This is a genomic window from Stenotrophomonas sp. YJH_SMC_65 (assembly GCF_059369475.1).
In genome coordinates, this window is record NZ_JCAFSR010000008.1 from 1 (window position 1) to 57,671 (window position 57,671).

The 57,671-nt window shown below is 68.1% G+C and carries 43 protein-coding genes (1 of these 43 running past the window's edge); 24 read left to right on the forward strand and 19 right to left on the reverse strand.

All coding sequences use genetic code 11. The features are described from left to right. From AC5P7A_RS15490 to AC5P7A_RS15505, 4 genes are all read right to left on the reverse strand, one after another. A partial coding sequence (locus AC5P7A_RS15490; RefSeq protein ID WP_495220311.1) for an RHS repeat domain-containing protein occupies positions 1 to 3,615 on the reverse strand: 3,615 nt, incomplete at its 3' end. Between the two features lie 317 nt (positions 3,616 to 3,932). Next, positions 3,933 to 5,288, reverse strand: coding sequence for a Gfo/Idh/MocA family protein (locus AC5P7A_RS15495; RefSeq protein ID WP_075076247.1), 1,356 nt, complete (start codon positions 5,286 to 5,288; stop codon positions 3,933 to 3,935). A gap of 65 nt (positions 5,289 to 5,353) precedes the next feature. After that, positions 5,354 to 8,329, reverse strand: a complete 2,976-nt coding sequence (locus tag AC5P7A_RS15500; RefSeq protein ID WP_495220312.1) for a TonB-dependent receptor domain-containing protein — start codon at positions 8,327 to 8,329, stop codon at positions 5,354 to 5,356. A 134-nt stretch (positions 8,330 to 8,463) separates the two neighbouring features. Beyond that, positions 8,464 to 11,823 (reverse strand): TIM-barrel domain-containing protein, encoded by a 3,360-nt coding sequence (locus tag AC5P7A_RS15505; RefSeq protein ID WP_495220313.1) that lies wholly within the window; start codon positions 11,821 to 11,823, stop codon positions 8,464 to 8,466. 322 nt (positions 11,824 to 12,145) lie between these two features. On the opposite strand from AC5P7A_RS15505, the gene AC5P7A_RS15510 reads away from it, so the two are divergent. The 6 genes from AC5P7A_RS15510 (at position 12,146) to AC5P7A_RS15535 (ending at position 19,475) form a co-directional block, all read left to right on the forward strand. Then, a complete protein-coding gene (locus AC5P7A_RS15510) occupies positions 12,146 to 13,300 on the forward strand; it encodes an SIS domain-containing protein (RefSeq protein ID WP_046433031.1) in 1,155 nt (384 codons plus the stop codon). Next, the gene (locus tag AC5P7A_RS15515; RefSeq protein ID WP_495220314.1) at positions 13,293 to 14,231 is read left to right on the forward strand and encodes an ROK family protein; all 939 of its coding nucleotides are present in this window, start codon (positions 13,293 to 13,295) and stop codon (positions 14,229 to 14,231) included. Before AC5P7A_RS15510 ends, AC5P7A_RS15515 begins: the two co-directional genes overlap by 8 nt. A 16-nt stretch (positions 14,232 to 14,247) precedes the next feature. Then, positions 14,248 to 15,582, forward strand: coding sequence for a D-tagatose-bisphosphate aldolase, class II, non-catalytic subunit (locus AC5P7A_RS15520; protein ID WP_495220315.1), 1,335 nt, complete (start codon positions 14,248 to 14,250; stop codon positions 15,580 to 15,582). Between the two features lie 33 nt (positions 15,583 to 15,615). After that, positions 15,616 to 16,392 (forward strand): DeoR family transcriptional regulator, encoded by a 777-nt coding sequence (locus tag AC5P7A_RS15525; RefSeq protein WP_014038836.1) that lies wholly within the window; start codon positions 15,616 to 15,618, stop codon positions 16,390 to 16,392. Next, a complete protein-coding gene (gene nagA / locus AC5P7A_RS15530) occupies positions 16,389 to 17,504 on the forward strand; it encodes an N-acetylglucosamine-6-phosphate deacetylase (protein ID WP_046433040.1) in 1,116 nt (371 codons plus the stop codon). The genes AC5P7A_RS15525 and nagA overlap by 4 nt, the downstream gene beginning before the upstream one ends. Before the next feature lie 192 nt (positions 17,505 to 17,696). After that, positions 17,697 to 19,475: an MFS transporter gene (locus tag AC5P7A_RS15535; protein WP_014648756.1), complete on the forward strand. Its 1,779-nt coding sequence runs from the start codon at positions 17,697 to 17,699 to the stop codon at positions 19,473 to 19,475. A gap of 52 nt (positions 19,476 to 19,527) precedes the next feature. Here the strand turns inward: AC5P7A_RS15535 and AC5P7A_RS15540 are convergent, their stop codons facing one another. The 6 genes from AC5P7A_RS15540 to AC5P7A_RS15565 form a co-directional block, all read right to left on the reverse strand. Further along, positions 19,528 to 19,998 (reverse strand): SecDF P1 head subdomain-containing protein, encoded by a 471-nt coding sequence (locus tag AC5P7A_RS15540; RefSeq protein ID WP_180834995.1) that lies wholly within the window; start codon positions 19,996 to 19,998, stop codon positions 19,528 to 19,530. Continuing rightward, the gene (locus AC5P7A_RS15545) at positions 19,995 to 20,546 is read right to left on the reverse strand and encodes an HdeD family acid-resistance protein (protein WP_014648758.1); all 552 of its coding nucleotides are present in this window, start codon (positions 20,544 to 20,546) and stop codon (positions 19,995 to 19,997) included. Before AC5P7A_RS15545 ends, AC5P7A_RS15540 begins: the two co-directional genes overlap by 4 nt. A 58-nt stretch (positions 20,547 to 20,604) precedes the next feature. Further along, entirely contained in the window at positions 20,605 to 21,300 is a 696-nt protein-coding gene (locus AC5P7A_RS15550; RefSeq protein ID WP_495220316.1) for a ComF family protein, read from the reverse strand. Positions 21,301 to 21,393: 93 nt separating this feature from the next. Next, positions 21,394 to 22,734: a chloride channel protein gene (locus AC5P7A_RS15555; RefSeq protein ID WP_032957527.1), complete on the reverse strand. Its 1,341-nt coding sequence runs from the start codon at positions 22,732 to 22,734 to the stop codon at positions 21,394 to 21,396. A 123-nt stretch (positions 22,735 to 22,857) separates the two neighbouring features. Next, a complete protein-coding gene (locus tag AC5P7A_RS15560) occupies positions 22,858 to 23,418 on the reverse strand; it encodes an HAD family hydrolase (RefSeq protein ID WP_197574976.1) in 561 nt (186 codons plus the stop codon). A gap of 115 nt (positions 23,419 to 23,533) precedes the next feature. Further along, entirely contained in the window at positions 23,534 to 24,097 is a 564-nt protein-coding gene (locus tag AC5P7A_RS15565) for a DUF3658 domain-containing protein (protein ID WP_495220317.1), read from the reverse strand. Positions 24,098 to 24,257: 160 nt separating this feature from the next. Between AC5P7A_RS15565 and bioB the strand changes: the two genes are divergently transcribed. The 5 genes from bioB (at position 24,258) to bioC (ending at position 29,096) form a co-directional block, all read left to right on the forward strand. After that, complete coding sequence (bioB, locus tag AC5P7A_RS15570) at positions 24,258 to 25,301, forward strand: biotin synthase BioB (protein WP_197605268.1); 1,044 nt, start codon at positions 24,258 to 24,260, stop codon at positions 25,299 to 25,301. A gap of 67 nt (positions 25,302 to 25,368) precedes the next feature. After that, positions 25,369 to 26,592, forward strand: a complete 1,224-nt coding sequence (bioF, locus tag AC5P7A_RS15575; RefSeq protein ID WP_495220318.1) for an 8-amino-7-oxononanoate synthase — start codon at positions 25,369 to 25,371, stop codon at positions 26,590 to 26,592. An 18-nt stretch (positions 26,593 to 26,610) separates the two neighbouring features. After that, the gene (gene bioH, locus AC5P7A_RS15580; RefSeq protein WP_032957531.1) at positions 26,611 to 27,390 is read left to right on the forward strand and encodes a pimeloyl-ACP methyl ester esterase BioH; all 780 of its coding nucleotides are present in this window, start codon (positions 26,611 to 26,613) and stop codon (positions 27,388 to 27,390) included. Positions 27,391 to 27,419: 29 nt separating this feature from the next. Then, positions 27,420 to 28,199 (forward strand): SDR family oxidoreductase, encoded by a 780-nt coding sequence (locus AC5P7A_RS15585; protein ID WP_014648765.1) that lies wholly within the window; start codon positions 27,420 to 27,422, stop codon positions 28,197 to 28,199. Between the two features lie 12 nt (positions 28,200 to 28,211). Continuing rightward, positions 28,212 to 29,096: a malonyl-ACP O-methyltransferase BioC gene (gene bioC / locus AC5P7A_RS15590; protein ID WP_014648766.1), complete on the forward strand. Its 885-nt coding sequence runs from the start codon at positions 28,212 to 28,214 to the stop codon at positions 29,094 to 29,096. Positions 29,097 to 29,172: 76 nt separating this feature from the next. On the opposite strand, the gene AC5P7A_RS15595 is transcribed toward bioC, so the two are convergent. Together AC5P7A_RS15595 and AC5P7A_RS15600 are read right to left on the reverse strand one after the other, a co-directional pair. Then, positions 29,173 to 29,817 (reverse strand): YdcF family protein, encoded by a 645-nt coding sequence (locus AC5P7A_RS15595; RefSeq protein WP_049442020.1) that lies wholly within the window; start codon positions 29,815 to 29,817, stop codon positions 29,173 to 29,175. Beyond that, positions 29,802 to 30,764 carry a pyridoxal-phosphate dependent enzyme gene (locus AC5P7A_RS15600; RefSeq protein WP_014648768.1) on the reverse strand — a complete coding sequence of 321 codons (963 nt, stop codon included), beginning with the start codon at positions 30,762 to 30,764 and terminating at the stop codon, positions 29,802 to 29,804. Before AC5P7A_RS15600 ends, AC5P7A_RS15595 begins: the two co-directional genes overlap by 16 nt. Before the next feature lie 160 nt (positions 30,765 to 30,924). On the opposite strand from AC5P7A_RS15600, the gene AC5P7A_RS15605 reads away from it, so the two are divergent. After that, on the forward strand, positions 30,925 to 31,416 hold the full coding sequence (locus AC5P7A_RS15605) for a hypothetical protein (protein WP_032957537.1): 492 nt from the start codon (positions 30,925 to 30,927) through the stop codon (positions 31,414 to 31,416). 547 nt (positions 31,417 to 31,963) lie between these two features. Further along, positions 31,964 to 33,853, forward strand: a complete 1,890-nt coding sequence (gene mnmG / locus AC5P7A_RS15610; RefSeq protein WP_495220319.1) for a tRNA uridine-5-carboxymethylaminomethyl(34) synthesis enzyme MnmG — start codon at positions 31,964 to 31,966, stop codon at positions 33,851 to 33,853. A gap of 150 nt (positions 33,854 to 34,003) precedes the next feature. Here the strand turns inward: mnmG and smeC are convergent, their stop codons facing one another. Genes smeC through smeA form a run of 3 tightly spaced genes read right to left on the reverse strand, consistent with a single transcriptional unit; the run spans position 34,004 to position 39,774 of the window. Further along, entirely contained in the window at positions 34,004 to 35,419 is a 1,416-nt protein-coding gene (gene smeC, locus AC5P7A_RS15615) for a multidrug efflux transporter outer membrane subunit SmeC (protein WP_111206562.1), read from the reverse strand. Beyond that, positions 35,416 to 38,565, reverse strand: a complete 3,150-nt coding sequence (smeB, locus tag AC5P7A_RS15620) for a multidrug efflux RND transporter permease subunit SmeB (RefSeq protein WP_495220320.1) — start codon at positions 38,563 to 38,565, stop codon at positions 35,416 to 35,418. The genes smeC and smeB overlap by 4 nt, the downstream gene beginning before the upstream one ends. A 12-nt stretch (positions 38,566 to 38,577) precedes the next feature. Further along, on the reverse strand, positions 38,578 to 39,774 hold the full coding sequence (gene smeA, locus AC5P7A_RS15625) for a multidrug efflux RND transporter periplasmic adaptor subunit SmeA (protein WP_197575366.1): 1,197 nt from the start codon (positions 39,772 to 39,774) through the stop codon (positions 38,578 to 38,580). 128 nt (positions 39,775 to 39,902) lie between these two features. Between smeA and baeS the strand changes: the two genes are divergently transcribed. The 10 genes from baeS (at position 39,903) to AC5P7A_RS15675 (ending at position 50,476) form a co-directional block, all read left to right on the forward strand. After that, positions 39,903 to 41,294 (forward strand): sensor histidine kinase efflux regulator BaeS, encoded by a 1,392-nt coding sequence (gene baeS, locus AC5P7A_RS15630; RefSeq protein ID WP_049442029.1) that lies wholly within the window; start codon positions 39,903 to 39,905, stop codon positions 41,292 to 41,294. Further along, positions 41,291 to 41,980, forward strand: a complete 690-nt coding sequence (locus AC5P7A_RS15635) for a response regulator (RefSeq protein WP_014648775.1) — start codon at positions 41,291 to 41,293, stop codon at positions 41,978 to 41,980. The genes baeS and AC5P7A_RS15635 overlap by 4 nt, the downstream gene beginning before the upstream one ends. Before the next feature lie 135 nt (positions 41,981 to 42,115). Beyond that, complete coding sequence (locus AC5P7A_RS15640; RefSeq protein ID WP_262225228.1) at positions 42,116 to 42,937, forward strand: nucleotidyltransferase domain-containing protein; 822 nt, start codon at positions 42,116 to 42,118, stop codon at positions 42,935 to 42,937. 141 nt (positions 42,938 to 43,078) lie between these two features. Next, a complete protein-coding gene (locus tag AC5P7A_RS15645) occupies positions 43,079 to 43,609 on the forward strand; it encodes a gamma carbonic anhydrase family protein (protein WP_014648777.1) in 531 nt (176 codons plus the stop codon). Between the two features lie 123 nt (positions 43,610 to 43,732). Continuing rightward, positions 43,733 to 44,422 (forward strand): RDD family protein, encoded by a 690-nt coding sequence (locus AC5P7A_RS15650; RefSeq protein ID WP_014648778.1) that lies wholly within the window; start codon positions 43,733 to 43,735, stop codon positions 44,420 to 44,422. Next, entirely contained in the window at positions 44,419 to 45,411 is a 993-nt protein-coding gene (locus AC5P7A_RS15655; RefSeq protein WP_014648779.1) for a stage II sporulation protein M, read from the forward strand. Before AC5P7A_RS15650 ends, AC5P7A_RS15655 begins: the two co-directional genes overlap by 4 nt. After that, positions 45,401 to 47,017: a DUF4129 domain-containing protein gene (locus AC5P7A_RS15660; protein ID WP_049404932.1), complete on the forward strand. Its 1,617-nt coding sequence runs from the start codon at positions 45,401 to 45,403 to the stop codon at positions 47,015 to 47,017. Before AC5P7A_RS15655 ends, AC5P7A_RS15660 begins: the two co-directional genes overlap by 11 nt. Continuing rightward, complete coding sequence (locus AC5P7A_RS15665; RefSeq protein WP_049442036.1) at positions 47,014 to 48,198, forward strand: DUF4350 domain-containing protein; 1,185 nt, start codon at positions 47,014 to 47,016, stop codon at positions 48,196 to 48,198. The genes AC5P7A_RS15660 and AC5P7A_RS15665 overlap by 4 nt, the downstream gene beginning before the upstream one ends. Continuing rightward, entirely contained in the window at positions 48,195 to 49,181 is a 987-nt protein-coding gene (locus AC5P7A_RS15670; protein ID WP_014648782.1) for an AAA family ATPase, read from the forward strand. The genes AC5P7A_RS15665 and AC5P7A_RS15670 overlap by 4 nt, the downstream gene beginning before the upstream one ends. Beyond that, positions 49,178 to 50,476 (forward strand): DUF58 domain-containing protein, encoded by a 1,299-nt coding sequence (locus AC5P7A_RS15675; RefSeq protein ID WP_014648783.1) that lies wholly within the window; start codon positions 49,178 to 49,180, stop codon positions 50,474 to 50,476. Before AC5P7A_RS15670 ends, AC5P7A_RS15675 begins: the two co-directional genes overlap by 4 nt. A gap of 692 nt (positions 50,477 to 51,168) precedes the next feature. On the opposite strand, the gene AC5P7A_RS15680 is transcribed toward AC5P7A_RS15675, so the two are convergent. Genes AC5P7A_RS15680 through AC5P7A_RS15690 form a run of 3 tightly spaced genes read right to left on the reverse strand, consistent with a single transcriptional unit; the run spans position 51,169 to position 53,586 of the window. Beyond that, positions 51,169 to 51,828, reverse strand: a complete 660-nt coding sequence (locus tag AC5P7A_RS15680) for a hypothetical protein (protein ID WP_495220321.1) — start codon at positions 51,826 to 51,828, stop codon at positions 51,169 to 51,171. After that, the gene (locus AC5P7A_RS15685) at positions 51,828 to 53,006 is read right to left on the reverse strand and encodes a glutathionylspermidine synthase family protein (protein WP_032957032.1); all 1,179 of its coding nucleotides are present in this window, start codon (positions 53,004 to 53,006) and stop codon (positions 51,828 to 51,830) included. The genes AC5P7A_RS15680 and AC5P7A_RS15685 overlap by 1 nt, the downstream gene beginning before the upstream one ends. Positions 53,007 to 53,013: 7 nt before the next feature. Next, the gene (locus tag AC5P7A_RS15690; protein ID WP_005420172.1) at positions 53,014 to 53,586 is read right to left on the reverse strand and encodes a DUF1190 domain-containing protein; all 573 of its coding nucleotides are present in this window, start codon (positions 53,584 to 53,586) and stop codon (positions 53,014 to 53,016) included. Positions 53,587 to 53,995: 409 nt separating this feature from the next. Between AC5P7A_RS15690 and ilvD the strand changes: the two genes are divergently transcribed. Further along, positions 53,996 to 55,834, forward strand: a complete 1,839-nt coding sequence (ilvD, locus tag AC5P7A_RS15695; RefSeq protein WP_495220322.1) for a dihydroxy-acid dehydratase — start codon at positions 53,996 to 53,998, stop codon at positions 55,832 to 55,834. Positions 55,835 to 55,939: 105 nt separating this feature from the next. Here the strand turns inward: ilvD and dinG are convergent, their stop codons facing one another. Continuing rightward, positions 55,940 to 57,671: the 3' portion of an ATP-dependent DNA helicase DinG gene (dinG, locus tag AC5P7A_RS15700; RefSeq protein WP_049404916.1), read on the reverse strand. It continues 371 nt past the right edge of the window; only the last 1,732 of its 2,103 coding nucleotides appear in the window; the start codon falls outside the window, past its right edge — the gene reads right to left on this strand; it ends in the stop codon at positions 55,940 to 55,942.

Here is a 57,671-nt window from a genome sequence, read left to right on the forward strand (position 1 = left end):
GTCGCGCGCTTCGCCGTCCACGGCGGTCAGCCGGTGGCTGGTTGCGGGATAGGTGTAGCTGGCCGTGCCTGCCGAGGTGGTCAGCGCGGTGCGATTGCCGGTGGCGTCATAGGCATAGGTTTCGATCGGCGTGCCGGTCGTACCGTCCTGGGTCTGGGTCAGGCGACCCAGCGTGTCGTAGGCGTACTGGGCCAGCACCGTCGAGCCTGCGCCGTTCTTCAGCTCGGTGACCGAACCGACCGGGTCATAGCCGTAGCCCAGCGACAGGCCGCCTGCGGCTGGGTCATGCACCGCCTGCGGGCGGTAGTCGAGGTCCAACGGACGCTGCAGCTGGCGGCCGTTGCCGTAGGTCCAGCCGGTGGCCGGGCCGAAGGCCGCGTAGGTCACGTTGTTCACCACGATCTGGCGCGCCTGGCCGGGGCGGGTCAGGCCGATCTGACTGATGCGGCCCTGGGCATCACGCACGTAGTCGGCCACGCTGCCGTCGGGGTAGGTCAACGCAGTCAGGCGACCCGACTTGCTGTAGGCGTAGCGCAGCGTGCTGGCGACACCATTGATCGTCTGCACTTTACGGGTGACCTGGCCGAAGCGGTCGTGGCAGTACTGGGTGCTGCCATTGGCATGCAGCACCTGCCCAAGCCGTCCCTTGGCGAAGCGCTCGTCGGCGGCACAGGCGGCAGGCGCCACGTCATAGCTGTAGCCCACGTCCAGATTGGGGTTCGGATAGGCGATGCCGATCAGGCGGTTGAGCCCATCGTAGTGATAGGTGGCGGTGACGCCGCGTGCATCGGTGGCCGTCTTGCGGTTGCCGGCGGCGTCCACGGTGAAGCTGCTGGCGCCACTGTCCGGGCTGACCTGCCCGGTCAGGTCACCGAACCCGTTGTAGGCATAGGTCGTATGCAGGCCCTTCGGGTCGGTGACCTGGGTGACCTGGTCCAGCGCGTCGTACTGGCTGCGGATCTCCGCCGCGACGCCACCAACATCCTGCAGGATTTGCGCCAGGCGGTTGAGCGGGTCGTACTGCTGGCTGGTCACGCGCTGCAGTGCGTCGGTCACCGTCTGCGGGTTGCCGTTGGCATCGTAGGCGAAGCCGGTGGCGTGATTGCCTGCGTCCTTCAATGCGGTCAGCTGGCCAAGCGTGTTGAAGGTCCGTGCCAGGGTCCGGCGCAGGGTGCCGCCAGTGTCCAGCGTGTCCTCCTTGAGGCGGTTGCCGGCGTTGTCCAGCGCATAGTGAATGGTGTTGCCGCTGTTGTCCGCAATATCGGTCAAGCGCTGGGCGGCGTCATAGACATAGGTGACACTGCTGCCGTCCGGCTCGGTGACCTGCTGCACCTGGCCGGTCGGCCAGTAGCTGATCTGGGTCACCCGGTCCTCGGCTGTGGTGGCACCGCGCACGGTGACCGAGGTCGGCCAGCCACGGGCATGGTAGGTGTAGGCGGTGATCACGCCATTGGCATCCTTCGCCGACAACGGCCGCCCGAGTGCGTCGTAGGCCAAGGTCTCGACCGTCTGGCCCAGCGCATTGGTCACACTGCGCAGGTCACCCTTGCGATAACTGCAGGCACCATTGGTCGCGCATCCCGCGTCGTCCGCGGTGTAGTAGGCATAGGTGGAGATATCCGCCACATCACTGCGTGGGCCATCCACGCTACGCAGCAGTCCCACCAGCGGGCACTCCGGCCCTTCGGCCTCACAGTAGGTCTGCGTGGTGATGCGGGTATCACCGGTCACCCTGTCGCGCACGGTGATGGTGGTTGGCTGGAGGCGCGCATTGCGTGCGATGCGGACCTCACGGTTACCGACGGTCTGCTGCACCAGCCGATTGCTGTCCATGGCCACGCGCGTTTCGCTGACGCGCTGATCCGGAGTACCGGCCGCTTCGGTGGTGGTGGTCACGCTGACGGCGCCTGCGGCAGCATCGCTTGCCTCGGCATAGGCGTAGCTGGTGACGACACCACGGCGATCGGTCACCGACTGCAGCCGACGCCGGAAATCGGTGCCCTCGGGCAGATAGGAGCGAGTGATGCTGCCGTTGCTTTCGGTGATGCCATTGACCTTGCGCGGAAGGCCGCTGGTACCGCTGGCGGTCAATGCGTACGTACTCTGCTTGCCCAGTGCGTCGGTGACGATGGTGGTGCCTGCCGGGGTGTACTCCAGGCGCACGCCATCAATGCCCACGTCGGCTTGACTGCAATCACCGGAATGGCGGCTGCAGCTGACCCGCCCCTTGGCGTCATAGCCAAACCAGCTGTAGCGCCGGGTGTCTTCGGCGGTCACGCCCGTCAGGTAGCCCGGGAAACGTGTGTCCTCATAGTGGTATGTACGGCTGGCGCCGTCTGCATAGGTCGCGGTGATCAGTTCCCCGGCCGGAGAATAGGCGTAGCTCACCACAGGCTGGCCGGCGATCACCAGGGCCGAGATCAGTGAATCGTCGCCCGGCGCGAGGTACTGGACATCCACGCGCCGACCGGTTGAATGGGTGATGCTGAGCAGGCGGCCGCGGCTGTCGTGTGCATAGGTCAGCGAAGTACCGTCTTCGAAATCACGGCGCTGCATCAAGCCATCAGCATCAAAATAAATGCGCTCTTCGGCACGTGAAAGTTGCCAGTTGGTGCCCTGCTGGACCGCGCGATCGCCGCTTCCGTCCATGGCTTCGTAGCTTGCCCCCACTTTCTGGAATGCGGTCTGCCCGCCATCGGCGCCGATCAGCCCAACTTTCAGTTCGGAGCTGGGAGGGAAGGTGGAATCGTCTACGCCTGTGGTAAGCCGCAGATTGTGGGAATGGGTCCAGCCCGTACCCAACGCGCCACCCGCCGTGCTCGTCAGGGAGTGATAGTGGCGTTGGAAGCTCACCCATCCAAGGTTGAAATCCGGCTCAGGCTGGGATTTATCGCCAGTGGTCGGATCACACGGGTTACCAACAGGACACTGCTGCGGCGGCAGCGGCCCGCTTGTGTAGGAGAGCATGGGCGACATGTGCGGCTCGTCCTGCTGGACCAGAGAGCACATCTGCAGGGCCTCATTCCACGTCAGGGACGGTCGATTCGGACAAAGCGCCGTTCTGGCCCGGCGCACATGCTCCCACCCCACTATCGACGAGCATTCTTGAGTGCTCTGATGATAGAAGTTCAAGGTGTAATGGAAATCCTTCTCCTCGTTGGTCACGCTACCGTCGTCGCCCCTGCCAAGTCCAAGGAGCTCCACCCAAGGATCCTCCGTGAGTGAAGTCGCCGGGCACTGCGGGTCGCTGACGCGGGTAGCGAGGATCACGCTACGAATCTGATCTTCGGAGGAGTACTCCTGCCCTGAGTGGATGTAGACCCAGTCGGTAGTAACGATCTTCTCGGGTCTCACCCGGTAATCGTAGATGACCTTCTTTCCAAGGACGCGTTGGCGTTTGACATGCCAATTGAAGGGTTTGTCCTTTTCGTACTGGGAAAAGAGCGACTTGATGTCCTTCTGCACCGCCGCTTCGGTGGCTCGCGGCTGGCCCATCGACAGGTAGCTCTCCCACTTCTTCTGCACCTCCTGCGCCTGCGCAGCCCAAGGAGCCAAGCTCCCCAGCGCGATCATCGCCAGTGCGGCACACGAAATGGTCTTCAGTCGTTCCAACATCCCTGTTCTCCTTCCTGGACGAACACAGCTCCGGCGGGAACGAGAACGTGGGGCAGCTGCCTCACCACGTCATGCTTCGGATCGTCCCTGGTCCGGAATGCGGCCATGACCGCACGGGGAACGTTATCTCCGATGTGGTTTACACATTCAAGTCAGAAACTGTGGAGTGGGTCGGATTTCAGAGTTTTCTGATAAAGCGAGCGACCGACCGAACAAGCAGCCGGGCGTGGGCTCGGCTCTACAAGGCGAATGCTTCCAGAAACGGAAACACCGGGCAGTGCCCGGCGTCTCCGTCACAGCGTGGAAGGGTGTAAACCTCAATACTTACCGTCGAACGCGAAGATCGGCTTGCGCGTCTTCCACGCACCAGCAGTAAAGTCCGGGAACTCCAGCGTCTGGAAGCTGTTGGCGATCGACTGCTCGCTCAACGGGGTGATCGCACTCCAGGTCACCGCGTCGTAGATGTCGATCGGCATCGGTGCCTTGGCCTTCAGTGCTTCAACAAATGCATGGATGACGAACCAGTCCATGCCACCGTGGCCGGCGCTGGCGGCGGTGTCGGCATTCTGCTTCCACAGCGGGTGTTCGTACTCATCCTGGTACTTCTTGAACTCCTCCCACTGGTGCGGCGGGCTGCGGCCTTCGATGTGGATCGAATGGTTGACGTCCATCCACAGGCCCTTGGTGCCCTGCACGCGGAAGCCCATCGAGTACGGGCGCGGCAGCGAGGTGTCGTGCTGCAGCAGGATGGTCTCGCCGTTCTCGCAGGCCAGCGTGGTGGTCACGATGTCGCCGAGCTTGAACTTCACCTTGGTGCTGGGGTGGGTGGTGCCGCCACTCTTGGCCACGGTGTATTCGTGCAGGCCGCGTGCCTTGGTCGCGAAGGCGTTGATGTGGGTGAAGCGGTTGCCACGGTTGATGCCGGTGTACATCGCGCACGGGCCGATGCCGTGACTGGGATACAGCTCGCCGTTGCGCTCCACCGAATGCTCGGTGCGCCAGCGTGCTTCGCTCCAGCCCTTGGGACCGAACTCCACGCCGCTGTCGTAGGGCTGGTTGGGATCGCCGGAATTGAACTTCACGCCGCGCAGGTCGTGCTGGTAGCCGGCCTGCAGATGCACCAGTTCGCCGAACAGCCCCTGGCGCACCATCTGCAACGCCGCCATCACGTCGCGACGGTAGCAGACGTTCTCCAGCAGCATGTACGGGGTGCCGGTGCTCAGCTGGGTCTTCAGCACGTCCCAGTGGTCCTGCAGGGTGATGCCGGCCACCACTTCGCAGCCGACGGCCACGCCGGCCTGCATCGCGGCTATCGACATCGGTGCGTGGTATTCCCACGGCGTGGCGATGATCACGCCATCGATGCCCTTCTGTTCCAGCAGGCGCTTCCACGCGTTGGTGTCGCGGTCCTGGCCATAGGTCTTCGGCGCGGGCTTGCCGGCCTTCGCCACCATCTCTGTGGCACGGCCCAGCATGATCGGCTCGATGTCGCACAGGGCAACCACTTCGACGTCGTCGCGACGCACCAGTTCCTTCAGCAGCACCAGCCCGCGCATGCCGGTGCCGATCATGGCCAGGCGCACCTTGCGCCCGCGTGCCCAGGCGGGGGTCTGAGGCAGCAGGCTGCTGGCGGCGACAGCGGCGCTGGCCGCGATGAATTCCCTACGCTTCATGGCAAACATCTCTCCTCTTGGCAGCGTGCCGGCCGCAGCCGGCACGCCAGGTCACGCAAACGGAATTACTTGAACCGGTAGCCGATGGTCACACTGTAACCACGGCCGAAGATGGTTGCGTAGTCACTGGAGTCACCCAGGAAGCTGTTCGGATCGTAGAACGGCAGGCGGTTGAACAGGTTCTTGACGGTGAAGCTCAGGTTCCACGCATCGTCCGGGCGCCAGGTGACGCTCATGTTGGCGGTCCACCACGACGGTGCACCATCGCACTTGCTCTTCTGCAGGGCCAGGTAGCCGCCGGTGCAGGTTTCCTTGTTGTTGCTCTCTTCGTCGATCTGGTCGGTGGCCCACTTGGTGCCGCCCACGTAATTGACGAACATGCTGGTGGTCACCTGCTTGTAGGTCCAGTCGGCATTGAGCGTGGCGCGCAGGCGCGGATTGTTGTAATAACCCACCACGTCGCCGTAGTACCAGCCGTTCTCGGCGTCCATGTAGAAGCGGTTGCGGTTGGCGATGGTGGCGGCCAGGCCGATGTTCAGGTTGCCCCAGTCGCCCAGCGAGAAGCGGCTGCGCGCATCGATGTCGAAGCCGTCGATCAGGGTCTTGCCGCGGTTCTTGTACTGGCCGACCACGCTGGCCACGTTGCCGGCGGAGTAGCCCGGCAGAGTGGCCGGGCAGCTCACGCCGCTGGCCGGATCGGCGCACATTGCCGCCAGCTGGGCCAGGTTGGCACGGTCACTGTCGGTGATCGGCGAGCGCGACATCGAGATGATGTCTTCCATGCGGCGATAGTCCGGCGCGACGATTTCATTGTTGCGGTAGATGAACCAGTAGTCGGCCGACACCGACAGCCAGCTGGCCGGCTCGTAGACGAAGCCGAGGGTGGCGATCTTCGCCTTCTCCGGCTTCAGGTCCTTGTTCGGCTGGGTCATGCGCGCCACGGTGCGGCTGCAGTCGACGTTCAGCAGGGTCTTGCCGAGGTCGACGTCACCCGGCCGCTGCGACTTCAGCAGCAGGTTGGCGATGGCGTTGGTCTCGCCGCAGCGCAGTTCGTCACGGAAGCCACCGAGCTGGGCGAACACGCCGCCGTTGCCGGACTCGGCCAGGCTCGGCGCGCGGAAGCCGGTGGAATAGGTGCCGCGCAGCATCAGCTGATCGAACGCCTGGTACTTGAAGCCGATCTTCGGCGCGATGTTGGCGCTGAAGTTCGGGTACTTGTCCACGCGCACCGCCGCATCCAGTTCCAGCTTGTCGGTGATCGGCGCCACGGTCTCGGCGAACAGCGCGTAGGTGTTGCGCTTGCCGTCGAACCACGAGCCGCCCTGCTGGGTGATCAGGCCATTGGCCGCATCGGCGTTGCCCGGGGTGTAGAAGGTCTCACGGCTGGCGTTGAAACCGAACGCGGCGCGCATCTCGCCGGCCGGCAGCTGGAACAGCGGGCCTTCGATCTTGCCGTCCAGGGTGTGCAGGCGGGTCCACGACTGGATGTCGAAGGTCGGGAACGCTTCACGGATCAGCGCGGCGTTGGCGTCGCTGATCTCGCCGAACTTGTACGCCGGATGGTCGGAGATGATCACCCGACCGGTACCTGGATCGATCGTGTACGGGCCGAAGGCCTTCTCGAAGCCCTTGGTGTTGACGTTGATCGTCTGGTAGGTGGTGGAGTGGGTACCCGCGCTGGCGAAGGCGGTTTCCCAGTTCCAGTCACCCCGGTTGCCACGCGCACCGGCCAGCACGCGGTAGCTCTTGTCGGTATTGCGCTGGCCGAAGTAGTTCGGACCGGCATCCTGCAGCAGGTAGTTCAGGCCGACCACCCCGCCCATCATCGCCTTCAACTGCGGACTGGCATGGTTGTATTCGTTGTTGGGGCCCAGGAACGGGTACAGGAACTGGTTGACGGTGTTGCCGGTATTGCGCGAGAACCAGCTGGTCGGGTTGCCGGTGGTGGTGCCGTAGGTGCGCGGCGTGCCACCGTTGGCGCGCAGGTCGATGTCGGTGTAGGTCGCCTCGGCGAAGATCTCGGTGCTGTCACCCACCAGGAAGGTGCCGTTGAGGTAGGCGGTGTTGCGCTCGGACTTGGCACCGGCATCGATCTCGTTGTTCATCCAGGTTTCCCAGACGCAACGCGGACCGGCCGCTTCACTGGTCAGCACGTTCCTGCAGCCCGGCGCAGCTTCCTGCACGCGGCGGCCGGTGACCGGATCGAAGGCGAAGTAGGTGCCCGGGTTGAACTCGCCCGGCTTGCTGCCCACGCCCAGGCGCAGGTTGTTGAGGTAGTTCGGGTTGTTGACGTAGTACTGGTCCGGACGCTTGTCGTAGAAATCGCTCAGCGGAATCGCGTCGCGACGGTACATGTTGACCGCGCCATAGATATTGAAGCGGTTCTCGGCCAGGTCACCGAAGCCGGCGCTGATGCTGGCCTGGCGCTCACCGTAGGAATCGATGCGCGAGGAGGTGTCGTTGGTGAAGCTGACCTCGGCACCCTGGAAGTTGCGCTTGGTGATCACGTTGATCACGCCGGCCACCGCGTCGGTGCCGTACACGGCCGACGCGCCGTCGGTCAGCACTTCCATGCGCTCGATGGCCGCCGCCGGGATCGCATCGATGTTGACGAACTGGGTCTGGAACCCGGCCGGCGCACCGTAGTACGACAGGCGGCGACCGTTCAGCAGCACCAGCGTGCCCTGTGCGCCGAGCCCGCGCAGGTTGGCCTGCGAGGCACCATCGGAACCGGTGAACAGCGAGCGCGCATCCTGCTGCGCAGGGCGTGCGGCCGGCAGGTTGTCGAGCACCTGCAGCAGCGTGCGCGCACCCATGTTCTGGATGTCCTGCTTGCTGATCACCTGCACCGGCGAGGCGGTTTCAACGTCGGTGCGGCGGATGTTGGAGCCGGTGACCTCGATGCGGGCCAGGTCGGTGGCGTTGTCCTTGCTCTCTTGGGCGAAGGCAGGAGCGGCAAGCGAGAACAGCGCGCCGGCAATGGCCAGCGTCAGCGGAGCGATCGGGCGGCAGGGGGGGCGGTGGTGGCGGGCGGGCAACATCGGGGTTCTCTCCTGGCAAGGGTGCGGCGCAACTGAGTGAGCGCGTGGGCGTTCGGCGGGCAAAACGCTCCCGGGCCACGGCCATGAGGGCCGTAGTCGGGATGGGGCGGGGGAGGAGCGGTGTTACGTGGGGGTCATGGGGCGACGATGCTGGCGGAGTCGCCCTCCTGGCCGATCAGTACGGCGTTGGCCCAGTTGGCACAGACCTGGGCGGGTTGGCTGCCCTGCGCACCCAGCGTGCGCAGGCTCAGGGTGGAAAGGCCACGGATGTCCAGCTCCGGCTTGACCACGCCGGGCGCCTTCACCAGGCCGCTGTCGTACAGCAGGCGGTTGTCGCCCCATACCTGGAACTGCAGGCCGCCGGCGTTGCGGCAGGCGTCGTCGATGCCGAGGTCGGCACGCAGCAGGTGCCAGCCGCCCTGCAGGCGCAGGTCGATGCGGCTGCTGGCGCCGACCCCCAGGCCACGGCGGAACTGCAGGCCGTTCATGCGCATGCCGGCGTCGCCACGGAAGGACTGGTCGGTACGCAGCTGGCTGGCCAGCGCGGCCGGCACCGGCAGCTCGGAGAGATAGCGCTGCCGGGCCGGTCGCTCCGGTTCCTGGTGTTCGAGAATGTGGAAGGTGGACAGGGCGATCGGGCCGACATCGCGCGGCTGCAGTGCATCGAACGCGCGGGCGCTGCCCTGTGCGGCGGTGACCATCGGGTCGGTGCTGCTGGCGCCGTCGCCTTCGGGGTTCTGCACGCTCAGCACGCGGAAGCGCAGCAGGCGGCCGGCGTGGGCCGGGAAGTCGATGCGCTGCACGCCTTCCTTCAACTGCAGGCGGCCACGGGCGATCGGCTCGCCCCACTCACCGTTGCTGTCGCCCAGGTAGACCTCATAGTCACGTACCTGCCCGTGCTTCCAGTTCTTGTCATTGCGTGGCGCGATGTCGATGCCATCGATCATCTTCCGCTCGCCGAAGCCGATCACCCACTCGTGGGCGCCGGTGCGCACGGCCTGGTTGCGCACGCTGCGGAACCAGGTGGCCGGATCGTCGTCGAAAGCATTTTCCAACGCATGGCCAGGCTCTTCGGCCGGGCGGTTGACCACCAGCAGGCTGTCGGCCGGCAGTTCGCGGCCCAGCACCGGTGCGGCCGGATAGGCATCATCGGTGGCTGCGGCAGCGACTGCGAAGTCCAGCTGCAGCTGCAGTGGCTGGCGGATGTCCTGGGTGGCAGTGCGCACATGCACGGTGCCGCGGCGGTCCTTGGCATCGAAGTACCAGCCCTCGTTGGCGCTGTTGAAGGCGGCAGCATCGGCCAGCGCCGGCAGCGCGCGGCCACCGGCCTGCACCGCACGTGGTGCCTGCCGGCTGAGTACGCGCAGGCCGTAGCGGCGCTGCGCCAGCTGGCCGTTGTACTGGCCCTGCACGGCGTCGATCTGCACCTGCACCGGGCCACTGCCCTGCGCCGGCGCCTGCACGTGGATCACCTGCGTGCTCGACTCGCCCTGCTGATAGCGGCGCGTGTTGCCATCGTCTTCGTACAACGTGTACTGCGAGTCGCCCTGCGGGTACAGGTCGAAGGTCACTTCATCGAGCGGTTTTTCGCCATCGAACAGCATCGACGGGTACATCGGCAGGATCGCACCGGCACGCACGAACACCGGCAGCGTGGCCAGGTCCACCTGGCGGTCGAGCTGGCGGCCATCGGCGGCGGCCTGCACGCGACGGCCATCCCAGTAGTCGATCCAGCCGCCGGCCGGCAGGTGGATGTCGCGGCGCCAGCCACGGCTGGCGGCCTGGCTGCGGTACACCGGCGCCACCAGCAGGTCGCGGCCGAGCAGGAACTGGTACTTGTAGGTTTCATCCTGCGCATGCGGATCGCGCGGGTTGTCCCACATAAGGCCACGCACCGGCGGTGCACCGGTCTGCGCGGCCTCGTACACCAGCCCATACATGTATGGCGTCAGGCGCATCTTCAACTTCAGGTAGTCGCGGTTGATGCTGCGGTAGGGCTCGTCGTACCACCACGGGTGCTTGCGCGCGTTCGACGACCAGCCGCTCATGCCCATCAGCACCGGCGTGAACGCCTTCCACTGCAGGTCGCGGGTGAAGGTCTCGGCGCTTCCGCCGAAGATCGCATCCACATCGCCGCTGGCGTAGGCCATGCCGGACAGGCCCGAACCGACCAGGGTCGGCACGTGCCAGCGGATGTAATCCCAGCTGCTGCTCTGGTCGCCGGTCCATGCCACCGCGTAGCGCTGGATACCGGCCCAGCCCATCACCGTCCACAGGAACGGGCGCGAATCGGAATTGTCGAGGATGCCGTTGAATGCCTGGCGGTTGGCGTCCATCGCGAACTGGTAGCCCTTGCCGGTCCAGGCCACGTCCAGCTTCTGCACGCGGCTGCCGGCCTTGCCCACTTCCCACGCGATCTTGTCGACGCCGTTCTCGGTCCACAGGCCGGTGCGGAAGCCGTACTTGGCCAGGCCATGCACGGTTTCCGGCAACTGCTTGTAGCCGCAGCCGTAGCCATCGTTGGGCAGGATCCAGCCACCGGGCATGTCGTGGGCGCGGTACTGCTTGGCCACGCTGTCGATCACATCGGGCGTGGTGCCGGTCGGGCCGTCGCTCCAGCCTTCGGGCACGGTGCCGGGCTTCCTGCTGTTGTCGCCGTCGTTGTAGCAATCGGCATCGCCGTAGGACAGCGCCCAGCGCGCGACCATGTTGGGGCGGCCGGTCAGCTGGGTGTAGCGTTCGATCAGCTTGGGCAGGTCGGCGCCCACGAAGTAGTACGCATCGAAGCGGTCTTCGCGATGCAGCAGCGTGGCCTGGTCGCTCTGGCGCAGGTCGTAGCTGCCATCGCTCCATGTATTGCGCAGCATGCCCCAGCCGCGGCTGCTCAGCAGCATCGGCGCCGGGCTCGGCCGATCACCTTCTTCCCAGCCACCGGAATAGGACACCTCCAGCTCGCGGCCCTTGAACTGGTAACGGCCGTTCTGCTGGCCACCACCGAAGTAGCCCTCATCGGCCTGCGAGGACAGCACCTGCACGCTCTGCGTGGCATCCAGGTCCAGCGGTTGCAGTTCCTGCCACAGCGCGGTGGGCTGGCCATTGTCCAGCCGTTCCAGGCGCAGGCGCAGCGGCTGCCGCTGTACATGCAGTACCAGTGCCTCGGTACGCACGCGGATTTCCTGTGCGTCTTCTTCCAGCTGCGCCTGCACGCTCGCCTTGGGCTGCGGCAGCACGATCGGCGCGGCCTTGTCGCCGGCGCCGGTCAACGTGCCGTTGCGGCCGGCCTGCACGCGGATGATGTCGGTCGCCGGCAGTTCAATGCGGATGCGCGCGCCCTTGTCGGTCTGCAGGTCCCAGCCCTGCACGCCGTCTCGGCTGGCGCTGGCGCTGACCGTACGCAGGTTGCCGACCGGCTCGGCGCGGGCCGTCATGGACGCCAGCATCAAGGCCGGCACCAGGGCCAGCATCAGCGGCGAGCGACGAACGCAGTTTTCCACGCGGACTCCCAACCCGTTCACCGGGCGTTTCGAAAGCGGTTGGGCCGACTCTAGGGCAGCGATTCGAAAGATGTCAACAAATTGAAAGGAAAAAGGAAGATATATTCCATTGAAACGAAAGTTGCTGCGCCGCAATACTTTGTGTAAACGCTTGCAGGTGCCTGTTAAGCATTGTGCGATACGGCATTCAGTCGGTACTTTCGTTTTTCCCGGCATCGCGCGCAAGGCAAAGCCACCCACCTTTTTTCTTTCTTTTTACTTTCGATGTTTGACATTTCGAAAGAAAACGCAGATGGTGCGCTGGCCCAACTGGAACCTCCGAATGGACGTCACCCTGCTTTCCGATGTGTCCGCCTGGCAGCGCCTTGGCGGAGCCGATACCGCTACCGAAATCGCCCAGCAGCCTGCGCTGTGGGACGCCCTGGCACAGGACCTGTCGCGTGCCCGCGACCGCCTGCAGGCCTTCCTCGGCGACAGCCTCAACGATCCCAACCAACGCGTGCTGTTCACCGGCGCCGGCAGCTCCGGCTTCATCGCCGAAATGGTGGCCGACGCGATCAACGCGCAATGGCCCGCCGAGGTGCGCGTGGTGCACACCACCAGCCTGCTGACCCACCCGGCGCTGTACCTGCAGCGCGACCGTCCGACCCTGCTGGTCTCGTTCGGCCGCAGTGGCTCCAGCCCGGAGAGCGTGGCGGCGGTGGACCGCGTGCGCAGCGACGTGGATGACGCGCGCTTCCTCGACATCACCTGCAACGCCGATGGCGAGCTGGCCCGCCGTGGCGCCGGCCGTGCCGACACCTGCACCCTGCTGATGCCGTCGGCCAGCTGCGACCGCGCCTTCGCCATGACCAGCAGCCTGACCTGCATGCTGCTGGCCGCGCTGACCGTGTTCGATCGTTCGCCGTGGGATGCGCGCGTGACGCGCCTGAAGCAGATCGCCGCACTGGCCCGCGAAGGCCTGGCGCAGTGGGATGCACCGGTGGCGACACTGGCGCAGCGCCCGTTCAACCGCATCATCTACCTCGGCAGCGGCCCGCTGGAAGCACTGGCACGCGAGTGCGCGCTGAAGGTGCTGGAGCTCACCGCTGGCCGCGTGCTGGCGCTGGCCAACACACCCCTGGGCTTCCGTCATGGCCCGAAGTCGACGCTGGATGGCAACACCCTGGTGGTGGTGCTGCGCAGCGTGCAGCCGCTGGCGCGCCGCTACGAACAGGACCTGCTGGAAGAACTGCGCCGCGACGGCGTGGCCGGCCAGGTGCTGGCGATCGGTCCGCATTCGGACATCGGCGCCGACGACGAATACACCCTCACCGTGCCGGCACTGGACGATCCGTGGCTGGCACCGGTGTGGCTGGGCTTTGCGCAGCTGTTCGCACTACAGCGCTCGGCCGCGCTGGGCCTGACCCCGGACAACCCGTTCCCGGACGGCACCGTCAACCGCGTCGTCAAGGGCGTCACCATCCACCATGGCTGAGCTGATCGCCCACGCCTGCTACGGCATCGACATCGGCGGCACCAAGATCGAGCTGGTGGCGTGCGATGTGGCGATGCAGGTTACCTGGCGCCGCCGCGTGGCCACCCCACAGGGTGACTACGACGGTTTCCTGCAGGCAGTCGTGGCGCTGGTCGCCGAGGCCGATGCCGCACTGGGCCGCAGTGATGCGGCGATCGGCATCGCTCTGCCCGGCGTGCGCGACCGCCGCAGCGGCCGCCAGCTCAGCGCGAACGTGCCTGCGTTGACCGGCCACAGGGTGGCCACGGACCTGCAGGCGCGGCTGCAACGCCCGCTGCATTTCGGCAACGACCTGCAGTGTTTTGCCCTGTCTGAAGCACACGGCGGTGCCGCCGACGGCTACCCCAGCATGTTCGGCGCCATCCTCGGCACCGGTGCTGGCGGTGGTTTCTGCGTGCAGGGCCGCCTGCTGACCGGTTTCAACGGGCTGGCCGGCGAATGGGGCCACTGGAGCGTGCCCGGTCATCTGCTGCAGCGCCACGGCCTGCCGCTGATCGACTGCGCCTGCGGCCTGCAGGGCTGCGTGGAGCGTTATGTGTCCGGCAGTGGCGTGGCGATGATCGAGCGCCACCTTGGTGGCAGCGCCGCCGACGCCAGCGCGGTGATCGCCCTGGCCGAAGCCGGTGATGCCCGCGCGCGCAAGGCGCTGGACATCCATCGCGACCTGCTCGGCCACAGCCTGGCCGCGCTGGTGCTGGCGCTGGACCCGCACGTGATCGTGCTCGGCGGCGGCCTTTCGCAGTACGCGCCGCTGTACCAGCACCTGCCCGCCGCCATCGCCGCCCACCTGTTCAAGGGTGTGCAGGTGCCACCGATCGTGCCGCCACGCTTCGGCGATGCCGGTGGCGCACGTGGTGCCGCCCTGCTCGCCTGCCAACCCTCGTTTTCCTGATGTCCGGAGCCTGACCATGTCCCCGTTGCAGACCCTGCTTGCTTCCCACCGCGCCGGTGCCAATGTCGGCCTGTACAGCGTCTGCTGCAGCAACGAGCAGGTGCTGCGCGCGGCCATGCACGTGGCACAGGCACATGGCACCGTGCTGCTGGTCGAGGCCACCTCCAACCAGGTCGACCAGTTCGGCGGCTACACCGGCATGACCCCGCCGCAGTACCGCGATTACGTCGGCACCCTGGCCGATGAGGAAGGCTTCCCACGCGAACGGCTGATCCTGGGCGGCGACCATCTCGGCCCGAATGCCTGGCAGAAGCGCCCGGCGGCCGAAGCGATGACCCACGCGCGCGTGCTGATCGAAGCCTACGTCGCCGCCGGTTTCCACAAGATCCACCTCGACTGCAGCATGTCCTGCGCCGATGACCCGGTGCCGCTGCCCGATGCCATCGTCGCTGCCCGTTCGGCCGAGCTTGCCGAGATCGCCGAACGCACCGCCGCCGAACACGGCCTGCCGCCGCCGGTCTACGTGATCGGTACCGAGGTGCCGATTCCCGGCGGCGAAGCCTCGCTGGCCGAAGGCCTGCAGGTGACCACGCCGGCTGCCGCCGCGCAGACCCTGGCCATCCACCAGCAGGCGTTCGACACGCCACAGCTGCGCGATGCGTGGCAGCGCGTGATCGCGATGGTGGTGCAGCCGGGCGTGGACTTCGACCACAGCAGCGTGCATGAGTACAACCCGGACGCCGCCCATGCGCTGGCCAACTTCCTCGAGCGGCAGCCGCGCATCGTGTTCGAAGCACATTCCACCGACTACCAGCGCGAAAGCGGCCTGCATGCGCTGGTACGCGACCACTTCGCCATCCTCAAGGTCGGCCCGGCGGCCACCTTCGCCTACCGCGAGGCGCTGTTCGCGCTGGCCGCGATCGAGGCCGAACTGCTGCCGGCCGCACAGTGCTCGCGCCTGCCGCAGGTGCTGGACGAGGCGATGGTGGCGCAGCCGAAGTACTGGCAGTCCTACTACCAGGGCGATGCCGCCGCGCTGCGCCTGCTGCGCCGTTATTCCTTCAGCGACCGCTGCCGCTACTACTGGGGCGAGCCGGCGCTGGTACAGGCGGTGCAGACCCTGTTCGCCAACCTGGAGCAGCATGCGTCGCCGCTGGTGCTGCTCAGCCAGTACCTGCCGGAGCAGTACCGCGCCGTGCGCGAAGGCAGCCTGGCCAACACCCCCACCGCGCTGGTGCAGCACCGCATCGGCCTGTGCCTGGGTGAGTACGCCCGTGCCTGCAGCGCCAACCAGGCCGGACCCCGCACGCAGAACGCAGGTTCGGCTGCCGGCGTTCCTGCGAACGGCTAATCTCTACCTTTTCCCGCAAAACCGAGAATGGCCATGCGCAACACCCGCTCCCGCCGGCAACAGATCCTGCAGCTGCTGATCGAGCACGGCTCGGTGCAGGTGGCCGATCTGGTCGAGCGCTTCGGCGTGTCGGCGGTGACGATCCGTGCCGACCTGACCCACTTCGAATCGCAGGGCCTGGCCAACCGCACCCACGGCGGCGCGACCCTGGTGCGCACGCCGCCGCAGGAACAGGACATCCATGAGAAGGACGCGCTGAACCTGCCACTGAAGGAATCGATCGGTGCGCGCGCTGCGCGCCTGGTGCAGCCGGGTGACAACATCATCATCGATTCCGGCTCGACCACGATGACGCTGGCCCGCCACCTGCGCGCGCATCGCGACGTGACGGTGATGACCAACGGCCTGAACATCGCCTGGGAACTGGCCAATGCCGCGGGCATCACCGTGCTGCTGACAGGTGGCCTGCTGCGCCAGCAGTCGCTGTCGCTGCAGGGCAGCCAGGCCGAAGCCAGCCTCAACTCGTACAGCTTCGACACCCTGTTCCTGGGCGTGGACGGCCTGGACCTGCAGTTCGGCCTGACTACCCACGACGAGGCCGAAGCCCGCCTCAACCACCGCATGGTCGAGCGTGCGCGCCGCATCGTGGTGCTGACCGATGCCTCCAAGTTCGGCCGCGTCAGCCTGCACCGCATCGCCCTGCTGGACCAGATCCACGCCATCATCACCGACGCCGGCATCGACGATGCAACCCGCGAAGGGCTGCAGCGGCTGGGCATCGAAGTGATCATCGCCGAGCCCACCGCATGACCGACACCCGCACCCTGCATGGCCGCATCCTCACCCCGCTGGGCTGGCGGCGCGGGCACGTCCACTTCGATTCACGCGTGCGCCGGCTGCAGGTGGACGACCACAGCGGCGCCGACGACCTGCAGCTGCCGGTGATCCTGCCCGGCTTCGTCGACCTGCATGTGCATGGCGCGGCCGGCGTGGACCTGATGCAGGGCGGCGACGTGGCACGCACCATCGCCCGCACCCATCTGCGCTTCGGCACCACCACGCTGCTGGCGACCACCATGACCGCCGGGCTGGACGAGATCGAGCACGCGCTGCACGGCGTCGCTGCGGCAATGGCGGCGCCTGATACCGACGCCGCCAGCATCGTCGGCGTGCATCTGGAAGGACCGTTCATCAGCCCGCAGCGGCTGGGCGCACAGCCCAATCGTACGATCGAGGCGACGGTGGCACTGGTGCAGCAGCTGCACGCGCTGGCGCCGATCCGGGTGATGACGCTGGCACCGGAGATCGGCGAGCACACCGCGTTGATACCCGCGCTTTCGGCGATGGGCATCCGCGTGCAGCTGGGCCACAGCGCCGGCACCTACGAGGAGGGCGTGGCGGCGCTGCAGGCCGGTGCCTCCGGTTTCACCCATCTGTTCAACGGCATGACCGGCGTTGACCACTATCGCCCGGGCATTGCGGCGGCGGCGCTGGCGCATGCGCAGTACGCCGAGATCATCCCCGACCTGCAGCACATCCACCCCGGCGTTATCCGGCTGGCCGCGCGCGCGATCCCGCGCCTGTACGCGGTGACCGACGCGACTGCCGCCACCGGCATGCCCGACGGCGAGTACGCGCTGGGCGAGCAGCGCGTGCACAAGTGCGGCGGCTGCGTGCGCCTGGCGACGGGTTCGCTGGCCGGCAGCGCACTGACCATGGACCAGGCGCTGCGCAACCTGGTGCGCGTCGGCCTGGACCTGGCCGACGCCTCGCAGCGGGTTTCCACCTTCCCGGCCGACTATCTGGGCCTGGGCGATCGCGGCCGCATCGCGCCCGACGCCCGCGCCGACCTGGTGGTGCTGGACGCCGAACTGCGCCTGCAGCAGGTGGTCATTGGTGGGCGCGTGGTCGATCTGACCTGACGCAAGCGATGCGGCCCGGATGCCGCGCGGGCTCCCTGTAGAGCCGAGCCATGCTCGGCTCACCGCGCGAAGCGCGGCATGGGGAACCTCGATATCGGAACGGAAAGCAGCCGAGCATGGCTCGGCTCTACAGAATGCACTCTGCGACGAACCGCCGCCGGGCCTGGCCCGGCGCTACCACAGGAACTGCCGATGACTGCAAGCACCGCCCCGCGCTGGCCCGTACGCTACCTGCTCTTCATCGGCGGCCTCGGCGGCCTGCTGTACGGCATCGACATCGGCATCATCGCCGGTGCCCTGCCCTACCTGGAGGCAACGGCCAGCCACGCCTGGCAGCTCAGCAGCCAGCAACTCGGCTTCGTGGTGGCGGCGGTACTGCTGGGCAGCGTGCTGTCCTCGCTGTTCGCCGGCATGGTCGCCGACCTGATCGGTCGCCGCGGTGCGATGCTGCTGGCCGGCCTGCTGTTCACCGCGTCGATTCCGATCATGGCGCTGGCCTCCGGCTACACGCCGCTGCTGCTCGGGCGGCTGCTGCAGGGCATCAGTGGCGGCCTGATCGGCGTGGTGATCCCGCTGTACCTGGCCGAAGTGCTCAGCCCCGAGCGGCGTGGGCGCGGTGCGGCGATGTTCCAGCTGCTGCTGACCATCGGCCTGGTGTTGGCGGCACTGATCGGGCTGTACCACGCACATGCGGTGGATGCCGCCGCCGAAGCCGTGCGCTCGCTGCCGCTGGCGCAGCAGGCGCAGGAACTGTTCACGGTGAAGGACCAGGCCTGGCGCACCATCTTCTGGAGCTGCCTGGCGCCAGGCCTGCTGTTCTGTGCCGGCATCTTCTGGCTGTCCGAATCGCCGCGCTGGCTGGTGCGCCGCGGCCGCGTCGATGATGCCCGCCGCAGCCTGCAGCGGGTGTTGCCTGCTGCCGACGTGGAACCCACCCTTGCACAGATCCAGGCGCCGGAATCGAGCAGCAGCGACGGCAAGCGCGACCCACTGCTCAGCCGCCGCTACGTGGTGCCGTTCGTGCTGGCCTGCGTGGTGCTGGCCTGCACCCAGGCCACCGGCATCAATTCGGTGCTGGCGTACGCGGTGAACATCCTCAATCAGGCCGGCCTGTCCGGCTCGGTGGCCAACGGTGCCGACGTGGCGATCAAGCTGCTCAACGCGGTGATGACCGTGGTCGCGCTGCTGCTGGTCGACCGCAAGGGCCGCAAGTTCCTGCTGATGCTCGGCAGCGGCGGCATCTGCGTGGCCCTGCTGGCTGCCGCCACGCTGTTCTTCCAGGCCGAGCGTGGCCGCGCCGACGTGCAGCCGCAACTGCAGGCGGCGGTCAGCGGCGACGGCCTGCGGCTGGTGCTGGACGACGCACAGTGGCAGCGCCTGGGCGGTGGCATAAACAGCGAAGGCCGGCCGATGCAGCTGACCGTGTCGTACGCCTACGGTGACTTCACCAATGTGCGCGCCCTGCGCAGCGACAGCCTGACCGACCGCGAGCTGCGCATCGAGCGTGCCGGGACCGTGCAGCCGGACAGTGTGATCGGCGCGTTCTTCCGCAAGCTGCATCTGAACCCGTTCGCCGACCCGGCCAAGGCCGCACAGGCACCGCTGCGCATCGAGCAGGCCCGCATCGGCCCGGTGCCGCCGCCGGCGCATGGCTGGGCGGTAGCCGCCTGCATCCTGGTATTCGTCGCGTTCTTCGCGGTCGGCCCCGGCGTCTGCGTGTGGCTGGCACTGTCGGAACTGATGCCCAATCGCATCCGCTCCAACGGCATGAGCATCGCCCTGCTGATCAACCAGTTCGTGTCGACCACCATCGCGGCGATCTTCCTGCCCACGGTGGGCCACTACGGCTACGCCAGCATGTTCCTGTTCTGGGCGGCGTGCACGTTCGTGTTCTTCCTGGTAGCCGCGTTCTGGCTGCCGGAGACCAAGGGCAAGTCACTGGAGGAGATCGAGGCACGGTTCGCACGGTAGCGGTCGACCTTGGTCGACCTCCGCGCGTAGCGCGGTGGTGTTGGCGCGCCCGTCACTGACCGGTGATGTGCCTGGCCAGCGCCTGCGCCTCGGCAATGCTCGGCAGCCCGCTCAGCATCATCGATTCCCCGAAGGGGCCTTTCACCGTCGCCACCATCAGCACGCGGCCGTCCACGCTGATCGCCGCGCGCTGGCCCACCAGGGCCGAGGTGCCATCGTGGATGCGCTGATGCGCTTCTGGCCGATAGCGGATCTGCAGGCCTGGCTGCTTGGCATCGTCCAGCACGTAGCGCACATCGGCGATGTCCGCACTGCCGGCAATCGGCGGCTCGCGCAGGGCCAGGGTTTCACCTTGCCAGTGCGCCGGAGTGCCGTTGCCAGCCGCATCGACCGCGCTCAGGCGCACGTCCACGCCGGCGCGCGGCGCATGATCCTTGCCTGCCAGCGCACCGGGCGTGGCACCCGGCATGCATCCGGCCAGCACCAGCGCCGCGCCCAGCAGGAGCGGACGCGCGCCCCTCATTTCAGCTTCCGCAGCTTGAACGCCACCAGCACCTGCAGCAGCCCGTACAGCAGGCTGCCAATGCCGATCCACAGCGTGGTCACCGCCACGCCTGCGTATGGATTGGCCGCGAACAGCAGCCCCAGCACCACCGCCAGCACGCCACTGAGGATCAGCAGCCACTCGCCCTGGATCTGCTTGCGCACGCGGATCGCGAAGACGATGCGATAGATGCCGGCTACCAGCAGCCACGCCGCCAGGAACAGCACCAGCACGCTGGCGGTGGCCAGCGGGTTGATCACCGCCAGGATGCCGAAGCCCAGCGAAGCGATGGCATACAGCGCCAGCCAGCCGCGCGAGGCGCCGCTGCCACCACTGATCAGTGCGAACAGGCTGATGACCCCTTCGATGATGGCCATCACGCCCAGCGTCCAGGCCAATGCCATGGCTGCGGACAGCGGCCAACCGATGGCGATGATGCCGAAGCCGAGCGCGACCAGGCCATACAGCAGCAGGATCCACCAGCTGCGGCCAACCGCTGACAACAAGGGAGACAAGGGGGAATTCATGGTCACTCCTTCGATCCGGAACCGGGTTCATCCTAGCCCGTGGCGATGAAGGGAGCGATCACGGCACCCGCGCGCACACCCATACCCGCACCTCTCTGGCGCCCACGCAGCGCAGGGTTTCGGCGATTTCCATCACCGTGCTGCCGGTGGTCATCACGTCGTCGACCACGGTCAGATGCGTGGGCACCGGCCCGTGGACATCGAACGCATCGAACAGGTTTTCCCTGCGCTGTTCGGCCGTGCGTTCGGACTGCGGTGCGGTGTGCCGCCGCCGGTACAGCCCCTGCCAGACCGGCAACGGCAGCAGCCGGCAGAGCTCGGCAGCCTGGTTGTAGCCGCGCTGGCGCAGGCGCCGGCGGTGCAGCGGCACCGGCACCAGCGGCGGGCAGGACCAGGGCGGTGGTGCGCGCTGCATCAACTGCGCCAGCAGGCGACCGGCCGCCAGGTCCTGATGGAACTTGTAGCGCAGCAGCAGCTGGTCCACCGGCGGCAGGTACAGCAGGCTGGCGTGGGTGGCCGTCTGCGGTGGTGCTTCCTCGCGGCAGCTGCCGCAGACGATCAGGCCCTCATCCGGCAACGGCAGTGCACACCGCAGGCAGGCGCGATCGGCCCAGGGCAGTCCGGCGAGGCAGGCGCGGCACAGATCGAGATCATCATGGCCCGGATCGCCGCAGACCAGGCAGCGCAGTGGCAGCAGGACACCCAGCAGTGCGCGGGAGACACGGGTTGCCGAATGCAGGAGATCAATACGCATTGCCCATGCTTCATCGCGCTGCCCATGTGCGGCCATCGGCGAAGCACCGATCGCAGTGTCGGGACTGCCCGCAACTGCAGAGGGTGCTGCCGATCAGGAAAGGCGTCCGCCCTGCCCAGGCCCGGTTGATGCAACGGCCGACGCCGTCAACACCTCCGCCAACCCACGATAGATCGGCACCCGGCATACCAGACCGGACACGCCCCGCGCGATCAGCACCGTGGCCAGGATCGGCAGGAGCAGATCGCCGCTGTCGGTCAGCTCCAGCGAGATCACCGCCGAGGTCAGCGGTGCCTGGGTGACGCCGGTCAGGTAGGCGCACATGCCCAGCAGCACGAACGCGCGCGGATCCACGCCCGGCATCAGCACCGCCAGGTTGTGGCCCAGCCCCGCGCCGACCGCCAACGCGGGCGAGAACAGGCCGCCGGGTATGCCGGCCACGTACGATGCCAGGTTGGCCAGCAGCTTCATCAACCCGAACTCGTGGCCGACCAACGCCTGCCCCTGCACCAGGCTGCGCGCCTGTTCGTAGCCGGTGCCGAACGCGCCGTCGCCGAACGTCAAAGCCAGTGCCACCACCGCCAGGCCGCAGCCTGCGGCCAGCAGCACCGGATGCCGCTGGCGCAGCTGGCCCAGCCAACGCGGGCGGCCCGCCGCACTGGCCAGCACCGCGCGCGCGAACAGGCCGCCCAGCAACCCGGCCACCACGCCGCACAGCAGGATCGCCAGCCAGCCCTGCCCCAGCGGCAACCGCGCGCTCACATGGCCGAAGTAGGTGTAGTTGCCGAGCAGGCCCAGCGACACCACGCCACCGACGATCACCGCCGTCAGCAGGGTGCCGGAGAAGCGATGCTCGAAACGGCCGCTGAGCTCCTCGATGGCGAATACGATGCCGGCCAGCGGCGTGTTGAACGCCGCGGCAATGCCCGCTGCACCGCCGGCCAGCAGGAAGTGCGAGAGCTCGCGAGGATCCCTGAAGCCGAACCAGCGGCCGAACAGGTACATCAGGCTGGCACCCACATGCACCGTGGGACCTTCGCGTCCGACGGACGCGCCGCCGAGCAGCGACAACGAGGTCAGCAGCAGCTTGCCGGCTGAGACCGCAGGCGAAAGATTGGTCTTCCGGAATGGCTCATCGGGCTTGTCCAACGCAGCGATGACCTGCGGAATGCCGCTGCCCCGCGTGGGCTTCAGCACGCCACTGGTCAACCAGGCCAGCAGCGCGAAGATGCCCGGCGTGAGCAGCAGGGCCCACCACGGCGAGTGCGCGGTGATGCGCTGGAACAGATGGAAGGCCGCGTCGCTGGCCTTGGCGAACAGGATGGCCACCAACGCCACGGCCACCGCGCCGCCCCAGAGCGCGGCACGGCGGCGCCAGGCCTCGCTGAGAACCAGCGCGGTGATGCGGCCGCGGAGGCGATGGAGATCGGTCATGGGGCACAGTCTGCGCGCCAGCGCTTGCGTTGGGCAGCGGTTATTGTGGCTGCAGGCCTTGCAGGATGCGGTGAAACGCGCGAGTGCGGGTGCTCGCCGATAGCACCTGCCCTGTGCAGCTACCTATGCGTGCAGGCGCTCCCGCCACCGGCGCTTCTCCACCGCTCGCACGTTGGGCTGCTGCCGCAGCCACTCCAGATACAGCTGCAGATGGGCCAGCTCGTCATCAGCCGGATCACCGGTGAACTCACGCACCGCGACCAGATTTCCGTAGTTTCTGGCGTACTTGCCGGGCGTGTCATCGATACCGATCATCTGCTCCAAACGGAAGCCGTGGCGCTTCAGCTTGCCCAGCCGCTTCTGCGAGGTGTAACCGCCGGTTTCCCAATCACGGGCCGTGCTGCACCGCGGCGCGGACCACAGGAACGCCAGCGGACGCCCCGGCATCAGCCGGTCCACCAGCGGTTCGGCGTACAGTTGCCCGGACGACGTCCACACACCCACCGTGAAATGGGCAAAGGCATAGTCGAGGAATGCCTGCAGATGGGGCCGCAGGTAGACGTGGTAGCCGACGAGGCGGAAATCCGCGGCTCGCTCCAGTTCACGCTCGCTGGCATGCACCAGCGTCTCATCCAGATCGAGTATCAGCAGCTTTCCGCCCTGCGGCATCGTGTCCGGTTCCATGCGCATCCTTCTTTCATTGCCTCGGCTGCCGCCATCTTCTGGATGGACTTCAGCATGTGTCCTTCCAGCAGGTAGATGTAAGCACAGTTCCAGCCAGGTCCTGGTGGGCGCAAGCCTACTGCCGGACGCGCACTTCGCAACAGCCCATCCGCGTGAGGTCGCCCTGCGCCTGCAACATGCCCCGTTCCACCAGCATGCGTACACGCCCTGCATAGAACACATCGGGAATTCCCGATCGGCACTTCGGCTGCAGCGACATGGCCATGCCCACAATGTAGGCGATCTTTCGGAACTGCCCGTCGCAGAGGGAGAACAGCTGCTCATCGATCGAGGCGATGTCCTCGCTGGTCAGCGCGGCGATGTTCTGCCGCGCCAGGTCAGTGAGATGGGCATCGTTGTCGGAGCGCTCGTCCGTATCGCGCAGGCAGCCATTGATGGCCAACAGGCGAACCAGCACATAGTGGCCGAAAGCCTCGAGCTCCTCCTTCGGCAACGTCGCCGGATCGAGCTGCCCTGCCGGGTAGTCCTTGAAGGTCACGAAGACGTGGTTCTTCCACTCCCCTGGCGTGTCGGACTGGCGCAGATCATCCAGCACCACGCGCAGGCCGCCGTCGGGCAGTTCGGCAAGGCTGCACAGCACCGCGTCGCGGCGGATCGGGTAGGGCTGGTAGCTGTTCATGGCACGTGCTCGCGCGTCCGTATGCAGCAATGAACTTACACCGTAGCGCCCATTCATGGCGGTCAACCTATGTAAACCACATGGGAATCAATCAAGTTGACAGGGCTCACCAACCCACCCACACTGCCGCCCTCGCTCCACTCGTACCCAAGGTCCCGCCATGGCTGCTGCCATCCGCCACGACTGGCAACACGACGAACTGCAGGCGCTGTTCGATCTGCCGTTCCCCGAGCTGCTGTTCCGCGCTGCCGCAGTCCATCGCGAGCACTTCGACCCAGCGCAGGTGCAGGTGTCCACGCTGTTGTCGGTGAAGACCGGCGGCTGCCCGGAAGACTGCGCGTACTGCCCGCAGGCACAGCGCTACAGCACCGGGGTGAACGCGCAGAAGCTGATGGACACCGACGCGGTGCTGGCCAAGGCACGCCAGGCCAAGGCTGCCGGCGCATCGCGCTTCTGCATGGGTGCCGCGTGGCGATCGCCGAAGGACCGCGACATCCCGAAGGTGGCGGCGATGATCGCCGGGGTGAAGGCGCTGGGCCTGGAAACCTGCGCCACGCTGGGCATGCTCAGTGGCGAGCAGGCGCGTGCGCTGAAGGACGCCGGCCTGGACTACTACAACCACAATCTCGACACCGCGCCGGACTACTACGATTCGATCATCCACACGCGCCAGTACCAGGACCGCCTGGACACGCTGGCGCACGTGCGCGATGCCGGTCTGAAAACCTGCTGCGGCGGCATTGTCGGCATGGGCGAGACGCGCGCGCAGCGCGTGGGCCTGCTGCTGGCGCTGGCCACGCTGCCGGCGCATCCCGATTCGGTGCCGATCAACAGGCTGGTGCAGGTGGCGGGCACGCCACTGCATGGCAGTGCCGAACTGGATCCGTTCGAGTTCGTGCGCATGATCGCGGTGGCACGCATCGCCATGCCGCGTTCGATGGTGCGGCTGTCGGCCGGTCGCGAGGCGATGAGCGACGAACTGCAGGCGCTGTGCTTCGTGGCCGGTGCCAACTCGATCTTCTACGGCGACAAGCTGCTGACCACCGGCAACCCGGAGAGCGAGCACGACCTGGCCCTGTTCGCGCGGCTGGGGTTGCAGCCGATGGCGGTGCAGGTGGATGCCGAGGGCCACGACCACGGCGGCACCGTGCACGCTGATATCAGCGCCGATGCGCCCGCCTGTGGCTGCGCTCACGCGGCCTGAGACGGGCCGCAAGCAGGCGCCGCGGCAACGCGCTACCCTAGCCGCCCCGTCGCCGCATTCAGCCGCCATGGCCCGCCCCGACCTGACCGCCCGCCTCCACGCCCAACGCGCCCTGCGCGATGCCCAAGGCCGTCGCCGCACGCGGCGCACGGTCAGCCGTCGTGATGGCGTCCGCCTGGAGGTGGACGGCCAGTGGCTGACCGGCTTCTGCAGCAACGATTACCTGGGCCTGGCCCAGCAGTTCAGCGTGGTCAACGCATTGCAGGATGCGGCCGCACGCGAAGGCTCCGGCGCGGGCGCCTCGCATCTGGTCTGCGGCCACCACGCTCTGCATGAGGCACTGGAGCGCGAAGTGGCGGAGTGGCTGGGCTACCCGCGCGCGCTGCTGTTCGGCAGTGGCTTCGCCGCCAACCTGGCCGTGCAGCAGGCGCTGCTGGGCGAAGAGAACGATGTGTGCGTGCAGGACAAGCTCAACCACGCCAGCCTGCTCGATGCGACGCGGCTGGCGGGTGCGCGCCTGCGCCGTTATCCGCACCTCGACGCCGAAGGCGCGATGCGCCAGCTCAAGCACGCGCCCGATGGCGCGGCGATGCTGGCCACCGACGGTGTGTTCAGCATGGATGGCGACATCGCACCGCTGCGTGCATTGTCGCTGGTGGCACGCCTGCAGCAGGCGCTGTTCTATGTGGACGATGCGCACGGCGTGGGCGTGGTCGGTGATGGCCGTGGTGCCGTGGCCGCCGCCGGGCTGGGCGTGGACGATGTGCCGCTGCAGCTGGTCACGCTGGGCAAGGCACTGGGCGGTTCCGGCGCGCTGGTGCTGGGCCGCGACGACCTGGTCGAGCACCTGGCCGAAACCGCACGCCCGTACATCTACACCACTGCGATGCCGCCGGCGCTGGCCGCCGCAGCACTGGAAGCGGTGCGCCTGGCGCGCCGTGACAACTGGCGGCGCTCGAAACTGACCGATCTGATCGCGCTGTTCCGCGGCGAAGCCCGCCGCCATGGCCTGGACCTGATGGCCTCGGAAACGCCGATCCAGCCGCTGCTGTGTGGCGATGACCATCGCGCCGTGGCGATGTCCCAGGCGTTGGAACAGGCCGGTTGGCTGGTCGGCGCGATCCGCCCGCCCACGGTTCCCGAAGGCAAGGCGCGCCTGCGCGTCACGCTGTCCGCGCTGCACACCCCCGAGCAGGTGCGTGGCCTGGTCGAAGCCATTGCCAGCGCGCGCGATCGCGTCAACCTGGCCGCGCGTGAGGCCGCGCCACCGCCGCTGCCTGTCTTCGCCTGAGCCTGTTGCCGTTTCCCCATGCATATCGACGTCACCGGCCAGGGGCCGGACCTGGTACTGATCCATGGCTGGGCCCTGCAGGGCGGCGTGTTCGCGCCGTTGGTGCAACGTCTGGCCGATCACTTCACCCTGCATCTGGTTGATCTGCCGGGCCATGGCCACAGCCGCGAGGACACCACGCCGCTGCGCCTGCCGTTCGTGGTCAATGCCATTGCCGCGGCCACGCCGCCTGCGGTGTGGTGCGGCTGGTCGCTGGGCGGCCTGTTCGCGCTGCACGCCGCCGCGACACTGCCGAAGGTGCGCGGGCTGGCGATGATCGCGGCCACGCCGCGCTTCGTGCGTGGCGACGACTGGCCGCATGCGGTGGAGCCGGCGGTGTTCGAGCAGTTCGGGCGCGAGCTGGCCACCGACTTCGGTGGCACCCTGGAACGCTTCCTGGCGTTGGATGTAATGGGCTCGGCACACGCCCGCGAGGAGCTGCGCACGCTGCGCCAGCGCCTGGTCGAGCGCGGTGCACCCACCGAACGCGCCCTGCTGGAAGGCCTGCGCCTGCTGGAAAGCACCGACCTGCGTGGCGCACTGCCGACGCTGGCCAAGCCCAGCCTGTGGATCGCCGGCCAGCGTGACCGGCTGGTGTCTCCGGCGGCAATGCAGGCCGCCGCGGCACTGGCCCCCGGTGCGCAGGCGCTGACCATCGCCCACGGCGGCCATGCGCCCTTCCTCGGCCATGCCGACGAGGTGGCCGCCGCCCTGCAACACTTCGTTGCCGGCCTGTCACCGGCCGATGGCGGACAATGAGCGCCTTCCTCATTCCGCAGGATTGATGCATGGATCTGGGTATCAACGGCCGCTGGGCACTGGTCTGCGGCGCAAGCAAGGGGCTGGGCCTGGGCTGCGCGCGTGCGCTGGTGCGCGAGGGCGTCAACGTAGTGATCGTGGCCCGTGGTGAGGCTGCGCTGCAGGCCGCCGCCGAAGCGCTGCGCGCCCTGCCCGGCGCCGCCGAAGTCCGCGTGGTCGCCGCCGACGTGACCACCGAGGCCGGTCGCTCCGCAGCGCTCGCCGCGTGCCCGCAGGTGGACATCCTGGTCACCAATGCCGGTGGCCCGCCGCCGGGCGACTTCCGCAGTTTCGAGCGCGACGACTGGATCGCCGCGCTGGACGCCAACATGCTGGCGCCGATCGCGCTGATCCGCGCCACCGTGGACGCGATGATCGCGCGTGGCTTCGGCCGCATCGTCAACATCACCTCGTCGGCGGTGAAAGCCCCGATCGACATCCTGGCGCTGTCCAACGGCGCGCGCAGCGGCCTGACCGGCTTCGTCGCCGGGCTGTCGCGCCGCACCGTGGCACACAATGTCACCATCAACAACCTGCTGCCCGGCCAGTTCGACACCGACCGCCTGCGCGCCAACTTCGCCCACAGTGCGGGCAAGGACGGCAATGCTGCCGAAGTGGCCGAACGCCGCCGCCAGCAGATCCCGGCCGGCCGCTTCGGCACGGCGGATGAATTCGGCGCGGCCTGCGCCTTCCTGTGCAGCGCACAGGCCGGTTACCTCACCGGGCAGAACCTGCTGATCGACGGCGGCGCCTACCCCGGTACGTTCTAAGAGACTTTCGCAATGCCGTCCCACTTCGATGCCCGCCATGTCCGCCGCGCGTTCGCCCGCGCCGCCAACAGCTACGACGCCGCCGCCGCCCTGCAGCGCGAGGTGCAGGCGCGGCTGGTGGAATCGCTGGACTACCTGGAGGCACGCAAGCCCGAGGTAGTGCTGGACATCGGCGCGGGTACCGGCCACGCCAGTGCGCTGATGAAGAAGCGCTGGCCGAAGGCGCAGGTGATCGCGCTGGACGTGGCGCTGCCGATGCTGGACCAGGCCAAGCGCCAGGCCGGCTGGTGGAAGCCGTTCCAGCGCCTGTGCGGCGACGCCGCCGCGCTGCCGCTGGCCGACAACAGCGTGGACGTGATCTTCAGCAACCTGTGCCTGCAGTGGGTGGACGACCTGCCGGCGGTGTTTGCCGGCTTCCGCCGCGTGCTCAAGCCCGGCGGCCTGCTGCTGTGCTCCACCTTCGGCCCGGACACGCTGGTCGAACTCAACGAAGCGTTCGCGGCCGCCGATGACCGCCCGCACGTGAGCCGCTTCGCGCAGATCGCCCAGTTCGGCGATGCGCTGATGATGGCCGGTTTCCGCGACCCGGTGCTGGACCGCGACCTGTTCACCCTGACCTACGACGACCTGCCCTCGTTGATGCGGGAGCTGCGCGCGATGGGCGCGACCAATGCGCGGGTGGACCGCCGCCACACGCTGACCGGGCGTGGCCGCTTCGCCGCGGCGGCAGCGGCGTATGAACCGATGCGACGCGCCGACGGCAAGCTGCCCAGCAGCTGGGAAGTGATCTATGCCCACGCCTGGGCACCGGACCCGGGCGCACCGATCCGCGAAGGCGGGCACGACGTGGCCTCGGTGCCGGTGTCGGCGATTCCGATCCGGCGGAAGCAGACCTGATCGCCCGGTCGTGCCGGCCGCTGGCCGGCAACCTCACGATTCCACGATGGGCGTCTGCCCAGATCAGGTTTCCGCCTCAGGTGTTGGCCGGCGAACTCAGCGGCGGCCGCACCAGGTCGCGGTGGAAGAAATAGATTTCCTGCACCAGGAAGCGCCAGCTGGTGTGGAAGCTGCGGAAGCGCGTGCTGGGCGTGGACGAGGCCAGCGCATCGATGCCCAGCGCCTTGCTCAGGCGCAGCGCGCGCGCCATGTGCAACGGGTCGCTGACGATGATCACCCGGTGCAGGTCGCGCTGGTCCATCAGCCGCTTGGCCTCGACCAGGTTCTGCACGGTGTTGCGCGAGGCGGTCTCGATCAGGATCGCATCGTCCGGCACGCCATGCTTGAGCGCATAGCGCCGCGCCACCTGCGATTCGGAAAAGCGCGCGCCGGTGCCACCGTAGCCGCCGGTGAAGATCAGCAGTGGCGCGTACTGGGCTTCATAGAGATCCAGGCCATGACGGATGCGTTCTTCGAATACCGGCGACGGCTTGGCGTCATAGGCCGCCGCACCGAGCACGATGATGGCGTCGGCCTTGGCCGCCTGGTCGCGCTCCCCCACCCAGACGATCCAGGCGGTCACGCCCAGCAGCCAGACCACCAGCAGCACGAACAGCCGCCACAGCCAGCCCAGCAGGCCGGTGCGGGGCCGGTGCCCGTCGCGGCTCAAGGCGCCCCCCAACGCAGCGCGGGCAGGTCGACATTGCCACCGGACAGCACCAGGCCCACCCGCAGGCCGGCGAACCGCTGCGGCTGTGCCAGCACCGCGGCCAGCACGGTGGCCGAGGACGGCTCGACCACCTGCTTGAGCACCTCCCACAGCAGGCGCATCGCGGCCATGGTGGCGGCGTCGTCGACCACGATCACCTCGACGCCGGCCGCGCGCAGCAGCGCGAAGTTGGGGGCGCCGATCAGGGTACGCAGGCCGTCGCAGATGGTGTCAGGGGTGAACGCGCCCTGGCGCTCGCCTGCGGCCAGCGAGCGCGCGGTGTCGTCGGCACCGGCCGGTTCGGCCAGCACCAGCCGGGTCTGGGGACTGGCGAACTGCAGGGCCCGGGCGGTACCGCTGGCCAGGCCGCCCCCTCCGACTGGGACTACCAGCACGTCGAACGGACCGTCGCTGTGCAGCAGCTCCAGGGCCGCGGTGCCCTGCCCGGCCATCACCGCCGGGTCCGCATAGGGATGGACCAGGGTCGCGCCGGTATCGGCCTGTACTTTGGCGCAGGCGGCCTCGCGGTCGGCGATGGTCGGCGGGCAGCGCCAGAGCGTGGCACCGTGGCGGGCGATGTTGGCCAGCTTGGCCGCCACCGCACCTTCGGGCACCACCACGTGGCAGGGAATGCCACGGGTGCGCGCGGCCAGGGCCAGGGCAGCGCCGTGGTTGCCGGACGAATGGGTGACCACGCCGGCACGGGCGCGATCGGCATCCAGCGACCACACCGCGTTGCAGGCCCCGCGGAACTTGAATGCGCCGCCGCGCTGCAGGTGCTCGGCCTTGAACGCCAGCTGCGCGCCGGCCAGCGCATCAAGCGTGCGCGAGCGCAGCACCGGGGTCACGCTGGCGTGCGGCGCGATCCGCGCAGCGGCAGCCAGGACATCGTCGGCACGGGGCAACAGTGAATCGCTCATGACGCAAGATTAACGTATGGCCCCACGCTGGCGACCCCGGCACAGGTCATGCCAGCATGAGGGCCTTCACCTCCATTCATCCTGGCCAGTGAAGTTAAGGGCCGATTCAACGCCTGCGCACGAAGCTGACTGCACAACCCGTCCTCTGGGGGGACCCACCATGAAAACGCGCCTGATGCTTGCCGGTGGCCTGTTGCTGGCCCTGACCGGCTGCACCACCTACGACTATGTCGGCGGTGGCCGCAGCGGCAGCTACTACCACGGTGCGCCGTCGGTGGAGTACCGCTACCCGGCCGGCTATCCCTACAACTACGGCTACCCTTACTACGGCGGCTATGGCGGCTACTACGGCGGCTATGGCAATCCGTACTACTCGCGCCCGATCTACCGCCCGCCGCACAACCACCGTCCGCCACCGCGCCCGCCCGGCAACGGTGGCGAGAACCGTCCGCCGCCGCCGCCGCGGCCGTCGTACAACGGCGGTTCGCCGTGGCGGAACATGGACTCGATGCGTCGCCCGCCGCAGTCGAACATCCAGCCGTCGGCGCCGCCACCGCCGGCCCGTCCGACCCCGGCGCCGAGCGCGCCGAGGATGAACGGTTCCCCGTGGCGCAACATGGATCGTGGGACGCAGCGCACAGTTGAGCGCTGAACCGTCTTGCATTTCACCCGGTCCAGGTTGCACTCTACGGAACCGGTGACGGCCCGCGTCACAAAGTGACAAAAAGCGAGACGGGCCGCCGCAAAAATCTCTACGTCGATATCCGACAGGAACATCTGGATCCCCCCTGTTCCGGCCCTGTCGGATGTCGGCACCTCTGAAGACAGACGGCCCCGCACTGCGGGGCCGTCTGTTTTGCCGGGTCGCCAACCGGAGAGAGCCCCAGCGTCGGTAGATCCACGCCATGCGTGGTCGGGCCTTTCCCGGCAATCCCAAAAAAACAGGGCCGGACAGTCCCCCGACTGCCGGCCCTCTGCTCCCCCACCGTGCGCCTGTACCGGCCCCTGTTCCAATTCCGGTCACGGGCGCCTGCGGCGCCAGCCACGGTGGGTGCTATTGGGTTATCTGCAATAATCCTGCCAACTTTAGGGCTGATTTCGACGCCGGCCGGCCGGCACCGACGCCGCGGCCCCGAATGGCGCTAAAATCGCCACCCCGGCGCCGCCCCGGCCGCGCCTGCCCCCAGCTGAACAGCCCCATGAACCCGTCCTTCCATCGTTACGACGTCATCGTCATCGGCGGTGGCCACGCCGGCACCGAAGCCGCGCTGGCCGCGGCCCGTACCGGCGTGCGCACCCTGCTGCTGACCCACAACATCGAAACGGTGGGCGCGATGAGCTGCAACCCGGCCATCGGAGGCATCGGCAAGGGCCACCTGGTCAAGGAAATCGACGCCCTGGGCGGTGCGATGGCGCATGCCGCCGACCGTGCCGGCATCCAGTGGCGCACCCTCAATGCCTCCAAGGGCCCGGCCGTGCGCGCCACCCGCTGCCAGGCCGACCGCAACCTGTACCGCATGGCGATCCGCGCCATCGTTGAAGGCCAGGCCAACCTGACCGTGTTCCAGGCGGCCGTCGATGACCTGGTCATCGACGGCGACGCCGTGCGCGGGGTCATCACCCAGACCGGCCTGCGCTTCGATGCCGAGGCCGTGGTGCTGACCGCCGGCACCTTCCTGGCCGGCAAGATCCATGTCGGCCCGACCCAGTACGCCGCCGGCCGCATGGGCGACCCGCCGGCCACCACGCTGGCGGCGCGCCTGCGCGAGCGCCCGTTCCAGGTGGACCGCCTGAAGACCGGCACGCCACCGCGCATCGACGGCCGCTCGCTGGACTACAGCGTGATGGATGAGCAGCCCGGCGACTTGCCGCGCCCGGTGATGTCCTTCCTGGGTTCGGTGGACGAGCATCCGCAGCAGGTCAGCTGCTGGATCACCCACACCACCGAACAGACCCACCAGATCATCCGCGACGCGCTGCACCGCTCGCCGCTGTACAGCGGCCAGATCGAAGGCATCGGCCCGCGCTACTGCCCGTCCATCGAGGACAAGGTGGTGCGCTTCGCCGAGAAGGCCAGCCACCAGATCTTCGTCGAACCCGAAGGCCTGGGCATCGTCGAGATCTACCCCAACGGCATCTCCACCTCGCTGCCGTTCGACGTGCAGTTGGAGATGGTGCGCAGCATCCGCGGCTTCGGCAACGCGCACATCACCCGCCCCGGCTACGCGATCGAGTACGACTTCTTCGATCCACGCGGGTTGAAGGCTTCGCTGGAAACCAAGCTGGTCAACGGCCTGTTCTTCGCCGGCCAGATCAACGGCACCACCGGCTATGAAGAAGCCGCCGCGCAGGGCCTGCTGGCCGGCCTCAACGCCGCACGCCAGGTGCGTGGGCTGGACGGCTGGTGCCCGCGTCGCGACGAGGCCTACCTGGGCGTGCTGGTGGATGACCTGATCACCCACGGTACCAACGAGCCGTACCGCATGTTCACCAGCCGCGCCGAATACCGCCTGCAGCTGCGCGAGGACAACGCCGACCAGCGCCTGACCCCGGCCGGCCGCGAGATGGGCCTGGTGGATGACCAGCGCTGGAGCGCGTTCGAGACCAAGCAGGCCGCCGTCGCCGCCGAGCGCGCGCGCCTGGGCGCGCTGTGGGCGACCCCGGCCAATGCGCTGGGCCGCGAAGTGCAGGACACGCTGGGCGTGGCGGTCAGCCGCGAAACCAACGTGCTGGACCTGATCAAGCGCCCCGAGCTGGATTACGCGCAGCTGATGCAGGTGCCGTCGCTGGGCCCGGCCGTGGCCGACGCCAAGGTGGCCGAGCAGGTGGAGATCGGCGTGAAGTACGCCGGCTACCTGGACCGCCAGCGCGAGGAGATCGAGCGCCAGCAGCGGCATGAAGCCACGCCGATCGCTGAAGCCTTCGACTACGCCACGGTGCGCGGGCTGTCGGCCGAAGCCCTGCAGAAGCTGGAGCGCGTGCGCCCACAGACCATCGGCCAGGCGCAGCGCATCCCGGGCATGACCCCGGCGGCAATCTCGCTGCTGCTGGTGCACCTGGAGCGTGCACGCCGGGGCCGCGTGGCGTAGGCAGCACCGTCCGCTTCTGGTGGGTGCCGACTTGGGTCGGCACATGAATCTGCCTTGGTGGGTGCCGACCTTGGTCGGCACGAATCATCAGATCGCGACACTCCATGCTTCCGTGCCGACCAAGGTCGGCACCTACCAGAGCAGGGCGCGTTACCGTGCGTCTGCGCCACCGCCCAGCACCTTGAACAGCGTCACCCGGTTTCCCGCTTCCTGCTGCTGCAGCGCGATCAGGTCCTGCTGCGCGGCAAACAGGCTGCGCTGCGCATCCAGCGCCTGCAGATAGCCGTCCAGCCCGGTGCGATAGCGCGCCTCGGCCAGCGTGTAGCTGCGCTGGCTGGCGGCGACCAGTGCCCGTTGTGCCTCCATCTGCGCGCCCAGGTGATCGCGCGTGGCCAGGGCATCGGCCACTTCACTGAAGGCCTGCTGGATCGCCTTCTCGTACTGAGCGATGCCGATGTCCTTGCCAATCTTCGAGGCATCCAGTGAGGCCTTCAACGCACCGGCGTGGAAGATCGGCGCCGTGATGCTGGGCGCGAACGACCAGCCGCGGGTGCCGGCCGAGAACAGCGTCGACAACGCGGTGGAGCTGTGGCCGTAGTTGGCAGTCAGCGTCAGCGTCGGGAAGAACGCGGCGCGCGCGGCGCCGATATCGGCGTTGGCCGCCTGCAACGCGTGTTCGGCGGACAGCACGTCCGGACGCTGCAGCAGCACGCTCGAGGGCAGGTTGGAAGGCAACGGCGCCAGCGCCACGGTGCCGTCCAGTGCCTGTGCGCTGGGCAGCAATGCCGCGTCCAGCGGAGCACCCACCAGTAACTGCAGCGCATCACGATCCTGCGCCTGCTGGGTCTGCAGCCTGGCCAGCGCAGCGCGCGCGGCGTCCACACTGGTCTGCACCTGCGACAGGTCCAGGCCCGAGGCCAGGCCTTGTGCATGGCGGGCCTCGGTGCGCTGCAGGGTCTGCTGCTGACTGTCCAGCGTCTGCCGGGTGAACGCCAGCGACTGCTCGTCGGCCGCCAGCGCCAGCCAGGCCGTGGCCACTTCGGCGACCAGGCTGGTGCGCGCCGCACGCTGGTTCTCGGCACTGGCCAGCCAGTTCTGCAGCGCCTCGTTCTTCAGGCTGCGGATGCGCCCGAACAGGTCCAGTTCCCAGCTGCTGAAGCCCACCTGCACGGCATCGGATTCGGTCACCTGGCTGACGCCGATCTCGCTGTTGGCATCACTCACCCGCGAACGGGTCACGCTGCCGCTGGCATCCACCGACGGCAGCAGCGCCGCGCGCTGGATGCGGTACTGCGCGCGTTCCTTCTCCACCTGCAGCACCGCCACGCGCAGGTCGCGGTTGTTCTGCAGTGCCAGCGCGATGACCTGCTGCAGGCGCGGCTCCAGGAACACCTCGCGCCAGGCCGGCATCGCCAGTGCTGGCCCGGTCTCGCCGGTGGCGGCATTGGCGAACTGTGCCGGCACCGGCGCCTCGGGGCGCTGGTAGTGCGGGGCCATGCTCACGCAGCCGCCCAGCACGGTGGTCATCGTTGCGGCCGCCAGGGCGCGCAGCAGCATCGGCTTCATGGGCGTGCCTCCGGGGCAGTGGCGTCGGCCGGCGCGCGGCCCGGGAACAGGCGGCGCACCAGCAGATAGAACAACGGCACGAAGAACATCCCCAGCACCATCGAGGCGACCGTACCGCCGGCCACGCCGGTACCCAGCGAACGGCGCGCGGCCGAACCGGCGCCGGTGGCGAACACCAGCGGCAGCACACCCATCAGGAATGCCAGCGAGGTCATCACGATCGGGCGCAGCCGCAGGTAGACCGCCTGCAGGATCGCGTCGCGGGTGCTCCTGCCCTGCTGCTCGAGGATGCGCGCGAACTCGACGATCAGGATGCCGTTCTTCGCTGCCAGGCCAATCGTGGTCAGCAGGCCGACCTGGAAGTACACGTCGTTGTTGAGGCCACGCAGGTTCATCATCAGCACGGCGCCGAACACGCCTACCGGCACCGCCAGCATCACCGCGAACGGTACCGCCCAGCTTTCATACAGCGCGGCCAGGCACAGGAACACGAACAGCAGCGAGATGGCATACAGCATCGGCGCCTGGTTCCCCGACAGCTGTTCCTGGTAGGCCATGTCCGACCAGGCATGGCTGAAGCCTTCCGGCAGCGTGTCGGCCAGGCGTGCGATCTCGGCCATCGCCTCGCCGGAACTGACGCCCGGTGCCGGCTGGCCGGTGATCTCCATCGCCGAGACGCCGTTGTAGCGCTGCAGCGCGGCCGGCGCACTGGTCCAGTGCGCGCTGACCAGCGACGACAGCGGTACCATCTGCCCGGCCTGGTTGCGCACGCTCCAGCGCTCGATGTCCTGCGGCTGCATGCGGGCTTCGGCCGTGCCCTGGATGAACACCTTCTTGATGCGGCCCTTGTAGATGAAGTTGTTGACGAAGTCGCCACCCAGCGCGGCGTTCAAGGTGTCATTGATGTCCTGCGGATTGACGCCCATCGCCTGCGCCTTGGCGTCGTCCACCTTCACCGCGTACACCGGCGCGTCTTCCAGGCTGGCGTAGCGCACGTTGACCAGCTTCGGATCCTTGGCAGCCTCCTTCAGCAGCGTGTTGCGCGCGGCCACGGCGGCGGCATGGCCGGCACCGCCTTCGTCCTGCAGTTCCAGGGTGAAGCCACCGGCATCGCCGAGGCCGAGGATGGCCGGTGGCGAGGTGATGAACACCTGCGCATCGGGCACGCTGGCCATGGCCGCGGTCAAGCGCGCGGCGATGGTATCGGCATCGTCCTTGCGGTCGTCCCAATCCTTCAGCCGGATGAAGGCCTGGCCGACGTTCTGGCCACTGCCGCTGACACTGAAACCTGCGGTGGCCTGGATTGACAGTACGCTGTCGTCCTTCACCGCGGCGGCGCTCAGGCGATCCATCACGGCACGGGTCTGCTCCAGGGTGGACCCGGCGGGCAGCTTCACCAGCGCGTTGAGCATGCCCTGGTCTTCATCGGGCAGGAACGCGACCGGCAGGTGCCACAACAACAGGCCGGTGGCCACGCTCAGCACCAGGTAGAACAGTACGCCCAGCGTGCGCCGGCCGAGGAAGCGGTCGACGCGATGGCGCAGTCGGTTGGAGGTGCGCTCGAAGCGATGGTTGAACCAGATGAAGAACTTGCCCAGCAGGCCCGGCTCGCCAGCGTGGTCGCCATGCGGATGGCCGACCTTGGGAATCTGGTGCAGGATGCTGCCGCACAGCGCCGGGGTGATGGTCATCGCCACCAGCACCGACAGGATCATCGCAGCGGCGATCGTCACCGAGAACTGGCGATAGATCACGCCGGTGACACCGCTGAAGAACGCCATCGGCAGGAACACCGCGGTCAGCACCAGCACGATGCCGACCAGCGCGCCGGTGATCTGGCCCATCGCCTTCAACGTGGCTGGCTTCGGTGCCAGCCCTTCGAAGGTCATCACCCGCTCCACGTTCTCCACCACCACGATGGCGTCGTCCACCAGCAGGCCGATGGCCAGCACCAGCGCGAACATGGTCAGCGTATTGATCGAATAGCCGAAGGCGGCCAGCACGCCGAAGGTGCCCAGCAGCACCACCGGCACCGCGATGGTCGGGATCAGCGTGGCCCGCCAGTTCTGCAGGAACAGGTACATCACCAGCACGACCAGCGCGATCGCCTCGATCAGGGTGATCACCACTTCCTTCAGCGAGATGGTCACGAACGGCGTGGTGGTGAACGCCACGTGGTAGGTGTAGCCATGCGGCCAGTACTTCTGCAGCTGCTGCAGTCGTGCCTCGACGGCCTTGGAGACGGCGATGGCGTTGGCACCGGCGTTGAGCTCGATGCCCAGCGAGGCCGACGGCTTGCCGTTGAACGTGCTGATGCTGTCATAGCTTTCCGGGCCCAGGCCGATCGTCGCCACGTCGCCCAGGTGCACCACGCTGCCATTGGCATCGGCCTTGAGCACCACCTGCGCGAACTGCTCGGGCGTGTGCAGGCGGCTGCGCGCGGTCACGGTCGCGTCCAGCTGCTGGCCCTTCAGCGCCGGCTGGCCACCGAGTTCACCGGCCGACACGTCGGTGTTCTGCGCCTGCAGTGCGGTCTCGATGTCCGACGGCATCAGCGCGTACTGGCGCATCTTTTCCGGGTCCAGCCAGATACGCATGGCGTATTCCTGGCCGATCGGCTGGATGTTGCCGACACCGCTGACGCGGCTGATCTGGTCGTCGATGCGCGCTTCCATGAAGTTGGCGACATCGAAGTTGTCCATGCTGCCGTCTTCGCTGGTGAACGACAGCACCTCGAAGATCGAACCGCTGGACTTGGTGATGGTCAGGCCGTTCTGCTGCACCGCCTGCGGCAGCGTCGCCATCGCGGCCTGCAGCTGATTCTGCACCTGCACCTGCGCGGTGTCCGGGTTGGTGCCGGTGGCGAACACCAGGTTGACCTGCGCCGAGCCATCGGAAGCACTGGTCGAGGTCATGTACATCAGGTGGTCCAGGCTCTGCTGGGACTGCTCGATGACCTGGGTGACCGCGTTTTCCACGGTCTGCGACGAGGCGCCGGTGTAGGTGGCGCGGATGGTGATGGTGGGCGGGGCGATCTGCGGGTAGCGGTCCACCGGCAGGATCAGGATCGCGAGCAGGCCGAGCAGGCTGACCGCGATGGCGATCACCCAGGCAAAGATCGGCCGGTCGATGAAGAAACGAACCATGCGCGGCAGGCCTCAGTGCGACTTTTCGTCGGTGTTGCCGTTCGGGTCGACCGCCGGCATCGCCGCCAGCTGCGCCGTGGTGGCCGCCACCGCCTTCACCTGCTGGCCCAGCGCTACCGCACTGCCGTTGCTGACGATCACCCGCTCGCCAGCCTTCAGGCCCTGCGTGATCTGCCACTGGTTGCCCACCACCTGGCCGGTGCTGACCCGCCGCTCGACCACGCGATCCTCTGCGTCGAGCAGGCGCAGCAGCGGCTCGCCACGTTCATTGCGCAGCACCGCCTTCTGCGGCACCAGCAGGGCACGCGCATCGGTGGCCATCGGCAACACCGCCTTCAGGTACATGCCCGGCAGAAGCAGGCCCTCCGGGTTCGGAATGACCGCGCGCAGCACCACGTTGCCGGTGCCTGGATCGACTGCGCTGCCGACGAACTCCAGCGTGCCCTCATGGGCATAGGTGCTGCCGTCCTCCAGCAGCACCTTCACCTGGGCCTTGCCATCGATGGCCTTCACCAGGCCGGCGTCGAGCTGCTTGCGCAGCGCCAGCATCTGCGTGCTGGACTGGGTCACATCCAGATAGACCGGGTCCAGCCGTTGAATGGTCGCCAGCGCCGCGTCCTGGCCGGCGGCGACCAGCGCGCCGGCGGTGACGCTGGAGGTACCGATGCGGCCGTCGATCGGTGCGGTCACCCGGGTGTAGTCCAGGTTGATCCGCGCGGCCTGCAATGCCGCGCGCGCGGCAATCACGTTGGCCTGGGCCTGCTTCAGTGCCGAGGTGGCATCGTCGGCGTCCTGCTTGCTGGCCGCGTCCATGCCCAGCAGCGTACGGGTGCGCTCGGCCTTCGGCTGCGCCGACAGCACAGCGGCCTCGGCCTGCGCCAGCTGGCCACGCGCGGTATCGAAGGCGGCCTGGTACGGCGCCGGATCGACCTGGTACAGCAGCTGCCCGGCCTTGACCTGCTGGCCTTCGGTGAACAACCGCTGGCGGATCAGCCCACCGATCTGCGGCCGCACCTCGGACACCTCGAACGGCACCGCCCGGCCGGGCAGGGTCCGCTGCAGTGCCAGCGGTTGCGCGCGGGCGGTGATGACGCCGACTTCGGGGGTGGCCGGGGCCTCGGTCCTGCCCGCCGAGCAGGCCGCCAGGCCCAGCAGCAGGGGCAACAACAACGCACGGGGGGAGCGGAACAGCGGACGCAGGAGTGACATGGGGGGCGTGGGGGCCTTTCGTTGACCCGTGCACGCTGCCGTGAAAGTGTGCAGAGAATATGGAGATTGTGCGACCGGCTCAGCGGGCGCTTGCTTTCGGCGCCGCATGCGCCGCTAATGGCCCGGCGATGGCGAAGATTCGATTCAAATTCGGCCTGACCGCGAAGACCTTCCTCGCGATCTTCACCGCCTGCCTGCTGGTGCTGGCAGTGAACGGCATTGCCAGCCGCGTGGCGTTCCAGACCGGCTTCCTGGACTACCTCAACGACCAGGGCGACCTGCGCATGCAGCGCGTGATGCCACACCTGCAGCGCGAGTACCGCACGCAAGGCGGCTGGGAGCATCTGCGCGGTGACAGTGACCGCTGGGCGCGGCTGCTGCGCCCGGACCTGGGCCATGGGCACGAGGGGCCCGTGCCGCCGCTGTCCGACCAGACCGGCGTTCCCTCGCGGCTGGGCCTGTTCGATGCGCAGCATCGGTTCGTGGCCGGCAACCCGGACGCGATCAGCGACGACGAGCCGCACAGTGTGCAGGTGGACGGACACACCGTCGGCTGGCTGGGCATGGTGCCGTTCCAGACCGTCATCGCTACCAACGACCTGAATTTCTACAACACCCAGATGCGCGCATGGTGGGTGATCGGCATCTCGCTGCTGCTGGTGACCGTAGTGCTGGCCTGGCTGGTGTCGCGCGCGCTGCGCCAGCGCCTGGCCAAGCTGGCCGCCGCCACCCACCGGCTCGCCGCCGGCGACTACGCCACCCGCATCGAGCGCACCAGCGATGACGAGCTGGATGCACTGGTCAACGACTTCAACCGGATGGCGCAGGCGCTGGACGACACCGAGCGCAACCGCCGCGCCTTCATTGCCGACATCTCGCACGAACTGCGCACGCCGCTGGCGGTGGTGCGCGCCGAACTGGAGGCGATCGAGGATGGTATCCGCCCGCTGGACCGCGCCAACCTGGGTGCCCTGCAGGGCGAGATCCGCCAGCTGGGCAAGCTGATCGACGACCTGCACGACCTGTCGATGACCCAGTCCGGCGGCCTGGCCTACCGCTTCGCCCCGCTGGACCTGGTGGCGCTGGTGCGCAGCGAGCTCAATGGCATGCGCGTGCGCTTCTCCACGGCGGGGCTGGCACTGGAAGAAGCGCTGCCCGCCACACCGCTGCAGGTGTCCGGTGACGAGCGCCGCCTGCAGCAGGTGCTGGCCAACCTGCTGGAAAACGCACTGCGCTATACCCATGGCGGCGGCCGCGTGCGCGTGCAGGCTGCGCGCGTGCCCGCCGGCGTGCAGCTGATCGTGGAAGACACCGCGCCGGGCGTACCGGCCGACAAGTGCGCGCTGCTGTTCGAGCGCTTCTACCGGGTGGAGAGTTCGCGCAACCGCGCCAGCGGCGGCAGCGGGCTGGGCCTGGCCATCAGCCACAACATCATCCTCGCCCACCACGGCCATATCCACGCCGAGCCCTCGCCGCTGGGCGGGCTGCGCGTGGTCGTCACCCTGCCGGAGTCCGCATGAGCCTGTCCCCCGCCGCGTCCGCGAAGATCCTGATCGTCGAGGATGAGCCACGCCTGGCCTCGGTGCTGCGCGACTACCTGGCCGCCGCCGGCATGACCAGCGAATGGGTGGACGATGGCGGCCAGGTGATCGACGCATTCGCGCGCTACCAGCCCGACCTGGTGCTGCTGGACCTGATGCTGCCGCAACGCGATGGCGTGGACCTGTGCCGCGAACTGCGCGCCGGCAGCGACGTACCGGTGATCATGGTCACCGCGCGGGTGGAAGAGATCGACCGCCTGCTGGGCCTGGACATCGGTGCCGACGACTACATCTGCAAGCCGTTCAGTCCGCGCGAGGTGGTGGCGCGGGTGGTGGCAGTGCTGCGCCGTTACCGCCCGGACCCCGCTGCACGCGCCAACAGCGGGCTGCACATCGACGAACCGGCGGCACGCGCCACCTGGAACGGCAAGGGCCTGGACCTGACGCCGGTGGAATACCGCCTGCTGCGCACCCTGCTGGCCACGCCCGGCCGGATCTGGGCGCGCGATGAGCTGCTCGACCGCCTCTACCTGGACCACCGCGTGGTGGTCGACCGCACCGTCGACAGCCATGTGCGCAACCTGCGCCGCAAGCTGGCCGACGCCGGCATGGAAGGCGAACCGATCCGTTCGGTGTACGGCATGGGCTACAGCTACGAACCCTAGCCGGTAGTGCCGGCCGCTGGCCGGCAACCGCAGAATTCCAGGTGCGCCCATTGAGGTTGCCGGCCAGCGGCCGGCACTACCCGTGCGCAACTGCGCTACAGTCGAGCACGCTCGACATCAACGGATCACGACTGCATGGACGACATCCACCCGATCGCGCCGGGCAAGCGCGCCGCCATTCTTTCCAGCCTCGCCGACATCGAACGGCGACACGACGTGCGCGTTCTGCTGGCGTGCGAGTCCGGCAGCCGTGGCTGGGGCTTCTCTTCGCCGGACAGCGATTACGATGCACGCTTCATCTACGTGCATCGCCAGCCGTGGTATCTCACCGTCAACGAGAGCACCGGCCCCGGCGATGCGCAGCGGGACGTGATCGAACTGCCGATCGACGATGAGCTCGATGTCAGCGGCTGGGACCTGCGCAAGGCATTGCGCCTGGTTTCAAAATCCAATCCGACACTGATTGAATGGCTGCGCTCGCCGATCATCTACCAGCAGGATCACACCGCAGTGTCGCAGCTTTGGAAGGCAGCTGAGTCGTTCTATTCACCACTGGGCACGTGGTGGCACTACTTCAACATGGCGCGCTCGAACCATCGCGGTTACCTGCGTGGCGAAACGGTACGCACGAAGAAGTACCTGTACGTGCTGCGCCCACTGCTGGCCTGCCAGTGGATCGAGCACGAACAGACCCCCCCGCCGATGGCCTTCGAGGACCTGCTGGACCGGCTGCTGCCGCACGGCCCGGTGCGTGAAGCCATCGATGGCCTGCTGGCGGTTAAACGCGCCAGTGCCGAGGTCAGTGCCGGACCACGCATCGCGGCGATCAGCGATTTCATCGATCGTGAACTGGCCATCCGGACTGCGCAGGCGCCGCAGCTGCCCGCTGGACACGGTGATGCGGCATGGCTGGATGAGCTGTTCCGGCAGATGCTGGCCGAGCACGCGCCGATCTGAGCGGCTGCACCTGACTCGGGTAGTGCCGGCCGCTGGCCGGCAACCGCAGAATTCCAGGTACGCCCATGACGTTGCCGGCCAGCGGCCGGCACTACCACGCAGGTATCATCGCGGTGAACGCCCTGATTTCCGGAGACACCGATGAACCCGCTGCGCCCCTTCCGCGACAAGATGCCCGTCCTCGGCCAGCGCGTGTACATCGATCCGGCCTGCACCCTCATCGGTGACGTGGAACTGGCCGAGGACGTATCAGTGTGGCCGGGTACGATCATCCGCGGCGACGTCAATTACGTCCGCATCGGTGCGCGCACCAATGTGCAGGACGGCACCATCATCCACGTCAGCCACCACAGCCCGTACAACAAGGCCGGTTACCCGACCCTGATCGGCGAAGGCGTGACCGTCGGCCATGGCTGCATCATCCACGCCTGCACCATCGGTGATTACAGCCTGATCGGCATGGGCGCCTGCATCCTCGATGGCGCCCGTGTGGAACGCCATGGCTTCGTCGGTGCCGGAGCGGTGGTCGGCCCGGGCAAGGTGGTCGGTGAAGGTGAGCTCTGGGTGGGCAACCCGGCCCGCCCGGCGCGCACGCTGAGCGACAAGGAGATCGAGTCGCTGCACTATTCGGCCGACCACTACGTGCGGCTGAAGGACGAATACCTGGGCTGAACGGCCAACGCCGCCATGCGGCTCTGCTAAAGTCTGGGCCCGACCAGGACCTGTCGAGACCCCCATGCCTGTGGCTGCCTGCCGGAGAGGACTCCGCCGCCCACAACGAAGGCCATCGCACTGATGGCCGCACCGATGCTCGATACCTACCGCGAGGTGGTGACGCCGGAGGGTGTGCCGCTGCAGTTGCCGGCGGCCGGCCCGGTGCCCCGGGCGATGGCCTGGCTGATCGATCTGGGCGTGCGCATCGCGGTGCTGGTGCTGATGTCGATTCCGCTGGCACTGCTGGATTCGTTCGGCTCCGGGCTCGGCCTGGTGCTGATGTTCCTGGTTTACTGGGCCTACCCGATCGTCTGCGAAGCGCGGTGGGGCCGCACCCTGGGCAAGCGCGCACTGGGCCTGCACGTGCTCGCGCGCGATGGCGCGCCGGTGGGCTGGATGGCCGCCATCACCCGCAACCTGCTGCGCACCGTGGACATGCTGCCGTTCGGCTATGCACTGGGCCTGATCAGCAGCCTGTTCGATTCCCACGGCCGCCGCCTCGGCGACCTGGTGGCCGGTACCGTGGTGGTGCATGCACCGGTGCTGTACCTGCCGCCTCCGCCCACCATCGACAGCGTGCTGGCCCCGCCGCAGCCGCTGCGACCGGAAGAACAGGCGGCGCTGATGGCCTTTGCCGAGCGCGCGCCGCGGCTGTCGGCGGCACGCCAGCAGGAACTGGCCGGCATTGCCGAGCCACTGACCGGCACCCACGGCCAGGTCGGCGTGTTGCGCCTGTATGCCATGGCCAACTGGCTGCTGGGGCGGCGATGAAGCAGGAACAGTTCGTCGCCCGCTACCAGCAGGAATGGCAGGACCTGGAACACTGGCTGCTGCTGCGCGCCGGTGCTTCGCGCCGCACGCGGCGCAAGGCCAGCGCGCTCGCGCTCGACGATACCGCCTTCCCGCAGCGCTACCGGCGCCTGTGCCAGCAGCTGGCGCTGGCCCGCGAGCGCGGCTACAGCCCGCAGCTGGTGCAGCGCCTGCAGCAGTTGATGCAGCAGGGCCACAGCGTGCTGTACCGCACGCCGCCGACGCGCTGGCGCGGTGCGCTGGAATTCCTGGTGGCCGACTTCCCGTTGCTGGTGCGCAGCCAGGCGCGCAGCATGTGGGTGGCGCTGGCGATGTTCGCGCTGCCGGCGCTGGCCTGCTTCGTGCTGGTGCAGGTCTATCCGGACCTGATCCACATGGTGATGGACAACCGCCAGATCGCCGAGATGGAGCGCATGTACGATCCGGCCGCCGAGCGCCTGGGACGCGACAGCGGCACCGACTGGATGATGTTCGGCCACTACATCCTCAACAACATCAGCATCGCCCTGCGTACCTTCGCCAGCGGCCTGCTGGCCGGCCTGGGCACGCTGCTGGTGCTGCTGTTCAACGGCGTGATCATCGGTTCGGTGGCGGGCCACCTGCAGCACATCGGCCATGGTGATCCGTTCTGGCGCTTCGTCGCAGGCCATGGTGCCTTCGAGCTGACCGCGATCGTGATCGCCGGCGGTGCCGGTCTGCAGCTGGGCATGAAACTGCTGGCACCCGGCCGGCGCAGCCGCCTGGATGCACTGGTCGAGGGCGGCCGCATCGGTGCGCGCCTGTGCCTGGGCGTGGCGTTCATGCTGCTGGTGGCCGCGTTCATCGAAGCCTTCTGGTCGTCGATTGCCGACGTGCCGGCGTGGGGCAAGTTCAGCGTGGCCGGCATGCTGTGGGCCGGCGTGCTGCTGTGGCTGTGGCGCGGCGGACGCGGAGGCGGCCATGCGCATTGATCACCTGGACGTGGTGCTGCGCGCGCGCAGCGGCTGGGAAGCAATGGAGCTGGGCAGCGCCCTGTCGCGCCGCCACGCACGCGCGGTATGGGGCAGCTGGCTGCTGGCCAGTGCGCCGCTGTTCGTGGTCTTCAACGCGCTGGGCTGGTGGCTGGATGCATTCGGCTGGGCGTGGCTGGCGATGTGGTGGTGCAAGCCGCTGTTCGAACGGGCGCCGCTGTACGTGCTGTCGCGTGGCATCTTCGGCGAGCCGGTCGGTACGCTGGCGGCCCTGCGCGCGCAACGCAGCTGGGGCAATGCAGGTTTCTGGGGCTACCTGGGCTGGCGCCGTTTCAGCGTGCTGCGCAGCCTGTGCCTGCCGGTGAACCTGCTGGAGGGCAATGCGCCGGCCCAGCGCGGTGCACGCCGCCGTGCCGTGGCCGCTGGTGCGGCGGGTGCCGCCGCCGTGCTGACCGTGGCCTGCATGGCGTTTGAAGCGGTGCTGGTGTCCGGTGCGATCGGCGCGGTGTTCATGTTCATGCCGCTGGAGCTGATGTCCGAATCATGGCGTGCCGCGTGGGACATGATCGGCCAGGACACACCCGCCTGGGCGCGGGCCGGCTTCAACCTGGCGTGCTGGCTGGCCTCGGTGCTGATCGGTCCGTTCTACGTCGGCGCCGGCTTCGGCCTGTACTTGAACCGGCGCACGCAGATGGAAGCGTGGGACGTGGAGATCGCCCTGCGCCGCCTGCGCGAGCGGCTGCTGCCGGCGGCATCGACGCTGGCGCTGCTGCTGTGCCTTGCCCTGCCGCTGGCCTCCGCGCCAGTGCATGCGCAGGACGCGCAGACGGCGGCAGAACAGGCAGACGATGCCGGAGAGGACGAGGACAGCGCGGAGGAACCGGCCACTGCGGCGAACGATCCGGCCAATGCACCCGCCATGATCTTCGGTGCAGCGCCAGTGGACACCGCCGGCTTCCGCCAGGCGGTGAACCGCGCCTATGAAGATCCGCTGCAGCGCCCGACCCGCCAGGTCACCCGCTGGAAGCCGATCGAGCAGGCCGAGGAAAAAAAGAAGGAAGACAAGCAGCTGCAGCGTGACACCAACAGCAAGGGTGAACGCAAAGCGCGCAAGGACGGCATCGCCTGGCTGGCACGCCTGGCCGAGTGGGGCCTGTGGGGCCTGCTGGGCGTCCTGCTGCTGGTGCTGCTGCTGACCGCACGGCTGTGGCTGCCGTGGCTGCGCGGCAGTGGCCGGCGCAAGGCCGAGGCCGCACCGCAGGTAGTGGAAGAACCGGTGGAACTGCCGGTCGTGCTGCCGCCGGACGTGGCCACCCAGGCCGGCCTGCTGTGGGACCAGGGGCGGCCGCGGCAGGCGCTGGCCCTGCTGTACCGCGCCAGCGTGCGCACGGTGGGCGAGCGCAGCGGCATCGCGCTTCCGCCCGGTGCCACCGAAGCGCAATGCCTGCGCGCGTCGCGGCGCATGCCCGATGCCACCGACCGTGACCTGTTCGCGCGCATCGTGCGCATGTGGCAGTACGCCGCCTACGGTGGCCGCCTGCCCAGCCGCGCCGATTTCGATGCATTGGCCGATACCCTGCGCCGGCAGTACAGGTGGCTGGCATGAGTCCGCGCCTGTTCTGGTCGCTGCTGCTGGGTGGGCTGGTGCTGTTCGGCGTGCCGCTGACGATCCTCTACCTGCGCACGCACGAACGCGTGACCGAGACCGTGCAACTGCCGCCGCAGGGCGAAGCTGGCTACAACCCGCTGTACGTGCTGGGCCAGGCCCTGCGTGCCGATGGCATCGAGGTGCACTCGCGGCCGCGGCTGGACCTGCAGCAGATGGCGCTGGGCCCGCACGATACGGTGGTGCTGCTGCAGGACAGCAGCGAACTGCCGGCACCGGCGGCCAGGGCCCTGCTGGCCTGGGTTGATGGTGGTGGCCATCTGCTGGTGCGTACGCCGCCGCCCGCCGAGGACGACGCCAGCAGCACGCAGGGGCCCCTGCTGGACCAGCTGGGCGTGGACAGCCTGTATCAGCAGAGCGACTGCCAGCCATTCCACGTCATCGATGATCCCAGCCACGTCGAGTTCTGCGGTGGCCGTCGCTTCACGCTGGGCTTTGCCGCCAATGCGCGGGCCGAACGGCGCTGGGGCAACGAGCACAGCCTGGTGTTCGCACGCCTGCACCATGGCCAGGGCAAGGTGAGCGTGCTGGCCGACATGGAATTCATGCGCGGCGAGGTGGATTCGCCGGCGGCACGCCTGGCGTCGGCCGCAGGCAAGGCCAGTGATGGCCTGCACGATCTCTCGCACCGCGACCTGACCCGTTATCTGCTCGACCCGAATTACGGCAAGGGTGCGTTCTGGCTGGTCTATGCCAGCCGCCCGCCGTCACTGTGGGCGCGCCTGTTCTACCAGGGCTGGCCGCTGTGGGCGCCGCTGCTGCTGGCCCTGCTGGGCTGGTTGTGGGGCCGCTCGCAGCGCTTCGGCAGCCTGCTGCCGTCGCCGGTGCTGGAACGCCGCTCGCTGCTGGAGCACGTGCGTGCCAGTGGCGAGCTGCTGCTGCGCTTCGGCCACGGCACGCGCCTGTACGACGCCGTGTTCGCCCTGTTCCTGCATCGCCTGCGCCTGCGCGCACCGGTAGCCGCTGCACTGGACGGTGCGCCGCGCGATCAGGCCATCGCCGAACTGCTGAAATGGCCGCAAGGCCGTGTTGCCAGCGCGCTCACGCCCCCGCCACCGCACGATTCCTCCGCCCTGCGCGAGCGCATCCGCTTGCTGCTCCAGATGAGATCCCTGCTATGACCGAAGTCCCCGAGCTGCCGGCGGCCGCCAACGCCCGCCTGATCGAACGCGTCGATGCCATCCGCACCGCCGTTGGACACGCCTTCATCGGCCAGGCCGATGTACTGGACCAGATCCTGGTGGCGCTGCTGGCCGGTGGCCACGTGCTGATCGAAGGCGTGCCCGGTCTGGGCAAGACCCTGCTGGTGCGTGCACTGGCACAGGCCCTGGAGCTGGACTACGGGCGCGTGCAGTTCACCCCCGACCTGATGCCCAGCGACGTCAGTGGCCACGCGGTGTACGACCCGAAGAGCGAGAGCTTCAAGATCCGTCGCGGCCCGGTGTTCACCAACCTGCTGCTGGCCGACGAGATCAACCGTGCCCCGGCCAAGACCCAGTCGGCCCTGCTGGAAGTGATGCAGGAAGGCCAGGTGACCATCGAAGGCAAGGCCTTCACCCTGGCGCCGCCGTTCATGGCGCTGGCCACGCAGAACCCGCTGGAACAGGAAGGCACCTACCCGTTGCCGGAAGCACAGCTGGACCGCTTCCTGCTGAAGGTGCTGATCGACTACCCGCAGCTGGAGGACGAGAAGCGCATGGTGACCGCGATCACCAGTGGCCGTGCCGCCAGCGATTTCGACCTGAGCCAGGTGCCGCGTGTATTGGGGGCCGGCGAGCTGCTGGAACTGCAGCGCGCGACCGCGGCGATCACCGTCGATGACGAAGTGATCGACTACGCGGTGCGGATTGTGGCGGCCACGAGGCAGTGGCCGGGCATCGCGGTCGGCGCTGGCCCGCGCGGCAGCATCGCGCTGGTGCGTGCCTCGCGCGCTCAGGCGGTGCTGGCCGGCCGTGACTTCGTCACGCCGGACGACGTGCGCGACATTGCGCGCCCGGCGCTGCGCCACCGCATTGCACTGGCCCCGGAGCTGCAGATCGAAGGCCAGGACGCCGACGACGTGCTGGGCGCGCTGCTGGCCAAGGTGGAAGCACCGCGCCGATGAGACCGGCCCCGCTGCTGCTGGCGCTGCTGCTGGCCTGGGCTGCCCTGGGCGGCCTGGTGCTGGGCGGGTGGCTGCCGCGCTGGAGCTGGGCGCTGGCAGCCGTCGTCATCGCGCTGCCCGCCTTGTGGGATCTGTGGCGGCAGTCGCGGCGTCCGTCGCCGCAGGTACAGCGCGAACTGCCCGAAGCGCTGGCGCTGGGCGTGCGCCGCGAGGCGGCGCTGCGCCTGCAGGCCGAGCAATCGATGACGGTGCAGGTGTTCGACCTGGTGCCCGGCGGCTGGCCGCTGGAAGCGCTGCCGCAGCGCGTGCGCCTGCAGGCCGGTACGGCGTCCACCCTGCACTACCACCTGCAGCCGCTGCAGCGTGGGCACTTCCGCTTCGAGGGGGTGCACCTGCGCATGCGTTCGCCGTGGCGCCTGTGGTGGCAGCAACGCACGCTGCCGCCGGCGCTGGAGGTGCGGGTCTATCCGAACTTCGTGCCGCTCACCCGCTTCGCATTGTTCAGTGCCGACCAGGCCTCGCGGCTGGTTGGTGCGCACGTGAAGCGCCGCCGTGGCGAAGGCACCGATTTCCACCAGATGCGCGAGTACCGCATCGGCGACAGCCTGCGCCAGCTCGACTGGAAGGCCACCGCGCGTGCGCGCAAGCTGATCTCGCGCGAATACCAGGACGAGAAGAACCAGCAGCTGCTGCTGATGCTGGACAGTGGCCGGCGCATGCTGGCCAGCGAAGGCGGGCTCTCGCACTTCGACCATGCCTTGAACGCCTCGCTGGTGGTGGCTTACCTGGCGCTGCGCCAGGGCGACGCTGCCGGCCTGTACGCTGCCGGTGGCGAACGCCGCTGGGTGGCACCGCAGCGCGGCATGGGTACGGTCGAGCACCTGCTGCGCGCCAGCTACGACCTGCAGCCACGCGCGGTGGCCACCGATTACCTGGCCGCCGCCACCGAGGTGTCGCTGCGCCAGCGCCGGCGTGCGCTGGTGATGCTGGTCAGCAACGTGCGTGATGAGGACATCGAAGACCTGCTGGCGGCAGTGCGCCTGCTGCAGCGGCGCCACCTGGTGTGCGTGGCCAGCCTGCGCGAACGCGAGCTGGACGGCGCACTGGAGGGCGAGGTGCAGACACTGGAAGACGCCACCCAGGCCGGTGCCGCCGCGCTGTACCTGCAGCAACGCGCGAAGGCGCATGAGGCCCTGCGCAGCGAAAAGGTGATGGTGCTGGACGTGACCGCCGATGCCCTGCCCGGCGCGCTGGTGGAACGCTATCTGGCGGTGAAGCGCGAAGGGCTGCTCTGATACCCGCGATCGCTCTGGTAGGTGCCAACCTTGGTTGGCACGGAATCCACAGCGCCGACCAGGGTCGGCATCTACCAAAACCGGTTGCCGGCCAGCGGCCGGCGCTACCCCCTGCAACAACCGCCGCATCGCCTTGGTAGGTGCCAACCTTGGTTGGCACGAACCCACAGCGCCGACCGAGGTCGGCATCTACCAAAACCGGTTGCCGGCCAGCGGCCGGCGCTACCCCCTGCAACAACCGCCGCATCGCCCTGGTAGGTGCCAACCTTGGTTGGCACGAAATCCACAGCGCCGACCAGGGTCGGCATCTACCAAAACCGGTTATCGGCCAGCGGCCGGCACTACCCCTGCGGCAACCGATGCATCGCCCTGGTAGGTGCCAACCTTGGTTAACACGAACCCACAGCGCCGACCATGGTCGGCATCTACCAAACACAGTTACCGGCCAGCGGCCGGCACTACCCCCTGCAACAACCGCCGCATCGCCCTGGTAGGTGCCAACCTTGGTTGGCCCGCCCACAGCGCCGACCAAGGTCGGCATCTACCAACGGCGGTTACCGGCCAGCGGCCGGCACTACCCCTGCGGCAACCGATGCATCGCCCTGGTAGGTGCCAACCTTGGTTGGCACGAAATCCACAGCGCCGACCGAGGTCGGCATCTACCAAAACCGGTTGCCGGCCAGCGGCCGGCACTACCCCTGCAGCAACCGACGTTGCAACCGCTCCACCGCACGCTGCAGCAGCACCCGGTTGCGGCCCAGCTTCATCCACTGCGGCAGGCGCGAGAACATCGAACCGTTGGTAACGCCCGCGCGCTCGCGCAGAGGCGCGGCAGCGTAGTCGTGCAGTGCCTGCAGATGGGCTTCGTTGTAGGCCCACAGCACGCCGGCCGCAGTCTTTTCGACCAGCCGCAGCGGCAAGCCAAAATGCGGATCGATCGCCTCATTGCCACGCCATCGCGACAACGTGACCTCCACCTCGCTGCTGCGTCCGCACTGACTGCAGTCCGCCGCCAGCGTCCGCAACGGCGACACTGCACGCGCACGGTGCAGCTCGGCGCGGACCCATTTGTGCCCGCAGTATCCGCAGGGACGATAGCCGCTGTAGCGCACGGGCCCGACCCAGTCGCCCGCGGCACAGCAACCGCAGCCGCATCCACTGTCGAGGGCTGCGCTGCAGCCCAGGCAGCGGAAACGTCGCGATTCCGGCGTCCGCACCACCCAGCCGGGCATATCGCAGCGGTGGCAGCGCACCGCGATGCGGTCCGAATAGCGCCACAGGGCGTGGCCGTCATCCAGATGCCGGCCCGGCAGCGGCGCAGGCCGCAGGTCGCGATTGCGCCGCACCGTCATCAGACGTAGATCCGCGTCGGCGCCTCGTCGACGATCGCGTGCGGCACGAAGCGCGCACTGTCGCGGGTGATCGCGCTGTCATCCTCGCGGATGCCGATGCCGCAGGCATGGTCACCGATCACCCAGCTGCCGATCAGCGGATAGCCGCCTTCGAAGCGGGTGAGAGGATGCGCACGCTGGATGATCGCCGGGCCGTCGTAGGGACCGTCGCTGCGTTGGGTGCTGCCATCGGCCAGGTGCATCTCGATGTTGGCGCCTTCGCGCGAGAACAGCGGTTTGCGTACCCAGCCCGACGCCAGCGTGCTGCCGTCATCGAAATGCGCTTCCAGCAGGTTCGGATGGCCCACGTTGCGCTGCCACAGCAGCGGCAGGATGCCCTTGTTGCTCAGCACCGCCTTCCAGGCCGGTTCCAGCAGCTGCACGCCCGAACCGGGCAGCGCGCGGCCGAATTCCTCGGCCATCAGGTCTTCCAGCGGATACAGCTTGAACAGCGTGCCGATCACCGAATCGTCCAGCGCGGTGAAGCGTCCGTCCTCGGACAGGCCAATGTCCTCGATGGCGATGGCCTGGCCATGCAGGCCGGCCTGCGACGCACAGTCGCGCAGGTACTCGACCGTGCCGCGGTCTTCCTCCGAACTGCCGACCGCGCTGAAGTACAGCGGCGGCGGCAGCTGTGTGGCGAGGTCGCCGAAACGCTCGACCAGCGCTTCGTGGATGGCGTTGAACTGGTCGGCATGCTGCGGCAGGCGGCCGGCATTGCGCTGGTCTTCCAGCCACTGCCACTGGAAGAAGCTGGCTTCGAACAGCGAGGTCGGCGTGTCGTAGTTCAATTCGTACAGCTTGGCCGGGCCGGTACCGTCGTAGGCCAGGTCCAGGCGGCCATAGAGGTGCGGCTGGCGCTGGCGCCAGCTGTCGGCGATCCAGTCGCGGTAGTGCGACGGAATCGCCAGCTGGTCCATCAAGCGTTCGCTGCCGATGACATCACCGACCAGATCCAGCGCCATCTGGTGCAGCTCGGCGCTGGGGTCTTCGATGTCCTGTTCGATCTGGCGCAGGGTGAAGGCGTAATACGCGCGTTCATCCCAGTACGGCTGGCCGTCGATGGTGTGGAAGCGGAAACCCGCCTCTTCCGCGCGCGCCCGCCACTGGGCACGCTCGGCAATCCGGATGCGCTGCATGGGTTGATCAGCCGCCGTAGCTGCCGCTGGTGCTGCGGCGTGCGCTGGTGTTGCCGAAGCCACCACGGCTGGCAGTGACCGCACGGTTCGGCTCGCTGGTGACCGGGGCCAGGCCGGCCTTGCCAGCACCGATGCCGCTGGCGGTGTTCAGGCCACCGGTGCCGCCCGGTGCCGGGCGCGCCCAACCCGCATTCTTGTCCTGGTAAGCCGGTGCCGACGCCGGCGCCTGCGGGGCGAGGCCGCCGCGGTTGCTCAGCATCTGCGACATGAAGAAGCCCATCATCATCGGGCCGATGAACGAGGTACCGGCCGAGGTGTGCTGCTGCACGCACTGTTCCGGCTTGTAGTCCTTCTCGCAGGCTTCCTTGCTGGCGTACTTCGGCGCCGCATCGGCGGCCTGCTTCTGCGCTTCAGCGAACGCATTGCGGCACGACGACGGATCGCCGGTGGCCTCGGTGCAGGCCTCCACCGAGGTATACAGGCCTTCCTGCACCTTCACCTCCGGCTCCTTCTGGCAGGCGGTGAACAGCAGCGGCGCGGCGCTCATCAGCAGCAGCGCGGTGGTGCGGGAACGTTTCATGGCCTCATGCCCTGTCGACGGATCAATGCCCCAATGATGCCAAATCCGGGCCAGCAACCGGAATCGGCAAAGTGCGAAAGATGAACGGACTTTCATTTTCGTCGGCATTGGGGTCAGAGCCCATCGCGCCGCGATGGGATCCGACCCCAGGCGACGCACCGCTCTGGTAGGTGCCAACCTTGGTTGGCACACATCCCGCGGCGCCCGGTCATGCCCGGCGCGCGCAGCCAAGTCTCCGGCAAGAAGCCCCCTTGTTGTTCAAGGGGGGCGCGCCGAAGGCGCGGGGATAAGGGGAAATGCGCGGACCGCCAAGCCGCTGCAAGCGGTGAAGGTGGTTGCAGCAGCAACCGAAAAAATTGGCCATGATCGGCTGACCCCCACGTCGTACGGCCCGCCCGTTCCGCCCGCCATGCCCGAATACCGTTCCCGCACCTCCACCGCCGGTCGCAACATGGCCGGCGCCCGCGCCCTTTGGCGCGCCACCGGCATGAAGGACGGCGACTTCCACAAGCCGATCATCGCCATCGCCAACTCCTTCACCCAGTTCGTGCCCGGCCACGTGCACCTGAAGGATCTCGGCCAGCTGGTCGCGCGCGAGATCGAACAGGTCGGCGGCGTCGCCAAGGAATTCAACACCATCGCCGTGGACGACGGCATCGCGATGGGCCACGACGGCATGCTGTATTCGCTGCCCAGCCGCGAGATCATCGCCGACGCCGTGGAGTACATGGTCAACGCGCACTGCGCCGACGCGCTGGTGTGCATCAGCAACTGCGACAAGATCACCCCCGGCATGCTGATGGCCGCGCTGCGCCTGAACATCCCGGTGGTGTTCGTCTCCGGCGGGCCGATGGAAGCGGGCAAGACCAGGCTGTCCGAGCACAAGCTGGACCTGGTCGATGCGATGGTGGTGGCCGCCGATGACAGCGCCTCCGACGAGAAAGTCGCAGCGTTCGAGCGCAGCGCCTGCCCCACCTGCGGTTCCTGCTCGGGCATGTTCACCGCCAACTCGATGAACTGCCTGACCGAGGCGCTGGGCCTGTCGCTGCCCGGCAACGGCACCACGCTGGCCACCCACGCCGACCGTGAGGCGCTGTTCCGCCGCGCCGGCCGCCTGATCGTCGAACTCTGCCATCGCTGGTATGGCGGCGAAGACCCCAGCGCACTGCCGCGCGGCATCGCCACCCAGGCCGCGTTCGCCAATGCGATGACCCTGGACATCGCCATGGGCGGCTCCACCAATACCATCCTGCATCTGCTGGCCGCAGCACAGGAGGCGGAGGTCGACTTCGACCTGACCCACATCGACGCGCTGTCGCGGCGCGTGCCGCAGCTGTGCAAGGTGGCGCCGAACACGCCGAAGTACCACATCGAGGATGTGCACCGCGCCGGCGGCGTGTTCGGCATCCTCGGTGAGCTGGACCGCGCCGGCCTGCTCGATACCACGGTGCCGACCGTGCACAGCGCCAGCCTGGCCGACGCGCTGGAACGCTGGGACGTGGTGCGCAGTGACAACGACACCCTGCATGCCTTCTTCAAGGCCGGCCCGGCCGGCATCCCCACCCAGGAGGCCTTCAGCCAGGCCACGCGCTGGCCGACCCTGGACATGGACCGCGCCGAGGGCTGCATCCGCTCGCTGCAGCATGCGTACTCACTGGAAGGCGGCCTCGCCGTGCTGCGTGGCAATCTGGCCGTGGATGGCTGCGTGGTGAAAACCGCCGGCGTGGAAGAATCGATCCACGTGTTCGAAGGCCCCGCGCGTGTCTATGAAAGCCAGGACGCCGCCGTCGCCGGCATCCTCGCCGACGAGGTGCAACCGGGTGAGGTAGTGGTGATCCGCTACGAAGGGCCGAAGGGCGGCCCGGGCATGCAGGAGATGCTGTACCCCACCAGCTACCTGAAATCGAAAGGACTGGGCAAGCAGTGCGCGCTGCTGACCGATGGCCGCTTCTCCGGCGGCACCTCGGGCCTGTCGATCGGCCACGTCTCGCCGGAAGCCGCCAGCGGCGGTGTCATCGGTCTGGTGGAGAACGGCGACCGCATCCGCATCGACATCCCGGCCCGCCGCATCGACCTGCTGCTGGATGAGGCCACGCTGGCCCAGCGCCGCGCCGACGCCGACGCGCGTGGCTGGAAACCGCGCGCGCCACGCCCGCGCAAGGTCACCAGCGCGTTGAAGGCCTACGCCCTGCTGGCCACCAGCGCCGACAAGGGCGCCGTACGCAACACCGCCCTGCTCGGCGATTGATGCCGATCCGGTAGTGCCGGCCGCTGGCCGCCATCTGGGAAAAGGGGACGGAGGGGATTAAGTCGTTTGTGCCTCAAACGACTTAATCCCCTCCGTCCCCTTTTTTCAGCCGATCACGCGCTTGAACGGGGGCAGCGCGTCGATGATGCGCTTGCCGTAGCGGCGGGTCAGCAGCCGCGAATCAAGAATGACCACGCGGCCGGTGTCGGTGGAGGTGCGGATCAGGCGGCCGGCGAACTGGGTCAGCGTGCGCAGCGCATGCGGAATGGCGATCAGGTTGAACGCGTTGAGCCCGCGTCCCTCGAACCACTCGCTGAGGGTGGCGGTCTGCGGGTCGGTCGGCACGGCGAACGGCACCTGGGTGATCACCACCGTGGTGCAGGCCTCGCCGGGCAGGTCGAGGCCCTCGCCGAACGAGTTCAGGCCGAACAGCACCGAGCCCTCGCCTGCCTCGACACGCCGCAGGTGTTCCTCGATCAGCCGGGTCTTGGACATCTCGCCCTGCACCAGCACCTGCTTGCGGCGCGCGGCCGGCATCAGCCCGGCCACCTTCTCCATCTTCCAGCGCGAGGTGAACAGCACCATCGAGCCCTTGGCCCAGTCCAGTTCGGTGTCCAGGTAGCGCGCCACTTCGCGCGGGTGGCCTTCGCGGTCGTCCGGCGTGACCGGGAACTTCGGCACGATCAGTTCGGCCTGGTTGGGCAGGTCGAACGGCGACGACAGCGAGACCATCTCGGCCTCTTCCGGAATGCCGTTGTCGATCGCCAGCGCCTGGAAGTCGCCACCGCCGGTCAGCGTCGCCGAGGTCATCACCACCGAGTCCACTTCATCCCACAGCAGCTTGCGCAGCACGTGCGCGGCCGACACCGGCGAACCGTGCAGCACCAGGTCGCCATCGCGGGTGGCAGTCACCCAGCGCGCCATCGGCGGCGCGCCGTCCTTGTCTTCGCGGCGCCACGCCTGCCACAGGTTGTACTGCTGCTCGATCATCTCCAGCGCCATGCCCAGGTTGCGCTGCAGGCGCTCGCGCGCGGCATCGTCCGGCTTGCCCTTGGCCACCTGCGTGGTGGCCGCATGCGCCCAGTTGTAGAGGCTGCGGGTATCGTCGGCCAGTGCCTCGATCGGCTCGCGCCAGGCCTCGGGCAGGCGTCCATTGGCCGCGCGCCACATCGGCTCTTCGTCCGCCGGCGCCGGCATCCACACCCGCTCGATGTGATCACGGAACGCGCGCAGCTGCTTGGCCACGTTGCTGGCGACTTCGATCGCTTCGTTGGGCAGCAGGTTGCCCAGCCGGTCCTTGTCGACCGCGCGGTACGCACCGGCGATCAGGATCTGCAGGCGGCCGGTGCGCTTGGCCATCTCGTCCAGCGCGAGGCTGGCCGCGCCCTGGTCGATCGCCACGTTGCCGATGTGATGGCCTTCGTCCAGCACCAGCAGCATGTCCGAGGGTGGCGCGATCAACGGCTGGCCGTTGTCGCTGTCACCGATCGACAGCGCCGACAGCAGCAGCGCGTGGTTGGTGACCACGATCTGTGCGTCGCGCACCGTATTGCGCGAGCGCAGCACCGCGCACTGCGCCGAATAGGCGCAGCGCCGCCCGGCACAACCCGAGGCCGGCGTGGTGATGCGGCTGCGCAGGCCGGGACTGATGGTCTCCGGCGCATTGTCGATATCGCCATCCCAGCTGCCGCTGGTGAAGGCGTCGGTCAGGCGTTTGGCGATGTCCATCTCGATCGGCGCCAGCGGCCGGTCGAACAGTGGCGCGTCATCCTCGAACATGCCGCCCTGCGAGCCCTCGCCCTGCGCCTCGGCGGCATTGCGCGTGCACAGGTAGCGG

Coding starts and splice junctions, on each gene's coding strand:
- AC5P7A_RS15495 (WP_075076247.1), bottom strand. CDS start 5,288: ATGAAGCGTAGGGAATTCATCGCGGCCAGCGCCGCTGTCGCCGCCAGC.
- AC5P7A_RS15500 (WP_495220312.1), bottom strand. CDS start 8,329: ATGTTGCCCGCCCGCCACCACCGCCCCCCCTGCCGCCCGATCGCTCCG.
- AC5P7A_RS15510 (WP_046433031.1), top strand. CDS start 12,146: ATGGACGTCACCCTGCTTTCCGATGTGTCCGCCTGGCAGCGCCTTGGC.
- AC5P7A_RS15515 (WP_495220314.1), top strand. CDS start 13,293: ATGGCTGAGCTGATCGCCCACGCCTGCTACGGCATCGACATCGGCGGC.
- AC5P7A_RS15520 (WP_495220315.1), top strand. CDS start 14,248: ATGTCCCCGTTGCAGACCCTGCTTGCTTCCCACCGCGCCGGTGCCAAT.
- AC5P7A_RS15525 (WP_014038836.1), top strand. CDS start 15,616: ATGCGCAACACCCGCTCCCGCCGGCAACAGATCCTGCAGCTGCTGATC.
- nagA (WP_046433040.1), top strand. CDS start 16,389: ATGACCGACACCCGCACCCTGCATGGCCGCATCCTCACCCCGCTGGGC.
- AC5P7A_RS15535 (WP_014648756.1), top strand. CDS start 17,697: ATGACTGCAAGCACCGCCCCGCGCTGGCCCGTACGCTACCTGCTCTTC.
- AC5P7A_RS15540 (WP_180834995.1), bottom strand. CDS start 19,998: ATGAGGGGCGCGCGTCCGCTCCTGCTGGGCGCGGCGCTGGTGCTGGCC.
- AC5P7A_RS15545 (WP_014648758.1), bottom strand. CDS start 20,546: ATGAATTCCCCCTTGTCTCCCTTGTTGTCAGCGGTTGGCCGCAGCTGG.
- AC5P7A_RS15550 (WP_495220316.1), bottom strand. CDS start 21,300: ATGCGTATTGATCTCCTGCATTCGGCAACCCGTGTCTCCCGCGCACTG.
- AC5P7A_RS15555 (WP_032957527.1), bottom strand. CDS start 22,734: ATGACCGATCTCCATCGCCTCCGCGGCCGCATCACCGCGCTGGTTCTC.
- AC5P7A_RS15560 (WP_197574976.1), bottom strand. CDS start 23,418: ATGGAACCGGACACGATGCCGCAGGGCGGAAAGCTGCTGATACTCGAT.
- AC5P7A_RS15565 (WP_495220317.1), bottom strand. CDS start 24,097: ATGAACAGCTACCAGCCCTACCCGATCCGCCGCGACGCGGTGCTGTGC.
- bioB (WP_197605268.1), top strand. CDS start 24,258: ATGGCTGCTGCCATCCGCCACGACTGGCAACACGACGAACTGCAGGCG.
- bioF (WP_495220318.1), top strand. CDS start 25,369: ATGGCCCGCCCCGACCTGACCGCCCGCCTCCACGCCCAACGCGCCCTG.
- bioH (WP_032957531.1), top strand. CDS start 26,611: ATGCATATCGACGTCACCGGCCAGGGGCCGGACCTGGTACTGATCCAT.
- AC5P7A_RS15585 (WP_014648765.1), top strand. CDS start 27,420: ATGGATCTGGGTATCAACGGCCGCTGGGCACTGGTCTGCGGCGCAAGC.
- bioC (WP_014648766.1), top strand. CDS start 28,212: ATGCCGTCCCACTTCGATGCCCGCCATGTCCGCCGCGCGTTCGCCCGC.
- AC5P7A_RS15600 (WP_014648768.1), bottom strand. CDS start 30,764: ATGAGCGATTCACTGTTGCCCCGTGCCGACGATGTCCTGGCTGCCGCT.
- AC5P7A_RS15605 (WP_032957537.1), top strand. CDS start 30,925: ATGAAAACGCGCCTGATGCTTGCCGGTGGCCTGTTGCTGGCCCTGACC.
- mnmG (WP_495220319.1), top strand. CDS start 31,964: ATGAACCCGTCCTTCCATCGTTACGACGTCATCGTCATCGGCGGTGGC.
- smeC (WP_111206562.1), bottom strand. CDS start 35,419: ATGAAGCCGATGCTGCTGCGCGCCCTGGCGGCCGCAACGATGACCACC.
- smeB (WP_495220320.1), bottom strand. CDS start 38,565: ATGGTTCGTTTCTTCATCGACCGGCCGATCTTTGCCTGGGTGATCGCC.
- smeA (WP_197575366.1), bottom strand. CDS start 39,774: ATGTCACTCCTGCGTCCGCTGTTCCGCTCCCCCCGTGCGTTGTTGTTG.
- baeS (WP_049442029.1), top strand. CDS start 39,903: ATGGCGAAGATTCGATTCAAATTCGGCCTGACCGCGAAGACCTTCCTC.
- AC5P7A_RS15635 (WP_014648775.1), top strand. CDS start 41,291: ATGAGCCTGTCCCCCGCCGCGTCCGCGAAGATCCTGATCGTCGAGGAT.
- AC5P7A_RS15640 (WP_262225228.1), top strand. CDS start 42,116: ATGGACGACATCCACCCGATCGCGCCGGGCAAGCGCGCCGCCATTCTT.
- AC5P7A_RS15645 (WP_014648777.1), top strand. CDS start 43,079: ATGAACCCGCTGCGCCCCTTCCGCGACAAGATGCCCGTCCTCGGCCAG.
- AC5P7A_RS15650 (WP_014648778.1), top strand. CDS start 43,733: ATGGCCGCACCGATGCTCGATACCTACCGCGAGGTGGTGACGCCGGAG.
- AC5P7A_RS15655 (WP_014648779.1), top strand. CDS start 44,419: ATGAAGCAGGAACAGTTCGTCGCCCGCTACCAGCAGGAATGGCAGGAC.
- AC5P7A_RS15660 (WP_049404932.1), top strand. CDS start 45,401: ATGCGCATTGATCACCTGGACGTGGTGCTGCGCGCGCGCAGCGGCTGG.
- AC5P7A_RS15665 (WP_049442036.1), top strand. CDS start 47,014: ATGAGTCCGCGCCTGTTCTGGTCGCTGCTGCTGGGTGGGCTGGTGCTG.
- AC5P7A_RS15670 (WP_014648782.1), top strand. CDS start 48,195: ATGACCGAAGTCCCCGAGCTGCCGGCGGCCGCCAACGCCCGCCTGATC.
- AC5P7A_RS15675 (WP_014648783.1), top strand. CDS start 49,178: ATGAGACCGGCCCCGCTGCTGCTGGCGCTGCTGCTGGCCTGGGCTGCC.
- AC5P7A_RS15680 (WP_495220321.1), bottom strand. CDS start 51,828: ATGACGGTGCGGCGCAATCGCGACCTGCGGCCTGCGCCGCTGCCGGGC.
- AC5P7A_RS15685 (WP_032957032.1), bottom strand. CDS start 53,006: ATGCAGCGCATCCGGATTGCCGAGCGTGCCCAGTGGCGGGCGCGCGCG.
- AC5P7A_RS15690 (WP_005420172.1), bottom strand. CDS start 53,586: ATGAAACGTTCCCGCACCACCGCGCTGCTGCTGATGAGCGCCGCGCCG.
- ilvD (WP_495220322.1), top strand. CDS start 53,996: ATGCCCGAATACCGTTCCCGCACCTCCACCGCCGGTCGCAACATGGCC.